Here is a 56,082-nt window from a genome sequence, read left to right as displayed (position 1 = left end):
CCCGGTATCTGCCGACGCAACGCATGCTGCCAGGCCCCGGCCACAGCCCGCCGCCTTGCTGGAACTGCACACCCTGCAGGCGCTCGACGCGACCCTTGCGGGCGCGTCCTTGCGCGAGGTGGCCGAAGGTCTGTTCGGAGCCGATGCGGTGGCGGCCGACTGGCACGCCGATGGCGACATGCGCGCCCGTGTGCGCCGCCTGGCGCGGCGCGGCGATGCGCTGATGCGCGGCGGCTATCGCCGCCTAGCACAGCTCCCCCCGCTTGAGAAGGGACGTTTTGAAGAGGGTGCAAAACGTCCCTGAGCAGAAAGGCCGCGTTTTCTGAGACTGCCTCCATCCGGTTGCGCTGTGTGGCCGGAGCTTCACAACCGATGGAGGTTCACACCATGCGTCCCGCTCCCTTGCGGCCTGCCGCCACTGTCCCGACCGCTGCCGCGCAGCCGCAGCGTTACCTCACCAACGACGAAGCCGCCGAGTACCTGCGGCTGTCGCCGCGCACGCTGGAGAAACAGCGCGTGATCGGCGGCGGCCCGCGCTTTCGCAAGTTCGGCCGGCGCGTCATGTACGCCGTCGCCGACCTCGACGCTTGGGCCGCCGATCGCAGCTTCGAGACCACCTCCGATCCCGAGTACGCCGAACAGCACTCGGCAGACAGCCGTGCGCGCTGATCGCTGGCACGCGCCAGGCCATCGCCATGTCCAGTCCCGCACTGCCGTCCCGGCAGCGGCCTTCGCAAGAACGCGAACAGCTCGACCTGTTCCGCGCCTTGCCGGGCGACATGGCGCCGCGCGACAGCCAGGACTTGATGGCCTTTCCGTTCTTCTCGCTGGCGAAGTCGCGGCGCACGGCGCCGATCGACTTTCGCGCGGGCAACGTCACGATCCGCGTGGAAGGCACGCAGGAACACGGCATCGCCACGATCTGGGACGCGGACGTGCTGATCTGGGCGGCCTCGCAGATCGTGGAAGCCCGCGACGCGGGCTTGCGCCCGTCGCGGCTGATGCAGGCCACGCCCTACGAGATCCTGCGCTACATCGGCCGCGGTACGTCGCTGCGCGACTACCAGCGCCTCAAAGCAGCCTTGGATCGTCTGCAATCGACCACGGTGGCCACGTCCATCCGCGAGACGACCGGGCGGCGCCTGCATCGGTTTTCGTGGATCAACGAGTGGAAGGAGCTGGCCGATGCCAAGGGCACGCCCTTGGGGCTGGAGCTGATCCTGCCGGACTGGTTCTATGCCGGCGTGGTCGATGCCGCCCTGGTGCTGACCATCGACCCGGCGTATTTCCGGCTCACGGGTGGCATCGAGCGCTGGCTATACCGGCTGGTGCGCAAGCACGGCGGAAGGCAGGAAGGCGGCTGGCAATTCGATTTCCGGCACCTGTGGCGCAAGTCGGGCAGCGCCACACGGTTTTCGGACTTCGCCTACGACCTGCGCGCGCTGGTCGCGCGGCAGTCGCTGCCCGGCTACGTCCTGGGCATCGAGCGGATGCCAGGCGGTGGGGCCGAGCTGCTGACCTTCCGGCCAGTGCGTCCCGTGCCGCCCACGGCACGGGGATAAACGGTGCGCCGCCTGTGGACGGGCTCGTGCTATCAGGAGTACGCGGACTCGTGCTATCGGGAGTATGGCTATCGTGCTATCAGGAGTACGGATCGGCCGCAAAGCCAATGCTGGCGCGGGTTTCGGCCTCCCTTAACTTCCCTAACTTAAAACCTCTAACTGGTAGTAGCAGCGCCGCGCCACGGTGGACAACCGCCGTGCAGCCATCAGCACAGCGGCAAAAGCCGGGCTTTCCGACACGGAGGGCCAGGCCATGATCGTCGCGCTGCTCAACCAAAAAGGCGGCGTCGGCAAGACCACGCTCGCCACCCACATCGCCGGCGAGCTGGCGATGCGCGGCCAGCACGTCGTGCTGCTGGACGCCGACCCGCAGGGCTCCGCGCTGGACTGGACGCAGCGCCGCAGCCAGCAGGGTCTTCCAAGGATGTTCAGCGCCGTGGGCCTCGCACGCGAAACGCTACATCAGGAAGCGCCAGAACTCGCCAGGCGGGCCGATCACGTCGTCATCGACGGCCCGCCGCGCATCGCCGCCTTGGCGCGCTCCGCGCTGCTTGCGGCCGAGCGCGTTTTGATCCCGGTGCAGCCCAGTCCGTATGACTTGTGGGCCAGTGCCGAGATGGTGGCGCTGATCCGCGAGGCGCAGGTGTTCCGGCCTGCGCTGCGCGCGGCCTTCGTCATCAATCGGCGCGTCAGCACCACCGTGATCGGGCGCGAAGCGCGCCAGGCGCTCGCCGACCAGCCGCATCCTGCACTGCGCGCGGAAGTGCATCAGCGCATCGTGTTCGCCGACAGCGTGGCCGCTGGCCGGCTTGCACGCGAGACGGCGCCCGACAGTGCCGCCGCACGCGAGATCACCGCCCTGGTGGACGAACTGCTGCGGTGGGCGCCATGACAGCGAAGCCACCACCGAACAGCAAACGCGCGGCAAAGCGCGTCGGCATCGACGCGCGTCCGACTGCGAATCCGCACGCCGAGGCGTGGATTCGCCAGGGCGACGCCGATGCGCTGGGCAAGGGCGACCTCTACACGGCCCGCCTCACGCTCGACATTACGCCCGCCATGCGGGCGCGCATCAAGGTGTCGGCTTTCACGCAAGGCGTGACCGTGGCCGACCTGCTGCGCGGTCTGCTGGAGCGGGAGTTTCCCGAGAACCGCAGGGAGAACACACCATGACCGCATCCGCTTCGCCTGCCGCTGTCGCGGCCACGGCTGCGCCCGTAGCGCCTTCCGGCCAGCCAGCCAGCGCGCCGCTGACGCGCGTGGCGCTGGCCTACATTGAGGCCCGTTTCAAGCTCTACCTGCGCTTCGGCGAACCCGCGCGCACGCACCAGCTCGACCGCTGGCGGCGCAGCGCGGTGTTCCTGCCGGGTGCGGTGTTCTGCCGCGTGCGCTGGCACGCCAACGACTACGGCACCGTGCGCTGGCAGCTCATGGTGATGCAAGCCTGCACACCGCTGGACGCGGCGCAGCGCATCCCCGGCGTACAGCCGGGCGCGCGCCTGCTGCTGCACTCCGAGGGCGACGGGCAAGTTCGCGCCGTGCTGGAGCGCATCGACGCCATCGAGGCGCTGGGCATCGCGCCCATCGCAGTCTCGCCCGCGTACTGGCGCACGCTCGCCAACCGGCTCGCCGCGCGCCTGCCGCTGCCCGAATACACCGCCGAGCGGCACGCCGCCTGGCTGACCGGGAGGGCGCTGCCATGACCGCCGTTTCCACCACTGGCACCGCGCCGCGTCCTCGTTCGCACGCCCGCTCACGCTTGCGTGCTCGCATCGTGCTCGCGGGCCTCGCCGCCTGCGGCCTCGCTGCGCTGGCCTGGGCGTCCTTCGTGCATCCGCTGCCGCGCCTGATCTACAACCCGTCCGACAGCGTGGCCGTCGGCTGGTATCGCGTCGATCCGCTCGATCCGCGCACCGGCTCGCTGCCACGTTCGCTGTCCGTGGGCAGCATCGTCCTGACCCGCTTGCCGGCCGACGCCGCCGCGCTGGCTGCGCAGCGCGGCTACTTGCCGACGCGCGTGCCGCTACTCAAGCGCGTGGGCGCCATCGCACCGCAGGAAGTGTGCATCGCTGGCGGCATCGTCCGCATCGACGGCGTGCCTTCGGCCGCCGTGCTGCGCGCCGACCGCTGGGGCCGGCCGCTGCCATCCTGGCAGCAGTGCCGCCGCCTCGAACCGGGCGAGCTGTTCCTGTTGAGCGTGACCAATCCGGCATCGTTCGATGGCCGGTACTTCGGGCCGGTGCGCGCGTCCGCCGTGATTGGTGTTGCGCATCCGGTCTGGCTGGAGAAGCGGCCATGATCGCCGCCGATTCGCTACGCGTCATCGTGCTATCAGGCGTGTCGATCCAGTGGCGTTCCGCGTGTCGTCGCGCGTGCAGTGCGGGTGCATTCGCACCGCACTTCGCGCTGCCTTCGGTGCAGCCATCCAACGTGCAGGCGTCTTGCCTCGAACGCACCCGGCCTATGGCCGTCGCCGCGTTCGCCGGCGCGCTGGCTGCTCGCACAGCAGCGCCGCCGGGCCGCCGCTGCCCGGAGCGCCAGCGAGGGGCAAAGGCGGAAGGCAAGACAAAAGGACGCAGCACCGGGCTGCGTCGAAAGCCAGTCTGCACGTGGGGTTGGCGCGGCACGGTGCGGCTGCGCCGCCGTGCCGCGTGTGGCGCGAGGCCCGCGCCAATACGGGCATGTCCGCGTGCTTCGCACGACGGGACACGCCAGAGCTTGCAGGGAGAACGGCCATGAGCGACCGCCGCGACGGCGATTTCCGCGTGCGCCCCAGCGCCCCGAAGAACCGGGGCAAGGGCCAGGGGCAGAGCTTCGTTTCCAAGGTGCTCAAACAGACAGGCAAGGCCAGCAGCGGCAAGTCGGCGGTAGGTCGTCCTGGCGCGGCGGACGGCACGGGCCATCGGCCCGGCGCGCGCCTCGGACGCGGCCACACGGCAGCGCGCTTTGCCGGGGCGAAGCTGACGCCCATGTCCCGGCGCGTGACCATCAAGACCTTGCTGATCAATCAGCAGCGGGCCAGCCCGCAGTCGCTCGCCAAGCACCTGCGCTACATCGAGCGCGATGGCGTAGGCCGCGACGGCGAGCCGGGACAAGCCTACGGGACGCAGACCGATTCCGCCGACCTCGACGCCTTCAAGGAACGCTGCGCCGACGATCGGCACCATTTCCGCTTCATCCTCTCGCCCGAGGATGGCGCGGAGCTGGAAGACCTGCGCACCTACACGCGGCACCTCATGGGCCGCATGGAGGCCGACCTGGGCACGGACCTCGATTGGGTGGCGGTGAACCACTGGAATACCGACAACCCGCACACGCACATCGTCGTGCGCGGGCGCGACGACACGGGCAAAGACCTCATCATCGCGGGCGACTATATCGCCGATGGCTTCCGCCATCGCGCCGCCGAACTGGCGACCGAATGGCTGGGGCCGCGCACCGAGCTGGAGATCCAGCAGACCATGCGACGCGAAGTCGAGCAGGAGCGATGGACGAGCCTGGATCGCACCCTCAAGCGAGAGGCCGGCGGCGATGGCCTGGTGCATGTCGAACGGCTCAACGAACCCCGGCTGCAACGTCAGCGCCTGCTGCTGATCGGCCGCCTGCAACGCTTGCAGCGCCTGGGCCTGGCCGACGAGACGCAGCCCAGCACCTGGGCTGTCCATGCCGATGCGGAAAAGACGCTGCGCGCCCTGGGCGAGCGCGGCGACATCATCCGTACCATGCAACGGGCCATGCGCGGCGAGCCACGCGAGCTGGCCGTGTTCGAGCCGGGGGATGATGGAAGAACCATCCTCGGGCGTGTGGCCGCGAAGGGACTGGCCGACGAGTTGCGTGACCGGAGCTATCTGGTCATCGACGGCGTGGACGGCAAGGCCCACTACGTCGCGCTCAACGCCCGCGACGAACTGACGAACTATCCCGCCTGCGCCATCGTGGAAGTGAAGGGATCGGCCGACGTGCGCGCGGCAGACCGCAACATCGCTGCGCTGGTCAGCGATGGGCTGTACCGCACCGACCATCACCTAGCCGTGGCACAAGGACAGGTCGTCCCCGGACGCAACCCGCAGGAGGTCGTGGCGGCCCACGTCCGCAGGCTGGAAGCCCTGCGCCGGGCGGGCATCGTGGAGCGCGTAGCCGAGGGGCTATGGAAGGTGCCCGGCGACCTGCCCAAGCTGGGGCGCCGCTACGACGCGCAGCGCCTGGGCGGTGTGGCGGTGGAGCTGAAATCGCACCTGCCCATCGAGCGGCAGGCCCGCGTGATCGGGGCCACCTGGCTCGACCAGCAGTTGATCGGCGGCGGCGCGGGCCTGGGCGACCTGGGCTTTGGAGCGGAGGCCAAACAGGCGATGCAGCAGCGCGCCGACTTCCTGGCCGAACAGGGACTGGCCCAGCGGCGCGGGCAGCGCGTGATCCTGGCGCGCAACCTGCTGGGAACACTGCGCAATCGGGAACTGGCGCAGGCGGTCAAGGACATTGCAGCCGAAACCGGCCTGGAGCATCGGCCTTTGGCTGACGGCCAGCGCGTGGCCGGTATCTACCGGCGCAGCATCATGCTCGCCAGCGGGCGTTACGCGATGCTCGATGACGGCATGGGGTTCTCGCTGATACCGTGGAAGCCGGTGATCGAGCAGCGACTGGGGCAGCAGCTTGCCGCGATGGTGCGCGGTAGCGGGGTGTCCTGGGAGATTGGTCGGCAGCTTGGGCCTTCGATCGGCTAACCTGCCGTGACACGCCATTCATACGCGCCAACGCAATGCCTCAATGGCCAGCGCCAAGGCAATCAGGCGATGGCTGGGATAGTACGGGTGTAGCCCTTGGCAATCGAAGGATGGTGTAAAAGGTTAGCAGAGCAATCGGGCCAAGGCCGCAAATTGCCCGAAAGTCGTTCGGAAAAGTTCATTGCGATTCAATCACTTAGGGAAGGTCTGCAAAACCCCTCGTCACTCCGACTGGCGCGGAGCGTGATCGGCAGGGACGATGCGGGTCATGGATCAGATCACGCTGGGCCTTGACCCGCTGCCCAAGAGGACCCGCAAGGAAGTCTTCCTCGACGAGATGAACCAGGTCGTGCCCTGGGCCGCGCTGGTGGCGCTGATCCAGCCGCACGCCCGCGGCGCGCATCAAGCCCTGGGCGGCCGTCCGCCGTTCCCCATCGAGACCATGCTGCGCATCCACTGCCTGCAGCTGTGGTGGAACCTCAGCGACCCGGCCATGGAAGAAGAGCTGCACGAGCGCCCGCTCTACCGCCGCTTCGTTGGCCTGGACGGTGCGGCCCGCATGCCCGACGAGACCACCATCCTGCGCTTTCGGCACCTGCTGGAGAAGCAGCAGCTTGCCCCGCAGGTGCTGACCCTCATCAACACCGGCCTGGCCCAGCAGGGCCTGTTGCTCAAGACCGGCACCGTGGTGGACGCCACCATCATTGCCGCACCAAGTTCGACCAAGAACCAGGACGGCGAGCGCGACCCCGAGATGCACCAAACCAAGAAGGGCAATCAATGGCACTTCGGCATGAAGGCGCACATCGGGGTGGATGCCGACTCGGGGCTCGTACACAGCGTCATCGGCACGGCGGCCAACGTCAACGACGTGACGCAGGCCGCAGGCTTGCTGCACGGTGAGGAGCGCGACGCCTGGGGTGACGCGGGCTACCAGGGCGTGGCCAAGCGGGAAGAGCTGCAGGGCAGCGCGACCCGCTGGCATATCGCCATGCGACCGGGCAAGCGAAAGGCGCTGAGCGCCGAGCGCGAGCTGCACCGACTGCTGGAGAAGGCCGAGCGCCTGAAGGCCAGCGTGCGGGCCAAGGTCGAGCACCCATTCCGCGTGATCAAGCAGCAGTTCGGCTACGCCAAGGTGCGCTACCGCGGGCTGGCCAAGAACACCGCGCGGCTGACGATGCTGTTTGCGCTGGGGAACTTGTGGATGGCGCGCAGGCAGTTGCTGGGAGCGCAGGGATGAGTGCGTCTGCAAGGCGCCAAAGCGGCGCTGTGAGGCGAGAAATCGCCGCTCGGCCCGCGTCGATCACGTGCCCAACGAAGTGGACGTCGGCATCACGAAACACAAACCCCGCTGCAGCGCTCATCAAGCGCGCCGAACGGGGTTTTGCAGACCTTCCTTAGAGCGAACGATTTGAGAGAGCGTGCTATGAATTCTCGTATAACGCTTGGACTCTATTGGGAAAATTAAGCAATCATGATGATGATGATGGAATATCGTTCATAAGTTTTCGTCACACAACGAATTCCCCTGAATTCATAACACGCTCTAACCACGAAAGGAGATGATATGACAGGCAAATCCAACGCCGCCCAGGCGCAGGTCGTCCGACTCCTGGGGCATCGCGACTCCGCAGAAGCGTGGGAGATTCGCGATTTTCTCAAACGAAGTGTCGTTGAATTTCAGTGGATCGAACTTACTAGCGACGAAGACTGCCGAGCAGCCCTCGGACTTCCAACCCTCGCGAACGTGCGCTTACCTGTCGTCGAACTGCCGGGCGGCGAGCAGCTATTCGGCCCTTCTTTACGCGATGTCGCAGCGCGGCTTGGTTTCGTCACGAAGCCAAAGCTTCGGGAATATGACCTGTCGATTTACGGGGCAGGGCCTGCCGGCTTATCTGCTGCGGTGTACGCCGCATCTGAGGGTCTGCGCACAGTTCTAATCGAGCGCAGTGCCGTTGGGGGACAGGCTGGCACCACGTCGATGATCGAAAACTACTTGGGGTTTCCGCAAGGTATCAATGGTGCCGACCTGGCTGAGCGCGCGCGTCAGCAAGCCGTTAAGTTCGGCGTCGAACTGTTGATGATGCAAGAGGGGGTGAAGTCAGAGTTTCATGACAACCGTATTTGGACCGACTTGGCTGATGGTGGAAAAATGGTGGCGCGCGCAAACATCTGCGCCACTGGCGTCGAATGGCGCCGATTGAATCTCCCAAATGAAGACCGCCTTCTCGGCCGCGGCCTCTACTATGGAGCGGGAGCCAGTGAGGCACCATTCTGTGCCGATGAGGACGTATTTGTAGTTGGTGGTGGTAACTCAGCAGGGCAAGCTGTGATGCATCTCGCTGCTCATGCTCGGAGTGTCACAATGCTTGTGCGGGACAAGGCTCTTGCTGCATCGATGTCTCAATATTTATCAGAGAGAATCCTGGCGGAGCCAAATGTTCAAGTGCGCTACGAAGTTGAGATTACTGGACTTGAGGGCAAAAACACTCTTCAACGAATTGAGGTGACCTCTCGCAGTACCAGGATTTCCGAATGGGCCGCGACGCCTCGCCTCTTTGTGGCGATTGGTGGGGTTCCCAACACGGATTGGGCTATCAATACGCCCATCATCAGAGATCCCGGGGGATACTTAATTACCGGACCAGATCTGCTGAAGAAAGATTGCCTGCCTAAGTGCTGGCCATTGGAGCGGGCACCATACTACCTAGAGACATCGGTTCCTGGTTCGTTCGCTGCTGGAGACGTCCGACATCGTTCGATCAAGCGCGTCGCGACGGCTGCCGGCGAGGGTGCAATGGCTGTCGCCTTTGTTCATCGTTATCTGGAGGAGGTGGCGTGAGGCGTAAGGTGACCCTGCCAAAAATCAGGCATCCCAAAGACCTGAAAGAAGGCGCCCTATCCGATGTGTACAGCGCGATGCATTTTTCCACTTGTCGGCTATAAATGGTGCCCCGCCGTACTTTCTTGTTGATCGACACGTGATGTTCATTGATTTAGCGAAATCTAAGGAGCCGCTGAACAATGATTGCGCGAGGCGCTGAACGACGTGTATGTCGAGCGATCGCGAGTTCGCCGATCGACGGTTTGCGCGTAATGCGGGTGGGCCGTGCGCTCGAACCCTCTTTCGAGGCCGATCGGCGCCTTCAAAACGCACCTCGGGCATCGAGCGCGAGCAGCCGCCTTCGCGCCAACACCAGGTTCGCCAGCGCAAACAGGCTGTGCAGTTGCGCGGTGTTCTTCGCCAAGCCCTTGTAGCGGGCCTTTCTGTGGCCGAACAGGTTCTTGATCACATGGAACGGGTGCTCGACCTTCGCGCGGATGCGCGCCTTCACGCGCTCGATCTCGTCGCTCAGTCGGCCCGCCGCAGTCGTCTTGTCGAGTTGCCTGCGCTTGCCCGGGCGCATCGCAACATGCCAGCGCACAGCCTTCGCATCGCCCAGCTTGTGCGCACCCTGGTAGCCCGCATCGCCGAAGGCATCGGTCTCCTCGCCATCCAGCAGCGCATGGGCCTGCGTCACATCGTGGACATTGGCCGCCGTGGCGATGACCGTGTGCACCAGCCCGCTGTCGGCATCCACCGCGATGTGCGCCTTCATCCCGAAGTGCCACTGGTTGCCCTTCTTCGTCTGGTGCATGTCGCAGTCGCGGGCCTGATCCTTGTTCTTCGTGGACGGCGGCGCGGCAATGATGGTGGCGTCCACGATGGTGCCCGCGCGCATCAGCAGGCCGCGCGCGGCCAAGTGGGCGTTGATCTCGTCGAACAGCGCACGTGTGAGATCGTTGCGCTCCAGCAGGCGCCTGAACTTCAGCAAGGTGGTCGCATCGGGCACGGACTCGCGGCCCAGGTCGATGCCCACGAACTCGCGCAGCACGGGCATGTCGTAGGGCGCGTCTTCCAGGGCCTCGTCGGCCAGCGCATACCACTGCTGCAGGCAATACATGCGCAGCATCTTGGCCGCCCCGATGAGCTGGCGGCCCACGCGACCGCTCGTGGGGTACAGCGGCTCGACCACGGCCTGCAGGCGCGCCCACGGCACCAGCCGCTCCATCTCCGCCAGGAACTTCTCGCACCGCGTGCGCCGGCCCTTGGCCGCTTGCTCGGCACTTGCAAAGCTCAGTTGCTTCATCGCCATGCCCTATCGTTCTTCAACACCACCGGCTTTGCATGCGGCGTGCCGGCTAGGAATTGATCAGCGGTTCCCTAGCTCGAAGAGTCCGAGAAAGCGCCAGAGTTCGTGATTCGATGCTGGAGGAAATGAAGCAGCGCATGTACCTTGCGCGAGTAGCGGCGGTTTGGAAGATACGCGGCATAGACACAGACGGTCTGGTCGAGCGGGTTGATCGAGTAGTCTTCGAACAGCCGCCGCAGGCGCCCCGCCACAACGTCGCCCTCCACGAGCCACTGGGGGAGCAGCGCAATGCCAAACCCACTGATGACAGCCTCGCGCAGCACATCCGAGTTGTTGACGGCAAGCCTGCCGTTGACCTCGACATGTTCGGTGTTGTCCGATCGGGTGAACGACCAGCGCTGCGGCCCCGCTTGGTACGCAAAACGCAGGCACTCATGGTGGTGCAAATCTTCTGGTGATGCAGGAACACCGTTGTGCTCCAGGTAGTCCTGGCTTGCGACTACATAGCGGTGGTGATCCGCCAGGTGCTTGACGATCAAATTAGGTTGGTTGGCAGGGGAGCCGATGCGCACTGCGACGTCAATGCGTTCCGAGGCCAGATCCACATACGCATCCGAGAGCACCAAGTCCAAAGAAACGCGGGGGTTCTGCTGCAGGAAGCTTGCAATGTGCGGGCCCAGGCACAAGCGGCCGAAGGTCACGGGCATGGAAACCCGCAGCGGCCCAACGGCTTCCTCGCCCGTGTCGGACACGCTGCCATCGGCCTCCTCAAGGTCTGACAGTACCCGCGTGACTTGTTCCAGATAGGCAGCGCCGGCATCCGTCAGCTTCACTTGGCGGGTTGTGCGCGTGAGCAAAGCGCTTCCGAGGGACGCTTCCAGTGCGTCCATCAGCCGCGTCACCGACGAGGTGGCAACCCCCATGCGGCGGGCCGCCTTCGAAAAGCCTCCCGTTTCGGCAACGTCCATGAATGCTCTCAGAGCCAGAAGCTTGTCCACACGATGGCCTTTTGTTTTGCGCTCAGTGCAACGCTTATTTGCGTTGAGTACATATTCATATATTCAAACGCAAAGCTTAAAGTCTTTCCATCGTCAACACAAGGAGTCTTCACATGAATCCCGTCGAAATCCAAGTCACATACGACTTCATCTGCCCGTGGTGCTGGATTGGCCACGAACACCTCAAGGCCGCGCTCAAGGAAGCGAATCTGGAGGTCGCGCCGACCGTGAAATACCTCCCCTATGAACTCAATCCGGCCATGCCCAAGGACGGCCAGAACCGCAAGGCCTACCGCAGCGCCAAGTTCGGCAGTTGGGTTCGCTCGCAGGCCATGGATGCCGACGTGACACTGGCGGGCAAGCGCGCCGGCGTCGAATTCAACTACGACCGTGTGGAAGTCACGCCCAACACGCGCTTGGCCCACCGCCTGATGTTCTTTGCGCAAGGTAAGGGCGATGTCGCCAAGACCGCAGCGCTGTTCGAAGCCATTTTTTCCGCCTATTTCTCCGAAGGGCAGAACATTGGCACGGCCGAGGTGCTGGTGAAGCTGGCAGAGCGCGCCGGATTCGACGCGGATGCAGTGCGCAGCTTACTGGCGACGAATGACGGCGAGCGGGAGGTCGTCGCGGATGAACTGCGAGCCCAGGTCGCAGGTATCCGCTCGGTTCCGACGGTTCGAATTGACGGCGTTCCAGTCAGCGGTGCCCAACCCGCTTCCGTATTGGCTCAAGTGCTTCGCAGCGCAGCCGGCGACATGGTCGTTGACGCGGCGGTCTGAGTCTCCCGGAACGTTCCTTCAGCGAAAGAAATGACCATGGCCTCATTCAACCTTGCCTATGACCGCGTGCTGGCCCCGAGTCGGCTGTCGCTCGGGCTGATGACGCCGCTTGCCCGCCAGCTTGGCACGATGGCAGACCCGGCCCTTGAACGCCTCGCTGCCATCCGGGCCGACGATCATGGCTTCGCGGCACTTTGGACGCGCGATGTGCCGCTCATGGTGCCGCAAGGGACTGAGCTTGAGACGGCTGCCCTTGATGACCCCTTCGTCTGGTTGGCGACCTTCGCCGCAGCCACGAAGCGGGTGGCACTGGGAACAGCCGCCGCCGTTCTTCCGTTGCGCCATCCGCTGCATCTGGCCAAGTCGGCCTTGTCGCTAGACCGGCTCTCGGGTGGCCGCTTCATCCTCGGTGTCGGGTCCGGCGACAGGGAGGCCGAGTTTGCAGCGTTCGGGCAAGAGGCCGCGCAGCGCGAAGCGTTGTTTCGCAAGCATTGGGCCTTGTTGCGCGCGGCACTGTCGCCGGAAGCGGTGGAGCGTCGGCTTCTTCTTGACGCCACTGGCGGCTACGACGTGGCGGCCGTAACGGCGAAGCGCATTCCGATGCTGGTCGTGGGCTCGGCGCGCCAGACCTTGCAGTGGATCGCCCGCAACGCCGACGGTTGGGCCTCATACCACCGCGACGAAGCGCGGCAGCAGGGACGCATCGGACTCTGGCAATCGGCGCTCGCGGAGCGGGCAGAAAGCCAGCAAAAGCCATTCGTTCAATCCTTGCATCTCGACTTGCTTGAGGACGCTGACGCGCCGGCTCAACCCATTGAGTTGGGCATGCGCACCGGACGCAAGGCCCTGGTCGGGTATCTCGCCCGCCTGGAGGCGATGGGCGTGAGGCATGTGCTGCTCCATCTGGCGCGAGGTCCCCGGTCGGTACTCGACATCATCGACGAACTGGGCCTGGATGTCCTTCCGTCTTTCCTTTCCAAGCCAGTTGCTGCGTAGCGGTGGTAACGGCCGTATTTAGAAACATCAACTGGAACTCACCATGTCGAACCAAGCGACCCTTCACTATGTCTACGACCCGTTCTGTGGGTGGTGCTATGGCGCAGCCCCCTTACTGAGCGCCGCGTCCGAACTTGAAGGGCTGAAGATCGTTCCGCACGGCGGCGGCATGCTGGCCGACGCTGGCGCCAAGATGATGTCCGAGGAATGGCGCGAGTTCGTGCGCCCGCATGAAACGCGCATCACCGCGTTGAGCGGCCAGAGGTTCGGAGAGGCCTACAAGGCCGGAACGCAATTCAACTACGACGTGGTGCTCGACTCGGCGCCGCCGACGGCGGCCATGCTTGCAGCCGAGGAAATCAATGGGTCGGGACTTCGGATGCTCAAGCGCCTGCAAACCGCCTACTACGTTGACGGCAGGTCGATCGCGGACCGGGCAGAGCTGACCCGAATCGCGGGTGAACTCGGCTTGGACGAAGTGCGCTTCTCCGCTGCATTCGATCGCGCCAGCGCAGAGCTTGCTGAGCATTTTGAAGAAACCCGCACGCTGCTCCAGCGCGTGGGCGGGAGAGGCTTCCCCACCCTGGCCCTGGAGAAGGATGGGAAGTTGCAGATGCTGCCCCTCGGCCAGTTCCTCGGGAAGCCGGACGAGTTCCGCCAGACGCTCGAAAGTCTGCTGGCGCCCGCCACGCTCAATACATAAGTCTCACCGCCCGCACTCCGGGATGAGTGCGTCGATAGCGTTGCGAAATTCGCAACGCCAGTTTGCGGTTGTAGCGTATTCGCGTAATTCACTGCAAAGACTAACCTTCACACATCGCAATTCATTCGGAGAGATTTATGGCCACTACTGCAACAACCCAGCCCCGCGCGCTCATCATCGGAGGCTCTCTTGGCGGACTTTTCACCGCTACGACGCTGCGGGCCGCAGGTTGGGACGTCGATATCTTCGAGCGCTCGCCGCATGAACTGGACAGCAGAGGTGGTGGCGTTGTGCTGCAGAGCGACGTGCTGTCGGCATTCCATTTCGCTGGGATTCAGACCGGTGGCGCGCTCGGCGTGCAGTCGGGCGACCGCATCTATCTGGACCAGGCCGACCGGGTCATTCATCGCAGTTTCATGCCCCAGACGCAGACGTCCTGGAACATGCTCTATAGCAAGATGAAAGCGCACCTGCCCGCCCAGATATTTCATCCGGGTGAGCAGTTCGTCCGCTTCGAGCAGGTCGGCGACCGCATTACCGCCTATTTCGCAAGTGGCCGCGTCGAAACCGGGGATCTACTGGTCGGCGCCGATGGTGCGCGTTCCGCAGTCCGCGAGCAAGTCACCGCCGGTCTTGCACCCACTTATGCCGGGTATGTCGCCTGGCGTGGCCTGGTTCCTGAAAAGGAACTTCCGGCGAGCGCAGCCGACGTTCTCAAGGGCACCTTTGCCTTTCAGCAGGGGCCCGGCCACCTGATGCTCGAATACCTTGTCCCCGGCGAAGACCAATCGACCCAGGAAGGCCAGCGCCGCTGGAACTGGGTGTGGTACCTGAAGGTCGCCCATGGTGAGGAACTCTCGTCGCTGATGACCGACCGCTTCGGCAAGCGCCATGCGTTCTCGCTGTCTCCGGGCACCCCGAAGGACGAAGACCTCGCTCGCCTGGCGCAGACATCGAAGAACCTGCTCGCGCCAACCTTCCAGACCTTGGTCGAAGCCACAAAGGAACCGTTCGTTCAGGCCATCCTGGATCTGCAGGTGGAACAGATGGTGTTCGGCAGAGCCATTTTGCTGGGCGACGCCGCCTTTGTGCCGCGCCCGCATACCGCAGGCAGCACCGCCAAAGCTGCCGCCAACGCCCTGGCGCTGGCCCAGGCGTTGCAGCCGGCGGGCATCGACATTGATGCGGCACTGTCGGATTGGCAGAACGGGCAACTGCGGGAAGGCATCGGCATGACCGAGTGGGGTATGAACATGGGCGATCGCATCATGGGCATCCCGCGCGGCAGCGCCATGTCGAAGGACGTTTGAGGGATGCGCCGATTTATGAATACGTCCTTCAGGTCAAGGGCGGCAGGACCTTCGGAAGTCTGACGATCACTGAGGACGCGAGTGAATATATGGCTATCGACACTCATGCTCATGGTGTTGCGCACGCTCTTCAGATTTTTTGTAGTTGGACGGTGTGATGCACCGGATCGTCATTCAAGTTTGGCGGGACAGTATGAGGGGGGTATATGGAGCTTCGTCATTTGCGTTGTTTTGTGGCTGTCGCCGAAGAGTTGCACTTTGCGCGTGCCGCTGAGCGGCTGCACATCGATCAATCGCCGCTATCGCGCACCATCAAGGAACTGGAAGAAGAACTCGGCGCACGGCTGTTCGTTCGCACCACTCGCAGCACGCAATTGACCCGTGCAGGTCAGTCGTTCCTTATGCATGTGCCGCGCGTCTTCGCGGCGCTGGAACAGGCTCGCGATAGCGTGAAGTCCGCCACCAATGGCTTTCATGGGCAGTTGCGCATTGCCCTGTCGGATGGCGTCACGCCATCGCGTTTGCCCGCCTTGCTGGCGCGCAGCCGCGAGGAAGATCCCGAGGTGGAAATCCGGCTGTTCCAGGTGCCCATGGATCAACAGATCAAGGGCTTGCACGATGATTTTTATGACGTGGGTTTCTCGATGGCGGAAGACGCGGGCAACGGCATCCTGGTCACGCCCGCATGGGAAGATGAATTGATGGTGGCTGTGCCGGCCCGCCATCCCGTGCTCGCCTTCAAGCAGATTCCGCTGGAGGAAGTGCTGCGCTACCCCTTGGTGCTGGGCGACCCCGCAGTATGCGAAGGCCATGTTCGCCAGGTAGATCGCTTTCTCTGCAAGCTCGATCAAGAGCCATTGATCGCGCAGCGCGTGGCGACCTTTGACTTGATGATGACCTTGGTTTCAGCCGGCCTTGCCCTAGGCCTAGCCGGCACGGCCCACATCGCTTCCAACCGCGAGCCCGGTGTCGTAGGCCGCCCCTTGGCAGGCAAGCCTCCGATGCTGATGACCTATCTGCTGCTCCGCGACGCAGAGCCTTCCGAGATGTTGGCCCGGTTCATCGAACGAGTGGCCTTTCTTGATTCGGCGGATGACCTGGGTGCCACGGAAGACTCCTGACCCACCAGATGAAGGACTGAACCATGAACAAGCTGACGCTGTTGATACTGGCCGCTACGCTGACCGCTTGCGACCAATCCCAACCTTCGGAAACCGTGGACTTCCTCGTGGCCCATCCCGACCGCATCAAGGAAATCCAGAGGCTGTGCAAGGAAGACCGTGCAAAGGTCGGTGAAGAACTCTGCCGCCGCGCTGCCGAAGCCGCTAATCGGCGCTTTTTCGGTGATCGACCGGAGCAGAAATCCAAGTAGCTCCGCTCGCAGTCGCTTTGCCGCGACAAAGTTATCTCCGGTAGCTCATCCCGCCGCAACGCGCCCGCGTTCGCGGCGCTTTTATTGCCTTCGCCACAGCAAGAAGTCTGGCTTTTTCGGCCCGAATCACCGCCATAACGGCCTTTGACCGGCCTGCGCTCGCGCCTTGATCCTCGGTACTGCGGCACCTGTGTGTGTCGTGATTGGAGGCAAGGTCATGCAAGGGACGAACGTGCTGTTCGGTCAGATCGCCGTCGTATTCAGCATCGTGATCGCCGGCGTGTGGGGAGCTACACAATGGACAGCCGCCGCCCTGGGCTACCAGCTACGCCTGGGCTCGCCCTGGTTCGACTTCTTCGGTACGCCGGTCTATCACCCTTGGCGCTTGTTCGAGTGGTGGTTCTTCTTCGACGCCTATGCTCCGCGCGTTTTCGACATTGGTGGCGCGATCGCGGGCGGTAGCGGCCTGGTGGCCGTGGTGGTCGCCATCGGCATGTCGATCTGGCGCTCACGCCAGTCCAAGCTGGTCACGACTTACGGCTCGGCGCGGTGGGCCAACGTGGAGGACATTCGCAAGGCGGGACTGTCGAACCCGGCGGGCCTCTTCCTTGGCCAGCATCGCGGCGAGTATCTGCGGCACGAAGGGCCGGAGCATGTTCTGAGCTTCGCGCCCACGCGCTCAGGCAAGGGCGTGGGTCTTGTGGTGCCGACGCTGCTGTCCTGGCCCGCATCGGCCGTCATCCACGACATCAAGGGCGAGAACTGGCAGATCACCTCCGGCTGGCGCTCGCGCTTCTCGCACTGCCTGCTGTTCAACCCGACCGATGCGAAGTCGGCGGCCTACAACCCGCTACTGGAGGTGCGGCGCGGCGCGCATGAAGTGCGCGACGTGCAGAACATCGCGGACATCCTGGTCGATCCCGAAGGCGCGCTGGAGCGGCGCAACCACTGGGAGAAGACTTCGCACGCACTGTTGGTCGGGGCCATCCTGCATGTGCTCTACGCGTGCGAAGACAAGACGCTGCGCGGCGTGGCGAACTTCCTCTCCGATCCGGCCTGCCCGTTCGAGCTGACCCTGCACCGGATGATGACAACGCCGCACCTCGTGAACGAGGAAGGTGGTGGCCCGCATCCAGTGGTGGCATCGGCCGCGCGCGAAGTCCTGAACAAGAGCGACAACGAGCGTTCCGGCGTGTTGAGCACCGCCATGTCGTTCCTTGGCCTGTACCGCGATCCCACGGTGGCCGAAGTCACTTCGCGCTGCGACTGGCGCATTGCCGACCTGATCGCTGCAGAGCATCCGGTGTCGCTGTATCTGGTGGTACCGCCTTCGGACATCAGCCGCACCAAGCCGCTGATCCGCCTGATCCTCAATCAGATCGGGCGTCGCTTGACCGAATCGCTCGATGGCAGCGACGGCATCGCGCGCCGCCACAAGCTGCTGCTGATGCTCGACGAATTCCCGGCGCTGGGGCGCCTGGACTTCTTCGAGACGGCCTTGGCCTTCATGGCGGGCTACGGTATCCGTAGCTTCCTCATCGCGCAGTCGCTCAACCAGATCGACAAGGCGTATGGGCAGAACCATTCGATTCTCGACAACTGCCATGTACGGGTGACGTTCGCCACCAACGACGAGCGCACGGCCAAGCGGATTTCCGAAACCCTGGGCACCGCGACCGAGCTGCGTGCGCAGCGCAACTACGCGGGCCATCGGCTCGCGCCCTGGCTGGGGCACCTGATGGTGTCGCGCCAGGAAACGGCTCGGCCTCTGCTCACGCCGGGCGAGGTGATGCAGCTTCCGCCCGACGAAGCCGTGGTAATGGTATCCAGCGTCGCGCCGATCAAGGCCAAGAAGCTGCGTTACTACGCGGACGCGAACTTCAAGCAGCGCGTATTGGCGCCGCCTGTGCTGGCCGCCGCCTCAATTTCAGACCGCTATGCCGACGCGCCTCCGGCGCGCGCTGATGACTGGAGCGGCCTGGCGATTCCCGCTGTTCCTGCGGCAACGGCCATTGAAGCCGCCGATGGCATCGGCAGTGCCGACGACGGTGGCCCGCGCCGCCAGCCCGAACTCACGGAGGCCGTCGCCTACGACCCCGAGGGCACCGCGCCCGCGACCGACCTCGCGCTGCTCGATGACGACGAATCACCGCGTCCCCTTCCGCGCCAGCTCGACCCGGCCCTGCAGCGCGCGGCTCGGCTGGCATCCCTCGACCCTGACGACGGAATCGATCTATGAGCCAGCACCGCCTGAATCTCTTCATCCAGCCCGAGCACGCCAAGCGGCTCGATGAGCTGGCCGCCAAGAAAGGCGTGTCCAAGTCCAGCATCGTCGCTGCTGCCTTGGCGTTCTGGCTGTCGCCGGATGCCGCCGACCAGTGCGAGGCGGCCATTGCCAAGCGGCTGGATCGCCTATCTCGCCAGGCCGAGCGCATGGAGCGCGACCAGAACATCCAGATCGAGACGCTGGCGCTGTTCATCCGCTACTACCTCACGGTGAGCACGCCAGTGCCGGAGACCCATCAGGAAGCCGCGCGCGCCCAGGGTAAGGCGCGCTTTGAGCAGTTCGTCGAACAGCTTGGCCGCCACCTGCTGCGCGGGCGCAGCCTGGTGCGGGATGTGGTGGAGGAACTGAATCCGGACCCCGCCCGCGTGGATGACGCACAGGAGCGCGCCCTATGAGCGCCGTTCCTTTCTCCTTCACGGCCATGTCGCTGGATCGCCGCATCCAGATGCTGCGCACTGCGATGGGGCCGCTGATCGCCGCCGCGCTCGAAGACCCGGACGTGGTGGAGATCATGCTCAACCCCGACCGGACGCTCTGGATCGACCGGCTGTCCACGGGCCGTGCGCCGATGGGCGTGGAGCTGTCCGAAGCCGATGGGGAACGCATCATCCGGCTGGTCGCCGCCCATGTCGGCGCCGAGGTGCATCGCGGTCAGCCGCTCCTGACGGCCGAGCTGCCCGAAACCGGCGAACGCTTCGAGGGCATCCTGCCGCCGGCTGCGCCAGGCCCAGCCTTCGCGCTGCGCAAGCGCGCCGTGGGCGTGATCCCGCTGTCGCGCTACATCGAGGGCGCCATGATGACCGCCGAACAGGCGGGCCTGCTGGTGCGCGCCGTGCTCGAGCGCCAGAACATCCTGATCGCCGGCGGCACCAGCACGGGCAAGACCACGCTGGCCAATGCGCTGCTGGCTGAGATCGCCGCCACCGGCGACCGGGTGCTGGTGCTCGAAGACACGGTGGAGCTGCAATGCGCGGCCCGCGACCACGTACCGCTGCGCACGCGCCAGGGCGTGGTGTCCATGACAGAGCTGGTGCGCTCCTCCATGCGCCTGCGGCCCGACCGCGTGGTGGTTGGCGAAGTGCGTGGGGCCGAGGCGCTGGATCTCATCAAGGTGTGGGGCACCGGCCATCCCGGCGGCATCGCCACGATCCACGCCGGCTCCGCTCTGGGCGCGCTGCTGCGCCTGGAGCAACTGATTCTCGAAGTGGCGGTGAACCCGCCCCGTGCGCTGATCGCCGAGGCGGTCAACGTGGTCATCCACATCGCCGGGCGTGGGCACAAGCGCCGCATCGAGAGCATCGCCCGCGTCGTCGGCTTCGACAGTGCGGGCTATCACCTGGTGGACGCGCTGGAGGCTCCATTCCCGGAGCTGCCGCCGCAGTCCGACCTTTCCTCCCTGTCCCCTGACCACTCTGGAGAACTGCCATGACGCACGTTGATGCTTTCCGTATTTCCGCAAATCCGCTTCGCCGGCCCGCACGGCTGGACGGCCTGGCTCGCCCGGCCCTGCAAGGCCTGATGCTCGCGGCGCTGATGCTGCTGCTTGCGGGCACCGCGCAGGCCGCCGGTTCGTCGATGCCTTGGGAAGGCCCCTTGCAGTCGATCTTGGAGTCGATTCAAGGTCCTGTGGCGCGCATCGTGGCCGTCATCATCATCATCGCCACGGGCCTCGCGCTCGCCTTCGGCGACACGTCGGGCGGTTTCCGCAAGCTGATCCAGATCGTATTCGGCCTGTCCATCGCGTTCGCGGCATCGAGCTTCTTCCTGTCCTTCTTCAGCTTTTCGGGCGGGGCCGTCGTATGAACGCGGCCCACGATGGAGCGCAAGGCTTTGCGCCCGGTTTCGAGGTGCCGCTGCATCGCTCGCTGACCGAGCCGATCCTGCTGGGCGGCGCGCCGCGCACCGTGGCGATTGCCAACGGCACGCTGGCCGCCGCCGTGGGCCTGGGCCTGCAACTGTGGGTTCCGGGCGTGGTGCTCTGGATCGCCGGCCACTCGCTGGCGGTCTGGGGCGCGCGCGTCGACCCGCAGTTCATGCAGGTCTTCGCGCGCCACATCAAGCACCGGCCGCTGCTGGACGTGTGAGGTGATGCCATGCTGAACCTTGCCGAATACCGCCAGCGGCCCGCACTGCTGGCCGACTGGCTGCCCTGGGCCGGGCTGGTGGCGGCGGGCGTCGTCTTGAACAAGGACGGCAGCTTCCAGCGCACGGCGCGGTTCCGCGGGCCCGATCTCGACAGCGCGACGCAGGGCGAGCTGATCGCCACGTCGGCGCGCTTGAACAACGCGCTGCGCCGGCTGGGCTCGGGCTGGGCGATGTTCATCGAGGCCGAGCGCCGCCCGGCCGCTGACTACCCGTACTCGGAGTTCCCCGAGCCGCTGTCCTGGCTGGTGGACGAGGAGCGCCGGGCCGCCTTCGAGGAATCGGGCAACCACTTCGAGAGCGGCTACCACCTGACGCTGCAGTACCTGCCTGCGGAGGAATCGCGTGCCCGAGCGGCAGGCTTGCTCTACGAGAACAAGCCGACCGAAGGCGTGGACTGGCGCGAGCGTCTTGCGGCCTTCATTGCGGAAACGGATCGCGTCTTCGACCTGCTCGATGGCGTGATGCCGGAGATCGCATGGCTCGATGACGGACAGACACTGACCTATCTGCACGCTACGGTTTCCACGCGGCGCTATCGCTTGGCCGTGCCGGAAGTGCCGTTCCACCTCGACGCGTTGCTGGCCGATGCGTCGTTGATCGGCGGCCTGGCGCCCATGCTCGGCGACCAGCATCTGCGCGTGGCGACGGTGCGCGGCTTCCCGACCTCGACCTGGCCGGGAATTCTGGACGACCTCAACCGCCTGGGCTTCGCGTACCGCTGGAGTACCCGCTTTCTCTGCCTCGACAAAGCCGATGCGGAAAAAGAACTCGCGCGCCTGCGCCGCCAGTGGTTCGCCAAGCGCAAGAACGTCATCGCGCTGCTGCGCGAAACGATCTTCCAGCAGGAAAGCCCGCTGGTAGATACCGACGCAAGCAACAAGGCGGCCGACGCCGATGCAGCCCTTCAGGAGCTGGGCGGCGATCAGGTAGCCTTCGGCTATCTGACGGCGACCGTGGTCGTCATGGACGCGGATGCGGCTGTGGCCGACGAGAAGCTGCGCATGGTGGAGCGTGTGATTCAGGGGCGTGGCTTCGTCACCATTCCTGAAACGCTCAACGCCGTGGATGCCTGGCTCTCGTCCATTCCGGGCCACGCCTACGCGAACGTGCGCCAGCCCATCGTCTCGACGCTGAACCTGGCGCACCTGATGCCGGTGTCCGCCGTCTGGGCCGGGCCGGAGAAGAACGCGCACCTCGACGGCCCGCCGCTGATCGTGACCCGCACCGAAGGCGCGACGCCGTTCCGGCTGGTGACGCACATCGGGGACGTAGGGCACACGCTCGTCGCTGGACCCACGGGTATGGGCAAGTCCGTCTTGCTCGCCACCTTGGCCATGCAGTTCCGCCGCTATCGCGGCTCGCGCATCTTCGCGTTCGACATGGGGCGCTCCATGCGCGCCACGATTCTGGGCCTCGGGGGCGAGCACTACGATCTCGGGGCCGATGGCGGCATCGCGTTCCAGCCGCTCGCTCGTGTCGACCGTGATGGCCAACGCACCTGGGCCGCTGAATGGATCGAAGGCCGCCTGCGCCACGAAGGCGTGACTGTCGGACCCGAAGAGAAGGCGGCTGTCTGGTCCGCCCTGGGCAGCCTGGCCGGCGCCCCGCTGGAGCAACGGACGATGACCGGCATGTCGGTACTGCTGCAATCGAATGTGCTGCGCCAGGCGCTGGGGCCCTATGTGCTCGGCGGCCCTCACGGCAAGCTGCTGGACGCGGACCACGATCGTCTGGGCGTGGCCGACGTGCAGTGCTTCGAGATGGAAGAGTTGATGCACAGCAAGGCCGCGGTGATGGCTACGCTGGGACATCTGTTTGCCCGCTTCGATGAACGCTTCGACGGTGCGCCCACGTTGCTGATCCTCGATGAAGCCTGGCTGTTCCTTGATGACCCGGTATTCGCGGCCCGTATCCGCCAGTGGCTGAAGACGCTGCGCAAGAAGAATGTCAGCGTCATCTTCGCCACGCAGTCGCTGGCCGACATCAAGGACTCCAGCATCGCGCCGGCCATCATCGAAAGCTGCGCGAGCCGTATCTTCCTGCCCAACCCGCAGGCGACCGAGCCGCAGATTCGCACGATCTACGAGGGCTTCGGCCTCAACAGCCGCCAGATCGAGATCGTGGCGACCGCGCAGCCCAAGCGCGACTACTACTACCAATCGCGTCTCGGCAACCGCCTGTTCGACCTCGACCTGGGGCCGGCGACGCTGGCCTTTGTGGGCGCTTCCACGCCGCAGGACCAGCGCGACATCGACGCGGTGCTCGCGGCGGCCACCACTTCCGCGTCTTCCGCTTCCTCCCCGTTCGCAGCCGCGTGGCTGCGCCATCGCAGCCTCGACTGGGCGGCCGAGCTGCTGCGAGAGTTTCCCGGCACGGCGCCGGGCGCCGCCGTTGTCCCCATCCATTCTCAGGAGAACCGACCATGAAGCTGTCTACCACCCCCAAGCCTCGGCTCGCCGCACTGGCCGCCGCCTGCGTGCTCGCCCTCGGCATCGCGCAGCCCGCGCACGCGCTGTTCGGCGTCGGCGACATCGTGCTCGACCCGACCAATCTGGTGCAGAACACGCTGACCGCCGTTCGCACGCTGGAGCAGATCAACAACCAGATTCAGCAGCTCCAGAACGAGGCGCGGATGCTCATCAACCAGGCCCGCAACCTGGCCAGCCTGCCGTCCAGCGTGGTGGGCCAGTTGCGCGCCAACCTGGCGACCACCCAGCGGCTGATTGCCCAGGCCAAGGGGATGGCCTACGACGTGGCGAACATCGACCGCGAATTCGCTCGCCTGTATCCCGAGCAGTACGCCGCAACGGTGAGCAGCAATCAGATGTACCAGGACGCTCAAGCACGCTGGAAGAACACGCTCAATGGCCTGCAGACCACCATGCAGATGCAGGCCCAGGCGTCGCAGAACCTGAGCGACGACGAGGGCGTGCTGGCCGACCTCGTGGGCAAGAGCCAGTCGGCCGAAGGCGCGCTGCAGGCGATGCAGGCCATGAACCAGCTGCTGGCGCTGCAGGCCAAGCAGTCGATCCAGATGCAGCGGTTGCAGATCACGCAGGACCGGGCGACCTCGCTGGAGCTGGCGCGGCAGGCCGCCGCCGTCGAGCGTGGCCGCGAGGTGACGCGCCGCTTCGTGGGCACCGGCACGCCGTACACGCCGCAGTCCGTGGATTTCTACAGCCGCTGACGGGGTTCGGCCATGAACGACGTTTCGGTCATCGACCGCTTCCTCGACACGTTCTCGCGCTACATCGATTCGGGCTTCGGCCTGCTGCAGGGCGAGGTGGCGTTCCTGATCGCGACGTTGATCGTCATCGACATGACGATCGCTGGGCTGTTCTGGGCAATGGGGCGCGCCACTGGCCAGGGCGAGGACGTGATCGCCAAGCTGATCCGCAAGGTGCTCTACGTGGGCGCCTTCGCCTACATCATCGGCAACTTCAACATGCTGGCCGGCATCGTGTTCCGGTCCTTCGCCGGCCTGGGCCTGACGGCCAGCGGCTCGACCTTGAGCATGAGCAACTTCCTGCAGCCCGGGCGGCTGGCCAAGACCGGCATCGATGCGGCGGCGCCCATCCTGGACCAGATCCGGGAGATGGCGGGCTTTCCCGAGGTGTTTATCAACGTCGCGCCCATCGTCGTGCTGTTCCTGGCCTGGTTCATCGTCATCCTGTGCTTCTTCGTGCTGGCGGTGCAGCTCTTCGTGACGCTGATCGAGTTCAAGCTGACCACACTGGCGGGCTTCGTGCTGGTGCCGTTCGCACTGTGGAACAAGACCGCGTTCCTGGCCGAGAAGGTGCTGGGCAACGTGGTCTCCTCGGGCATCAAGGTGCTGGTGCTGGCCGTCATCGTGGGCATCGGCACAGGGCTGTTTGCCCAGTTCCAGGTTCACCCCAGCGAACCGTCGATCGACCATGCATTGGTCATCATGCTGGCCTCGCTCTCGTTGCTCGCCTTGGGCATCTTCGGGCCGGGCATTGCCACCGGGCTGGTGTCCGGGGGACCGCAGCTCGGCGCGGGTGCGATGGCCGGCGCTGCCGTCGGCGCGGCCGGAGCCGCTGTCGCCGTCGGCGCCGCGGCCACGGGCGTGGGCAGCGCGGTGGTCGCCGGTGCCCGCATGGCGCCTGCCGCCGCCAAAGCGGTGGGGAACGGCGCCCGCACCATGGCATCCACGGTCAGCAGCGCCAGGTCGGCGTACCAAGCCGGCTCCGCTTCGGCCGGCGGCGGCCTCAAAGGCGCCGCCGCTGGCGTGGGCAACGTCGCCAAGACCGGCGCGCAGGCGGCCGGGCAGAAAGTGGCCGATGGCGCGCGCTCGATGACGGAGCGTGTCGCCGCCGCCTTCCAGCCCGATGACGCCGCATCGTCTTCAGGGGCAGGCGCCACAGCACAAGCCGCGAACAACGCTGACCCCGCGCCCCGATCCATCGAACAACCCGCCTGGGCCAAGCGCCTGCATCGCCGGCAGCAACTCACCCATGCCGCCACTACCGCCGCCCACACGCTGCGGGGCGGCGATGGCGGCAGCTCCAGCCAAGGCCCGAGCCTGCGGGACGACGGGTGAAGACGGATGGCCTTCGATTCCTGAACTTCAAGGAGAACCCTCATGCGATTCAAAAGACCCCAGGTGCGCTACGCCGACACACCGCAGCCCGCCACGCCGTACCAAGCCGCCGGCCAGGTGTGGGACGAGCGCATCGGCTCGCCGCGCGTGCAGGCCAAGAACTGGCGCTGGATGGCCTTCGGCTGCCTCGCGCTCGCGCTGCTGATGGCTGGTGGCTTGGTCTGGCGCTCGGCGCAGTCCATCGTCACGCCCTACGTGGTGGAGGTAGACAACGCGGGCCAGGTGCGCGCAGTCGGCGAAGCCGCCACGCCGTACCGGCCCAGCGACGCCCAAATGGCCTACCACCTCGGTCGCTTCATCGGCCTAGTGCGCTCGCTGTCTATCGACCCCATCGTGGTGCGGCAGAACTGGCTCGATGCCTACAACTACACCACTGACAAAGGCGCCGTGGTGCTCAACGACTATGCCCGCGTGAACGATCCCTTTGCGCGCATTGGCAAGGAGTCGGTGACGGTGCAGATCGCCAGCGTGACCCGCGCCAGCGACCAGTCGTTCAACCTGCGCTGGACGGAGACGCGCTATGTCAACGGCGCACTGGATCGCACTGAACGCTGGAACGCGGTGATTTCCATCGTGCAGCAGACCCCGCGCACCGAGCAACGCCTGCGCAAGAACCCCCTGGGCATCTACGTCAACGGACTGTCGTGGAGCCGCGAACTGGAAGGAAACGAAGGAGCAAAACCATGAATGCGTATTTCTGCAAATCCGCCTTGCCGGTGATCCTGCTGGCATCGGCCATCCTGTTCTCGGGCTGCGCCACGCAGGGCAAGCCGCCGCCGGTCATTTCGCTCGATGAGCCCGTCCAGGCGCAGCCGCTGCCCGAAGCACCGAAGCCGGTGGAGGTGGTCCCGGTGCCGCAGCCGCTCGCGCTGCCGGCGCAATTGAAGCCGCTGCCAGAGGCCGACGAGGTCAAGCCCGTGCCGGAACCCGCTGACGAGAAGGTACGGGTCTCGCGCGCCAATGCAGAGGCCCGCGTCGCGCCCACGCGCGAGGGCTACGTCAATGCAATCCAGGTCTGGCCCTTCACCGATGGCGCGCTGTACCAGGTCTATGCGGCCGTAGGCCGTGTGACGGTGGTTTCGCTACAGCCTGGCGAGGAACTGGTGACGGTCGCTGCCGGCGACACGGTGCGCTGGATCGTGGGCGACACATCGAGCGGCAGCGGTGATGCGCTGCGCGTCACTGTGATGGTGAAACCGATCCGCTCGGGCCTGAAGACCAATCTGGTCGTCACCACGAGCCGGCGCACCTATCTGCTGGAGCTGACCTCGACCGAGAAGACATGGATGGCTTCGGTGTCCTGGGAGTACCCCAAGGACAAGATGCTGGCCCTGCAGCGCCAGACGCAGGCGGCCAGCACTGCTGCGCCGGTCGATACCGGCCTGTCGCTGGAGAAGATCCGTTTCCGCTACGCGGTCAGCGGCAGCAATCCGCCGTGGAAGCCGCTGCGCGCCTTCGACGATGGCGAGAAGGTGTACATCCAGTTCCCGCCGGGCATTGCCCAGGGCGAGCTGCCGCCGCTGTTTGTGATCGGCGCGCAGGGCGACGGCCAACTCGTCAACTACCGATTCCGTTCGCCGTACTACATCGTGGATCGGCTGTTCGGCGCGGCCGAACTGCGCCTGGGCGCAGAAAAGGGTGACGTGGTGCGGATCGAGCGCACGGACGGGGTTTCGGGTGGCACGCGGAGGAACTGACCATGAGCCAGGACGACATTCTCGACCATGCCGTGCCGTCGCCGGGCAAGGTGGCACCCGAGGCGATGGCGCTACGTGCTCAGCCGCGTCCGGTCACGCGCCTGAACCGGCGCACACTAGCCATCCTCACTGGCGGCCTGTCGGTCGCCGTGCTCGGGGCCACGATCTGGTCATTGCAGCCGCACCGGCGCAATGCAGGCGAGCAGACCGAGCAGTACAACGTCGATCGCGTGTCCAAGTCCGAAGGGCTGGACGGCCTGCCCTCGGACTACTCCAAGCTGCCGGCGAAGGTGCCGGAACTGGGGCCACCACTACCGGGCGATCTTGGCCCGGCCATCGTGAAGTCCCAGCAGCCGGTGACACCCACCTTTGCGCCGCCGGGCCACGACCCGGAGGATGCACGGCGCAAGGAGGCCGATGCCGCGGCGGCTTCGTCGGTGTTCTTTCGCTCGGGCAGTCCGGGCAAGGCCGGCGCGCAGGCCGCAACACAAGTCGCGGCGACTGCGCCCGGCAACGCCTTGGCGGGCTTCGACCCTCTGGCGGCCGGACCAGCCTCTACGGCGGCCCAGCTGTCCGACCCGACCGCTGCGCAGAACCGGCAAGACCAGAAAGAGGCTTTCCTGAAAGGCGGTTCTACGGAAACCCGCAATTCCGGAAATCTGCAAAAGCCGGCATCGCCGTACCAGGTCATGGCTGGAACGGTGATCGCAGGCGCACTGGTGACGGGCATCAAGTCCGACCTGCCGGGCGACGTGATCGGCACGGTGACGGAGCCGGTCTACGACTCAGCCACGGGCAAGTTCCTGCTGATCCCGCAGGGCTCGCGCATCCTGGGCAAGTACAACAGCCAGGTGAGTTACGGGCAGAGCCGTGTGCAGGTGGTGTGGAACCGCATCATCCTGCCCGACACGTCTTCGCTGAAGCTCGACAACCTGGCAGGCACCGATCCGGCCGGCTATTCAGGGCTGGAGGATGGCGTCGATTGGCATTGGGATCGCGTCTTTGCCGGCGCGGCGTTGACCACGCTGCTGGGCGTGGGAGCCGAGCTGGCCGCGCCCGAGAACCGGCAGCACGGCAAGCGCATCGTGATCGCCGGGCGCGACAGCGCCCAGGACAGCATCAATCAGGTGGGCCAGGAGATGACCCGGCGCAACATGAACATCCAGCCGACGCTGACTAGTCGGCCGGGCCTGCCGGTGCGGATCATCGTCAACCGCGACTTGGTGCTACGGCCCTACCAGCCGCTTTTCTTCACTAGGGGCATCGCTAAATGAACACCGCCAAGAAGCTGCGGCTGGGGCCGCTCCCAAAGACTGAAAGTGTCAAGCTGACCTTCGTTTGCCCGGCTGGCCTGAAAGCCGACCTCGACCGCCATGCCGCGCTGCATGCACAGACCTACGGCGAGGCAGTGGACGCAATGGCGTTGATCTCGTACATGCTAGAGGCATTTATGGCTGGAGATCGGGGATTCAGGAAGCCGGGCAAGGCCAAGGTCACTCGTCCGAAGCCGGGTTGACTATGGCTTGTTGGGCTGCACCAGCGGAGCCGTTTGCAGAGATCCAAAAGTCTTGGTAAGATATTCTTACCGGCTGTAATGGCCCATATGGAGGTCCAAATGGATGCTGCTCTGATTCAGGCGACGCTCGTGGAAGTCCTGCAGAACATACAAGCGACGAGTGAGCTTGAATGCCCACCACTTGGTGGTGCGACGAAGCCCATCGAGGAACTGCCGAAGTTCGATAGCAAGATTTGGCCCGTAGCCATTGGCATGTTGGGTGCGAAGCTCGGGATCACCATCGACAATGACGTGAACATCTTCCGGCAGGATGATTCCTGCGTCGCGCTGACGATTGACGAGATCGTGGCAAAGGTCGTCGCGCTGGCAGAAGCGCAAGTCGTAGCTGAACCCAAGCAGGCGAACGCGCAATGACGGACAGCCCGAACGCCCAGCGTTCGGCGATCGCCGAACGACTGCGAGAGGCCAGAAAGGCCGCAGGCCTGTCTCAGGGCCAAGTGGCCAAGTTGCTGCAGATGCATCGCCCGACGATTTCCGAGATCGAGGCCGGCAATCGACGTGTTTCAGCAGAAGAACTCGTGAAATTCGCGGAGACCTACGACGTCACCGTTTCGTGGCTGCTTGGCGAAACAGCCGAACAACTCGAAATGAATGATCCACGACTTCAGCTTGCCGCGCGCGAATTGAGCAAGCTGAAGCCCGACGACCTGGATCGACTGCTACGGCTGCTGGCGTCGATGCGCAGCTCGGACGCCGAAGAGGGAGGAGAGAGTAAATGAGTGCTCAGCTCTCGAACACAACGGCCGCGGGGCGAAAAGCCCTGGTGATGCAAGGCATGCAGGCGTCGATCACTGCGCGCGTGAAGGCGGGCGTGGATCTCAAGAGTCCCACCTGTATCTATGGTTTGTGCGAGGCGCATAACGTCGCCGTGCGCTTCAACGATATCAATATGGAGGGCATGTACGACCGAACGCCGAAGCCGCGTATTCATGTCTCTGTCCTCAGGCCCTTGGCGAGACGAACTTTCACGTGCGCGCACGAACTGGGGCATCACGTCTTCGGGCACGGGTCGACCATTGACGAGTTGAGGGAAGACCAAGCGAATAACGCAGATCGACCTCCGAACGAGATTCTGGCTGACGCCTTTGCGGCCTTCGTCTTGATGCCAACGCTTGGTTTGCGAGAAGCTTTTGCGAAGCGCGGCCTGGACCCGAATCGCGCAACAGCCCTCGATATGTACGCCATTGCCTGCAACTTTGGTGTAGGGCAGGCGACTCTGGTGAATCACCTCGCCTACGGCATCAACATGATCAACCAAGCGCAGCGTGATCGCCTCGGGCGGATCACGCCAAAGATGATCCGCACGGAACTGCTGGGGGAGGTCGTGTCCACGCCGCTCACCGTAGCGGATCAGCACTGGAATTCGCCGACGCTCGACATTGAACAGGATGCGCTTGTGCTCCTTCCATCGGGTGTGGTTGTGGACGCCTCAATGCTGGTGCCCGAGCGTGAGTTAGCTGCCGGGCGACTTTTCCGCGCTGCAAAGTGCGGCATCACGCGAGTGGCAATACCCGGCACCCCGTGGGCAACCTATGTCCGTATCGCCCGGCGCCAGTACGTTGGTCTGGCTCGATTCCGTCACCTTGAGGAGACTGCAGATGAGTAAGCTTCCCCATTCGATCGGCCCGCTCCTCGTCGACGAGCCTGACATTTCGCGAGCCTGGGCCAAGGCCGTGCTTCACGTCATCGATCACGCGGGTCCCGAGATATCGCCCCTGATCCTGAGCGTGACTGGCTTCGATGAACGGGGTGCAGTTCCGGAAACGCCGGCCATCCGCGAGGCGCTCGATACGCTGCTTTCGGCCAAACGCATGCGCAGCGTGGACGATGTGGCGTTCACGATCTTTCCGCAGCGCTTGTGGCAGGTCGCGCAGGGCGATCGCGCCGCGCTGTTTCGATACTACAAGGATGCATTTCCCCGCTATCAAGCGATGAATCAGCGGGACAACCGCCGCGGTCTCTATTTCGAGCGAATGACCGGGTATGGGCGCGGCCCTTGCGATGGCAATCAGCTCGAATGGATCCTTTCCCAGTTCGAAGGACGGGAGGGCGTGCGGCGGTCGATGTTTCAAGCGAGCGTATTTGATCCAGCCCGAGACCATGTAGCTGACGCCCAGCTTCAGTTTCCCTGCCTTCAGCACGTCAGCTTCGAGCCGACCAAGCAGGGACTGGTCATCAACGCCTTCTACGCGACGCAGCAGCTGTTCGTGAAGGCATATGGCAACTACCTCGGCATTGCCCAGTTGGGCGCCTTCATGGCCCATGAAATGAAAACCAAGCTTTTGAGAATGAATGTCGTTGTCGGCGTCGCGAAGTTCGAGCGCATCTCCAAGTCTGATCCGGACCTGCAACCGCTGATCGCTGCGGCTCGTGCGAGTTTTCCTCTGAAGCATCAGGAGGCTGACACTGGCGATGTGCTCGCGACAGACGTAGAGATTGCAGCGTGAGGGTTGGAACCAGCAAGAGCTGTGTGCCTTCGGAGAATGACCCTGTGGCCGCTCCAGCACCGACCGTTGGTCCGACGCACCTGCTGCCGATCAAGGTCACGCCGGTGTTTGATAGCTACTGGCGGTTCGCAGTGGAGCGGCAGAACGTGTTCTGCCAGAGGCTGAAGGGCAAACCCGCGCCATGGACCAGTGATCCGGTGATCTCCGTCCACAAGTTTACGAACGCGTATCGCGCTTCGGATCGCGTCAGCCAGTATCTGATCAGGCATGTGATCTACCGCAATGATCTTCCACAGTCGACGTCCGAGGTGCTCTTCCGCACCTTGCTGTTCAAGTTGTTCAACAAGATCGAGACCTGGAAGTTGCTTGAACACACTTTCGGTGAGATCACGTTCAAGAACTACAAGTTCGAGCACTACGACAAGGTTCTGAGCCAGGCGATGAGGGCAGGGGGGCGAATCTACTCAGCCGCCTACATCATGCCGCCCGGAGGTTCCGCTTTCGGGCATACGGCCAAGCATCAGAACCATTTGCGCCTACTGGAACGAATGATGGCTGACGACCTTGCGGGCCAGTTGGCGCAGTTGAAGAAGATGCAGACCGCGTTCGAATTGCTCAGAAGCTACCCAACGATCGGGGACTTTCTGGCATATCAGTTCGTGACGGACATCAACTACAGCGAAGTCACCGACTTCTCGGAAATGGATTTCGTCATACCAGGCCCTGGTGCTCGGGACGGCCTCAGGAAGTGCTTCAGCGACAGCGCAGGCCTCAATGAGGCAGAGCTGATCCGATTGATGGCTGACAACCAGGAGCGCGAGTTTGAGCGGCTCGGCATCAAGTTCGAATCCCTGTGGGGGCGCAGGCTGCAATTGATCGATTGCCAAAACCTTTTTTGCGAGGTTGACAAGTACGCGCGGGTGGCCCACCCGGACGTGGCCGGCATCTCAGGGCGGACACGCATCAAGCAGAAGTTCTCTCCCACCGGACCGTTGGACCTGCCTTGGTATCCACCCAAATGGGGTATCAATTCGAAGATTGAGGCGGACCTTTCGGGCCGTGCCAGCCTTAAACAGGGTGAGAAGTCTGCGAACAGGTCAATTGCCCAGTCAACCTTGGACTTAGGAAGCTCGTAATGAACTTGAACACCTACCAGCAAGAAGCACAAATGACCGATCGCGTTCCTTCGCGACAGAAAAGTGGCGATGCAGGAACCGATCTCGTGGTTCCCTTGCTCGGGCTGGCAGGTGAGACGGGCGAACTGCTCAGCGAGTACAAGAAGCACCTTCGAGATGGTGATTCCCATCTCCTGTTCAAGGAGCGCGTGTCGGAAGAGTTGGGCGACTTGCTCTGGTACATCGCAAACGTCGCTGCGAAGTTCGATCTCAAACTGAGCGATGTCGCGCAAGCAAATCTGAAGAAGACCCGGGACCGTTGGGGGCCGCAGGATACAGGGGCGCTCGCTTTCGATGCCGAATTCGAAGAGAACGAGCGGTTGCCTCGACGTTTCGAAGTTGAACTCAGCGAGGTCATCGTCAAGGGGCGAACGAAGATTCGGATGCGCGTCAACGGCAAGAAGTTCGGTGACGACTTGACCGACAACGCTGATGACCCTGATGGCTATCGATTTCACGACGTCTTCCATCTGGGCTACGTCGCGGTACTCGGCTGGTCGCCCGTTATTCGGAAACTTCTGAAAAGGAAGCGCAAGAGCGATCCTCAAGTAGACGAGGTGCAGGACGGCGGCAGAGCCCAGGTTCTGGATGAGGGTGTTGCGGCGCTGGTTTTCGACTACGCGAAGGAGCATCGGTGGCTCGAAGGTGTCACCGACTTGGACTACAAGTTGCTACGTACGGTCAAAGGCGTGACGTCGCTCCTCGAAGTACGTGAGCGGTCGCTAGGTGAATGGCAGCGCGCGATCTTGGTCGGATTCGAGGTTTGGCGCCAAGTCCTGAGTGCTGGTGGCGGGAAGATATTGGTTGATCAAGACGCGAAGAGCCTGACCTTTCTTGGTCCACCGAAAAGCGCTCGGCGGAAGCCTGCTCACAATCCTTGATGCTATTCGAATGAGCTAGTGACGGGAGGCCCAGGAATGACCGACGAAACGCAGCTTTTGAATTTTCGGAATGTTGTGGCCCATGGCGTGGATGTTGTCGACACCGCGGATTTTGCTCGCCTCGTAAACAAACAGGCGAGCGACTTCTTGGATCGCTACTTCACGACTGCAGAATTGGCTACCGCGGATGAGGGCGGCGACAGAACAGAAAGACTTGCGTCGCGCTTTGCCGTCAAGGAGGCCGTACTGAAAGCACTCGGCACGGGTTGGGGCGATGGCATCGCTTTTACGGATGTCGAGGTTGTCTCTCAGCGGAGTGGCGCACCGGCTGTCGTACTACACCGCCGATTGGTGAAAATTGCGAGTGAGCGGGGGATCGCCCATTGGTTGGTGAGCGCCAGTCACACAAGCTCGATTGCGATAGCGAGTGTCATCGCTTTGGCAGCGTAGGTACTGCTAGTTGTCTGCAGCAGGGGTGCTTTCAGGCTGCGGAAATAGTCGAAAAGTGCGCAGCAGTGCTTCCTCACCAAAACTTTCTAAAGCGGGAAAAGCCGCACACCATCACAGGGGCACCCAATGGCAAGAATAAGAAAAATCGAGATAGCCAACTTCCGTGGCATTCAGCAACTGGTGTGGTGTCCATCGCCTGGCATCAATTGTTTGATCGGCACGGGCGACAGCGGAAAATCCACAGTGCTGGATGCGATCGATCTGTGCTTGGGTGCTAGGCGCAATGTCCAAATTTCCGACGCTGACTTTTTCGGCCTAGACATCACCGCTCCAATCAGCATCACGCTGACGCTGGGCGCGCTGGATGACAGCATGAGTACGCTGGAGAGCTTCGGTGCGTTTCTGCGCGGCTATCACGCCGCCACGGGCCTCGTAGAAGACGAGCCGTCCGCCGGTGCAGAAGTGGTTCTCTGCTTGAATTTGACCGTCGCCAGCGACCTGGAGCCATCCTGGACTCTCATCTCCGACCGCGCCGCCCAGCAAGGTCTGGTGAAGACCCTCGCGTGGAAGGACCGTCTGGCCTTGGCGCCGACGCGGATCGGTGCGCTCGCTGACTACAACCTGGCTTGGCAGCGGGGCTCGGTCCTGAACCGCATCTCGGAAGAACGCGCTGATGCGTCGGCGGCACTCGTGAAGGCTGCACGGGATGCGCGCGGCACCTTTGGCGACCAGGCCGAGCAGCAATTGGGAGAAGCGCTGGGGATCGTCGCCGCGACCGCCCAGGAACTCGGCGTCCACATTGGCGCGAAGGCGAGGGCACTGCTCGACTCGCATTCCGTGTCGTTCGGCGGCGGGACCATCTCTCTGCACAACGAGGGCGGCATCCCGCTTCGCAGTCTCGGCGTCGGGTCCACGCGCCTGCTGGTTGCCGGTCTGCAGCGCAAAGCGGCCAGTCAGACGACGATCGTCCTTTCGGACGAGCTAGAGTACGGCCTTGAGCCGCACCGCATCGCCCGGTTTCTCGGCTCTCTCGGAGCGAAGGAAGCGGCCCCGCTGCAGGCGTTCCTCACCACGCATTCTCCAGTGGCACTCAGGGAGTTGTCGGGCGGCCAGCTTTTCGTGCTGCGCCGCAGTCTTCACGGCCACGAGTCCCGCATGGTGGGGACCGATAACGACACGCAGAGCACCATTCGCCTCTATCCCGAGGCCTTTCTGGCTGGCTCCGTGATCGTGTGCGAAGGGGCCAGCGAGATCGGACTCCTGCGTGGTCTGGATTTGCACCGGGTCGAACACGGCGGCGTGTCGCTGGCAGCACAGGGCATTGCCATGGTCGATTGTGGCGGTGGCGAGCCCGACCGGCCCTATGCCCGCGCGGCGGCCTTCCAGTCATTGGGTTACAGGGTCATGGTGGTACGTGATGACGACAAGAAGCCCACGCCTGTCGTCGAGCAGGCATTTCTGCAGGGCGGTGGTGCGGTCGTCGCCTACCGCGCAGGCCGCGCATTGGAGGACGAACTGTTTGGCAGTCTCACGCCGGTGGCCTGCCAGCACTTGATCAAATATGCCCACGACCTGCATGGCGACCTGATTCACGAACACCTGCGCACGGTCTCTAACAACACGCTGACCGTTCAGGCCGTCTGGGACGAAATCCAGAACACGCAAGCGCTGTCAATGCCAAACCGAGCCTTGCTCGGGCAGGCGGCGCGCATCCGCAAGGCCGGTTGGTTCAAGTCCATCTCCTGGATGGAGGACGTAGCAAGGAGCATCGTGGCGCCGGACTTGCCGCTATGCGATCCAGGCTTCAAGGCACTGGTGGACCAGGTATCTGCGTGGGCTGCTCATGGGCCCCGCTGAAATCGACCTGCGCGCGATTGCCCGCGGCACGGTTACGGCACCGGCCGGGTGCGGCAAGACGCAGTTGATTGCCCACGCCCTGGCCGCGCACGGAGGTCGCAAGCCCATTCTCGTGCTCACGCACACTAACGCTGGCGTGGCGGCGCTTCGTGGCCGTCTGGACCGTGCCGGTGTGCCACACAGTGCTTATCGATTGAGCACCATCGACGGCTGGGCCATTCGGTTGATTGCGAGCTTTCCGGGTCGCAGCGGTCATGACCCGGACATCCTGCGACTCGCCACGCCGGCGCGAGACTACCCAGCGATCCGCGAATTCGCCTGGAAGCTGTTGCAGGCCGGGCACATCAGCGAGGTACTGAGAGCGTCCTATGCGCACCTCATTGTTGACGAGTACCAGGACTGTTCGGTGCCTCAGCACTATCTCGTCTACTTTCTCTCGCTGATCCTGCCGACCTGCGTGCTTGGCGATCCGATGCAGGGCATCTTCGGCTTCGGTGGCAACGCCTTGGCCAACTGGGAGCAGCAAGTGTGCGCGCATTTCCCGGTCGTGGCGGAACTGGCCACGCCGTGGCGGTGGCGCAATGCCGGTGCGGAAGCACTCGGACAATGGCTGCTGGAGGCCCGCCGTCTGTTCGTGGCTGGTCAATCGGTGGATCTGCGCACCGGACCACCAGCACATGTGACGTGGGTTCAGACCATCCCGCCCAACGACCACCCGCAGCGACTGGCTGCCGCGCGGACGCTGCCGCCCACCGCGGACGGGCGCGTGCTGATCATTGCTGACAGCCGCAACCGTTCGAGCCAGCAGAACTTTGCAAGCCAGACGCCAGGGGCCTCGACCGTTGAGGCAGTCGATTTGCAAGACCTCATCACCTTCGGCAACGATTTCGATGTTGCGTCTGCGGGGGCCATGGGGCAGTTGCTGGCGCTGGCGCAAAGCGTCATGACCAACGTGGGTGTCGCAGAGCTGACACGGCGTCTGGAGTCGTTGGCTCGAGGAACCGCAAGGAATCCGCCCTCCACAGCGGAGAGCAGTGCCTTGGCGTTCCAGCGCGGCCCGTCCATCGCCGCTGCTGCAACACTGTTGTCGGAGTTGCGCGAAATGCCGAACGTGCGCGTGCATCGGCCCGCCATTCTTTACGGCGTGCTCAAGGCGATGCGTGGGGCCTCGGCAGGAAACGTCCCGCTTGCGGAGGCTGCCAGGCGAGTGCGCGAAGAGAATCGATTATTGGGCCGCCCGTTGCCCAAGCGTGCGGTCGGCAGCACGCTTCTGCTCAAAGGGCTGGAGGCGGAAGTGGCGGTGGTGCTGAATACGGAGGGCATGAGCGCACAGCACTTGTATGTGGCCATGACCCGCGGATCAATGAAGCTGGTTGTGTGTAGCGCCAGCCCCATATTGGGCTAAGCAGGAGGGAGAGATGGTAAGAGAGAACAAGTTTGCAAGCTCGGGTGGTGCAAAAGAGACGCCGCCTGGGAAGCTCATGGAGACCATCGTCGAGGACGTGATCACGGCGAATGCGATGACCTTTGCACAGTGGCATGCCCTCAGCGCGAACCCCTTGGTTCCGCTTGCCATTCCGGTGTCGCAAGGCGGGCAGTATCGGATCACACAAGCTGGCGTGGACGCAGCTCACTTGCTGTCACAGCAAAGCTGGAGATCACGCGAAGCGCTGCGCCAGACAATTGACCGGGAGGCGTTCATGAAGCTTTCGTTCCAGGCCATCGGGGACACGCTCCGCGACGGCCAATCGCACCTTCCAACAGTATCGGACGGCCAGAATGAGCAGGACGTGGTGCTCGGTGACGATTTTTACGCTGTGCTCGCCGACGACTATCAAGCTCGCCTGCAGCAACTTGCCACCAGTGCAAGTCCCGACGTTGACTGGCATATCCCATGCCATCTGTTTCACTCGGATCAAGCCGTGCCGGCATTCGCCGTGGGACCAGTGCGATTCCTGCCCAGAGCGGAATGGCTCGATTCCTTTGTCAAGGACTCGGAAGTTCGAGAACTCATCCACCATGTCGAGTCTCGTGAACTGGATATGGATGAGTTGACCGCTCGATCAACTGCCGCCGAGAGTGGTCGCCGTGCGTCGCATGCGTTGGATGTTCTGCGCACGCTGCGGCATTACAGCTGGGTAGCGACCATCCGGATGGAAGGGCATGAGCATGCGCGGTCTCATTTCAAAGCGTCGGTGGTGGTGGGACTTGCGATTGACGCAATCGGACTGAGATTCCAGATCGAGGATGCGCGACGATTTACGAAAGCCGGCCGGCAGCATCTTTTTGCAGAGGACCGGTTCGCGACCACGCTAGACGGACGGATATTGCATGGGTCGAGCGTACAGATGCCTGGCCTTGGCGGACGTCCGGGTGCGCTGGCTGCCAAGATGGCGGGCGAGCAATCCTTCCTGGATGCTGCCGGGTGCATCTTGCAGAGCTACGTCGATGGACGACGAAGCGGACATGCGCTGCATCTCGTCGAACGCTGGGCCAATGCGCTGTACTGGGTCGGTGAAGCTCGTCGCGAGGCTTCCGACTTCATGGCAGTGGTCAACTATGGCTGTGCCGCTGACGGGCTGTCGGGCGCAAGCGGCAAGGCGAACGATATGACAAAATTCGCCGAAGCCGCGCTCAAGCCTGAGGGTGAGACCGTACCCGAGGGCGCGCTTACGGTGGATGCAGCCGTCCACAAGGTCTACCGAGAAGGCCGCAACAAGCTCGCCCACGGCGAAATGTCGGGACTACTGGAGGACCTTGCAGAGCCGCGCGCAGTCGGCGAAGCGCTGCTGTCTGCACTGTTCGATGTTGTGACGCCGGTGTTGGCTGATCTCTTGCAGAACGAGCCGAACCTGCCGAAGCTGGATGAGAAGCGGGCCTATCGTCTGCTTGAAGCAAAACTGGCAGCGCGCAAAGCAAACGCTTGACTTGACGACCGGATCGTGACACGCAAGCGGAAACTGGCGCCGACTTCCTGTATCCTTCCAGTTGATTGATGATGGTGTCGCTAGAGTTGCTCTCCCGCAAATCGCTCCATCTCCCGCGCCAGCAAAAGATGTGCGCTTCTGTCGGTAAAAGCGACGGTAAGGCCCCATGTCGATCACAGCCAATCCCTTTAACCACGCGGGTTTGGGCGTCTTGTTGATGATGGAGTGGGAATGATTGCGCAATAGGAAACGGCCGGGGTCGTCCGGCCGTATTTCCGAATCAAGCCCGCGGCACTGCGGGCTTTTTTCTGCCCGCCCGCCGTTGTTCAGTGGGATGCTGGAATAGCCGAATGCTCGCGCAGGTATGCCCTCAGCTTCGCGTCCGTGGCATACACATAGCACCCCTTCATGCCACGGGTCATCAAGGTGCGATAGGTGTTCTTGATGATGCTTTCCGCCAGCCGTGCGGCCTCGGCAGGCTGCTCCTTCGTCATCTTCACGAATCCCTTCATGGTCTTGTCATGTCTGTCCCTGGCTCGGGGCACTGCCACCAGCGTGTCGCCCATGATGGTCAGGTCTGGCCCGATGATGACTCCCACATAGTCCACTTCCAGCCCCTGGCAGGTGTGTATGCAGCCGACCTGTGCCACAGAGTTCGGTGCCACGATCCAGAGGCTGCCGTCCTGGTCCAGATTCCATTGGCGCTCGTAGTCTCCGATGACTACGTCCATAAGCTTGGGATTCTTCTTGCTGTTCCATGGCCAGCAGTAACCAGCCACAACGCGTGCCCGGTTGTTGGCGTTCTTCGTCTCGATGGCCTTGTGCAGATCCGAGGGGTCGTCAAACACCTGAAAGTCAAACGGAATATCTGCAAGGCTAGGGTTGGCGGTAGTTCGGATCTGCAACGTATGGTCTACCCAGGCCAGATAGCCGTCGGAGCCGGCGCACCGAAATTGGGAAGTCAGCGAATATTCCTCTACCTCAGCATTCCGCTCGGCTGCAAACTTGCGGATGATCTCCTTGGAACCTACATCCTTGAGAGTCACGCGCTGGTCTTCGTCGATGAAAAAGATGCTGCACTTGGCAGCTTCTATCAGCTCCTTGACCTGATGGGTGCCCAGATTCCCATAGAAGCCGCTTTTTTCGGTTAGGCGATGTGCTTCGTCCACGACCAAGACATCAAAGGCATCCTGCACGGTTTCCGTGAAGGAGCCTGATCCGCCGAAAAGATTGACCAGATGTGCGTTGTCGCGCGTCTGTATCAGCTTGTCGCTATAGACAGCGCGTGGGGCAGCGTTCTTGGAAATGTATTTGACGGTCAAGCCTTCGCGCAGAGCCGCAAGCAGGTTGACGGCGATCACCGACTTGCCGGTTCCAGGACCGCCCTCAATGATCAAGACGCGAGGCCTGCCGCTGGCGCTGGCCTGGCGGCATGCGGCCTTCGCAGCCTCGAACACTTCCTTCTGGTCGTCGATTAGCGCGAACTCGCTGTTGCCCTTCAGCAGCTTGCCGACCACATCCGCCAGCGCTTTGGATGGCCGCATCCTTCCTCGTTCAAGATCGAACAGCACCTGGCGGCCTCGGCCATGCCGGATGTGCTGTTTGATGAACTCGCGGAGTTTCTTGCGGTCTTCATCACCTTTCAGGAACAAAGGTGCCCGCTCGATATAGGGCTGGTACTGGGGGGAGTCGATGATGCCATCGGCGGCATAGTTGTGCAGGTAGGCGCAAGGCTTCAGCTGCAGCCCGCCGTCATAGATGGCCTCGTTGAACCCCTCCAGAAATGCCGTGTACGACCACGCCTGGTAGCTGGGGTGAATGCGCGCCTGGTCAGGGCGCATTCCACCGCGCAAAAGCACGATGGCATCGCGGTCGGTGGCGCCGACCGATGACCATTGCTTGAGTTCGACCACCACCAGCCGTCGAGAGCCGTCGTCGGCATGTCCGGCAAGAATGACATCGATGCGTTTTGACGATTGCGGCAGGATGAATTCGACAGCGACCCCGATGTCGGGTGCGATTTCCGGGTCACGCAGAAGGCGGGCAATGTAGCCCAGCGACTCGCGCCATGATCGGATCTCCGCCTTGGCTACCTTGCGGTGAGTCGCTGCCTGGTACTTCGCGTAGATGACGTCTTCAATATCGCGTTCGTCGTAGTCGAGCAGGAATTGTGTCTTCTCGGCCTGATAAACGATCATGGCTCGGGCAGCTGGTCGTATTTGGTGCTGACGCCGCGCGACGCCTCGACAGGGTATTTGGCGGCGTTGGAAGCCAGCTTGCTGGCGATGGCTGCGTTGAGGTCCACGTCCAGCACATCCGCCAAGCGGATGAGGTACAGGGCGACATCGGCCAGTTCGTCGCGTACCGCCGAGGCGGTTTTAGGATTCGAGGCGGCCGAATGAGAGTCGGCCTCGGTCATCCATTGGAATATTTCGGTCAACTCACCCACCTCGCCCGAGAGAGCCATGACCAGATTCTTGGGTGAATGGAATTGCTGCCACTCCCGCTCTTGCGCAAACTGCCTCAGCGCGTGTACCGCGCCCGTCACGTCAATCAGACTTTTGTCCACATCCAGACCCTTTCGGAACGGATTGTTACCTATTCTGCAGTTCCTAGGACTCAGAGACCTGAAGTATCGCTGCGCCTAGGAAGATTCTGAGCCCGGGCGAGGCTTGGATGTAAGAACTAGCCGCCTGATTCCCAGGCCAGGTGCAAGCACTTGCGCGCAGACAGACGAAGTCCAGTGTTCCCCATGAAAGACATGGCTGCTACCAGACCAAGCATGCGTTTGTAACGTAAAGTACTATTTCTTTGCAATTTGCTGTGTGCTGCTGCGGACCTAGCCCGTGGGTATTGATTCCGCATGAAGATACTTCTCCCAAACGCTGATGGCTGTTGAAATCTCTCGCCTTCAAAGTCCTGCGGCCGTTCAGGCGGCGTTGGACGAGTTTTCACGTCTTGGTCGGACGGCATTCCTGAAGCGATACGGATTCGGAAAATCGCGCGATTTCTTGGTTCGCAATGCAAGAACCGGGCAGCTATGCGACTCCAAGGCCATCGTCGGAGCTGCGTTCGGCCATCAGTTCCCGCAGGAGGGACCGCTCAAGCCGACTGATTTCTCCGGTGGAGAGGCCACCGTCGTTCCTCGATTGCAGCATCTGGGCTTCGATGTCGTGCGCATTGGTGAAGACTGGACCTTCGATGAGGTGCAGGCCACGGTCGCGTCATATTTCGAGATGCTTTTGCTGGAGGCCGAGCAGCAGCGCTACACCAAGACCGAATTCAATGCGCAGTTGCGCCAGCGGCTGCGTGAGCGCAGCAAGGGATCGGTGGAGCTGAAGTTCCAGAACATCAGCGCCGTCCTGCATGACCTGGAGCTGCCCTTCATCCGCGGCTACAAGCCCCGGAGCAACGCTCAGCTTCTGTTGCGTCAGGCGGTGCAGCAGTTCGTCCTGAATCAGCCGGGCCTGGTTTCCCGTGTGGTGGATGCGATGGAGGAGGTCAAGACGTCTGCTGAGCAGAGCTTTCATGCCTGCCTGGTTGAACCGCCTGCGCTGGAGACAGTGGCGCAGTTGGCGAAAGACGGCGCCAAGGTCAGATTTCCACGCAAGACGAACTGGGCCCAGCGGGATGAAGCCAACCGGCATCTTGGCCGTGCCGGAGAGCAGTGGGTCATCGGATTCGAGCAGCGGCGACTTGTCCATGCCGGGTATCCGGAGCTTTTCCAGCAGCTGGACTGGGTGTCTGACCGGCTCGGCGACGGGAGCGGCTACGACATCCTCTCGCATGAGCGGCCCGGCGAGCATCGCTTCATCGAGGTCAAGACCACCAATGGCGGGCATGCCTCGTCCTTCATCATCAGCCGCAACGAACTGGATTTCGCAGCAGAGGCCGGGGATGCCTTCCATCTCTACCGGGTTTTTCAGTTCCGGGAGGAACCAAGGCTCTACATCCTGAACGGGCCGCTGGCGGACCAGCTGCACCTGGAGCCCATCGATTTTCGGGCGTCGTTCCGGCGCCTGGTGGGGTAACGCGCAGGTCGGCCGGGCCAGAGCTCCCCGCAGCTTTGAGCACAGGCACATGAAAGAGGGCTGAAGAGGGCTGCCCTGCGCATCCTCTGGAGCGCGACGACAATAGCCCATGATTCAAGAAAAGCCCCTGGCGGCAACCGAACTGGAGCGGCCTGCCATGGCCTTGCGCACTCTTGCGAACGGAGTCCGGCTGCTGGCTCTGCCCATGCCGCATTTGCAGAGCGTCAGCGTGGGTGTGTTCCTGCGCGTGGGCTCCCGCGACGAGACCTCCACCAGCAACGGCATCAGCCATGTGCTGGAACACATGGCGTTCAAGGGCACGCACACGCGTTCCGTGCAGGAGATTAACCTGGATGCGGAGCGGCTGGGTGCGGAGGTCAACGCCTTCACCGGCAAGGACATCACCGGCTATTTCATGACCGGCCTGGGCTGGCATGCGCAGGCCTTGCTGGGAATGATTGCGGACATCGTGCTGAACAGCGTGTTTCCCGAGCATGAATTGCAAAGGGAGCTGCAGGTGATCCGGCAGGAGGCCATCGAGTACGAAGAGGACCCGGAGGACAGCGCCGGCGATCTGCTGGACCGCGCCATCTGGGGCGACGACCCCATGGGCATGCCGGTGATCGGCACGGTGGCCAATATCGAAGGCTTCACGCGGCAGGATCTGGTGCGCCATGTGCAGTCCCATTACGTGGGAGAAAAGACCGTCGTCGTCGCGGCCGGAAACTTCGATGTGCCGGCCTGGCTGGAGCAGGCGGCGCAGCTGTTCGCCGGCATGCCTGCGTCGGCCGATCCCGCTGTGGCGTTGCCCCCTCAGCCCGCAAAGTATGTGGGGCAGGCCCTGGCGCAACGCTTCACGCAGGTGTCCCAGGTGTTCGTGAACCTGGCCTATCCCCTGGTGTTCGAGCCGTTGCAGGGCGAGCATCCGCAGCGTGCGCGTCTCGTGGCCTCGCTGGCGGCCCATCTGCTGGGCGAGGGGATGTCGTCGCCCCTGGTCGATACCGTGCGCGAGCGGCTCGGACTGGCCTATACGGCCTATGCGGCGATGGAGGGCGGTGACGTCTGGGCCAATTTCATCGTGCATGCGGTCACGACGCCGGACAAGCTCGAAGCGCTGGTGGCAGCGACAGGCGGCCTGCTGCGCGCCCAGGCGGCCGGCATTGACCCCGTGCATCTGGAGCGGGCCAAGAACCAGCTGGCGGTCTCGCGGGTGCGCGCGGGCGAGCGGACCTACGCCACCATGGAGCGGGCTGTCGAGGACCTCTTTGCCCATGGCAGCGTGACATCCGTGGCCGAAACGCTGGCGATGATCGATGGCATCGGTGCCGAGGAAGTGCGCAAGGTCTTCGAGCGCATGCTGGCCCACCCTCCGGCGGTGGCCATCACCGGCAAGGGCGCCAATGCCCGGACCGTGCGGCAGCTGGCCGCAGGCCTGGCGGCCTGAGCCGGCAGCGCGCGGCCAGCGGCCAGCGGCCAGCCGCAACACATGGCGCTTTTCCCGTTGTCATGGAATTGGGGGAGCGGACTGCGGCGCGTTCCATTGCCGCTTGAGGTAGTGCGACTTCGGGTGCTCCTGCAGGAACACGCAGCACTGCACCCACGCCGCTGACTCCGGGTGCGCGTCGACGGCGCGCGAGAGATGCTCGAACACGGCCTCGGCCATGGCCGAGCACATCTGCGGCGGGCGCGGGTTGGTCAGCGTCAGGGTGGCGATCAGTTGCTGCGCGTGGGGGTCCTCGCCGCACAGTCCGACGGCGATGGGTGCCACGCGCGACTTCAGGTCCGCGAGCCGTGCCCATCCGCGCTCGGCCAGCGCAAGGTGCATGGCGTGCAGGACCGGCTCCCACTGGATCGACGGGAGCAAGGATGGCGATACCTCGATGGCGATGTGCGGCATGGGGCGGCGCCTTCAGTCGAGCTTGATGCCGACTTCGCGGATCAGCGTCTGCCAGCGTGCCCGCTCGCTGTCCAGCAGGCGTGCGAATGCCTGGGGCGAGTTGTCGATGGGCACCGAGCCGAGTTCGGCCAGCCTGTCCTGCGTGGCCTTGGCCGCCAGCGCCGCGCCTATGTGCTTGACCAGCCAGGCCTTGCGGTCGGCCGGGGTCGCGGCGGGCGCGAGGAAGCCGTACCAGCCGCTGATCTCGGCGTCCACGCCGGATTCCTTGAGCGTGGGCACGCCGGGCAGCGCGGGAATGCGCCTGGCGGACGTCACGGCCAGCGCCTTGAGGCGCCCGCTTTGCACATGCTGCAGGATGGCCGGCGTGGCTTCGAACACCATCTGCACCGTGCCGCCCAGCACGTCGTTGAGTGCAGGCGCGGAGCCGCGGTAGGGAATGTGCAGGATCGAGGTGCCGGTCTGGCGCTTGACGAGTTCTCCCGCCAGGTGCTGCGGCGTGCCGTTGCCGGCGGATGCGTAGGAGAACTTGCCCGGGTTCTTGCGCAGCCATTCGAGCGCCTCCTTGGCCGTGGTCGCCGGGAAGGAGGGATGCACGGCCCAGATCAACGGCACCGAGGCGGCCCATGCCAGCGGTGTGAAGTCCTTGGCCGGATCGAAGTTGAGCCTGGAGTACAGCGCCGGGTTCGCGGCCATGGGGCCGAGTGCGCCCAGCAGCAGCGTGTAGCCGTCGGCCTCGGCGCGTGCTGCCGCCTCCGTGCCGATGTTGCCGCCCGCACCGCTGCGGTTGTCGACGATCACCGTGCTGCCGCTGTCCGACTGCAAGGCATTCGCCATCAGGCGGGAGACGGCATCGGTGGTCGCACCTGCCGGATAGGGGCAGATGATGCGTATGGGCTTGGAAGGGAATGCCTGTGCGCGCGCCGAGGGGCTTGCGCCCAAGGCTGAAATGGCCGTCGCCGTGCTGGCGTACTGAAGGAAGTTGCGTCGTTTCATCGGTGCTCTCGTGACCAGAGTTGTCTCGTGGCCGTAGTGTCGGCAGGCCCTTGTTTCTTCGCAATTCGCATTTTCTGGCCGCGCCTATCGGATAATCCGATGGCCATGTCCGCACGCAGCCGCGACCCCCTCGATCTCGTCTCATTGCGCCAGTTGCGCTACTTCGTGTCGGCGATGCGGGCGCACAGCTTCAGTGCGGCATCACGCGATGCCTCGATCTCGCAGGCGGCGCTGTCGGAGCAGATCGCCTTGCTGGAATCGACCCTGGACGTGCAGCTGTTCGACCGTGCGAGCGGGCGCGCCGTTGCCACGGCCTCCGGACATGAGCTCGACCGCCGGGTGTCGGCCTGCCTCAGTGAGCTGCAGGCGGCGCTGCGCGACGTGCAGGCGCGTGCGAGCACCGTTGCGGGCCTGGTGCGCATCGGCCTGGTGCAGTCCTACGCGGGATGCTGGGTACTGCCCGTCGTGCGCAGGGCCCAGGCGCAGTGGCCGCAGCTGGCGATCGCACTGCGCAGGCGCACCGCACAGGCCTTGGTGGAGGGCGTGTTGCGTGGCGATTTCGATCTTGCCGTCAGCTTCGACCCGGAGCCGCATGCCGATCTGGAGATCCTGGCCTGCTTCGACGAGCCCGTGGTGGCCGTGGGATTGAAGCCCCGCCGGCGGCGACGCCTGCTGGAGCTCAGCGAGGTCGCGAACCACCCCCTGGCCTTGCTGCCAAGCGAATACGCCATGCGGCGCCAGCTCGACAACGCCTTTGCGGCGCAGGGGCTGAAGCCGGGCGTGCATCTGGAGTCCGATACGCTGGAGGACCTGGTGCATGCCGCCCGTGAAAACGGCATGGTCGCGCTGCTCAACGGTGCCGCGGCAATGAGCCTGGACGTGCAGGACGCAGTCCCGTTGGCCGAAAGAAATCTGGGCCGGCAAGCCTGCCTGGTGCGCTCGCGCAGCCGTCACCACGGCTTTGCCGCCCAGTACGTATGGGACCAGCTGTCGGCGGCAACCCCCACGCTGCCGCCAGCGTGGGGGCGGCGCGTTGCAGCCGCGCGCTAGTCGTCGGCCGGATCCGTACCGCCCGGACCCGTACCGCCCGTCAGGGCACTTCCTTCAGGCCCACCAGTTGCAGGGGGCGTGCCAGCAGTTCGTCGAAGCGTTTCTCGAACGCCTTGAAGTACGGCATGCTGAAGTGCGCATCCAGCGCTGCCTGGTCCCTGAATGACTCCCGCATGTAGAAGGTGCCGGGGGTGTCCGCCAGTTCGAACAGCGTGTAGTCCAGGCATCCGGCCTCTTGCCGGGTGAATGGCACCAGCGCGCGCAGGGCGTCGCGCAGCTGGTCTTGCTGGCCGGCCTTCGCCTCGAGGATGGCCAGGTTGAAAATGGTCTCTGTCTTCATGGCTCAGCCCCAGTTCTCCAGCACCACCTTGCCGCGCGCCTTGCCCGACTCGATCAGGGCATGGGCGCGCTTGAGGTTGTCGGCGTTGATGCTGCCGAAGCGCTCGGCCAGCGTGGTGCGGATCAGGCCGGCATCGACCAGTGCGGCAACCTCGTTGAGCAGGCGGTGCTGGCCGATCATGTCGTCGGTGCCGAACAGGGCGCGGGTGAACATCAATTCCCAGTGCACCGACACCGACTTGCGCTTGAGCTTGGTGATGTCCAGCGACGCGGGATCGTCGATCAGGCCGAATTTTCCCTGGGGCGCGATCGCCTCGACGATCTGTGCGAAGTGCAGGTCGGTCTGCGTGAGGCTCACGATGTGGTCCACCGTGGGAAAGCCGAGGCGCTTGAGTTCGTCGGCAATCGGCTGGCTGTGATCGATCACGTGGTGGGCGCCGAGCTCCTTGACCCAGGCCTGCGTCTCGGGCCGCGATGCGGTGCCGATGACGGTAAGGCTGGTCAGCCGCGTGGCCAGCTGCGTGAGGATGGAGCCCACGCCGCCGGAGGCGCCGATGATGAGCAGCGTCTTGTGGCTGGGGTGCTTGCCCGGCGCGATGCCCAGGCGGTCGAACAGCATCTCCCACGCGGTGATGGCGGTCAGGGGCAGGGCCGCCGCCTGTGCGAAGTCCAGCGACTTGGGCGCGTGGCCCACGATGCGCTCGTCCACCAGGTGCAGTTCGCTGTTCGTGCCAGGGCGCGCAATGGAGCCGGCGTACCAGACGCGGTCGCCCGGCTTGAACAGCGTGACTTCGGGGCCCACGGCCTTGACGATGCCGCTGGCATCCCAGCCCAGCACCTTGTGCGTTTGCCCCTCGGCGGGCGCGCCGCTGGCGCGCACCTTGGTGTCCACCGGATTGACGGACACGGCCCTGACTTCGACCAGCAGGTCGCGGCCGGTGGCCACGGGATCGGGCAGGGTGATGTCGATCAGCGATTCGGGTTGGCTGATGGCCTGGGGCTTCTGGTATCCAACGGCTTTCATGGTCGTGCTTTCAAAGGTTGAGGAAGAGGGGAGAGCAGGGAGGGCTTCAGGCGGTGGCGAGGGCTGCGTAGTCCGAGTAGCCGCGTGCGTCGCCGCCAAACAGGGCCTTGGGATCGAATGCGGCCAGCGGCGCCTGGGCGGCGTAGCGCGCCGGCAGGTCCGGGTTGGCAATGAAGGGGCGGCCGAAGGCGACGAGGTCTGCCAGGCCCTCGTGCAGGATGGCTTGGGCGCGCTCCGCGTCGTACTTGCCCGCAACGATCACCTTGCCCTGGTAGGCGCGGCGCAGCGCGTGGCGGAAGTCCTGCGGAATCTCGGGCGCATCGTCCCAATCGGCTTCCGACAGGTGGATGTAGGCCAGGCCGATCTCGTCGAGCCTGCTGGCCAGATGCAGGATGGTCTCGATGATCTGCGGGCAGTTCATGTTGCGCTGCGTGATGAAGGGCGCCAGGCGGATGCCGGTGCGCTCTGCCCCGACCTCGCCCGCCACGGCGGCCGCGACCTCTTCGGCGAAGCGCGTGCGCTGGGCGATGCCGCCGCCGTAGGCGTCGGTGCGGTGGTTGGAGGTGGTGCGCAGGAACTGATCGATCAGGTAGCCGTTGCCGCCGTGGATTTCCACGCCATCGAAACCGGCACGCATCGCATTGGCCGCGCCCCTGCGGAAGTCGCCGATCACGTCCTGGATGTCCTGTGCGCTCAGTGCGCGCGGTACGGGGCAGTCGACCATGCGGCCGACACCGTCGTCGCCGACCACCCAGACCTGCGCTTGGGGCGACAGCGCCGAAGGCGCGACCGGCAGGCCATCGGCGTGAAAGCTGGCATGCGACATGCGGCCAACGTGCCACAGCTGCAGCACCATGCGCCCGCCGGCGGCGTGCACCGCGTCCGTGACGCGGCGCCAACCGTCCACCTGCGCCTCTGAATAGATGCCGGGGGTGAAGCTGTAGCCTTGGCCCTGGCGGGAGATCTGGGTGGCTTCCGAGACGATCAGGCCGGCGCTGGCGCGTTGTGCGTAGTAGGTGGCCATCAATGCGTTGGGCACGTCGCCTGGCTGGCTGGTACGGCTGCGCGTCATGGGGGCCATCACCATGCGGTTGGGCAGGCTGAGCGGGCCGAGCTGCAGGGGGCGAAACAGGGGCGTGGAGGCGGTGGTCATGCGGTTCCTTGGCGGAGCTGTAGAGGTGTTGGGGCGGGAGCGGAAACCCGGTTCGCAAGTCGTCTGGGCATGGAGCGATGTTGACCTGGGTGTTTCAATTGAAAAAGACCCGCAGGACTGAAGGCGGCTTCAAAAGAAATTTGACGATGGGGTCCAGGCGCGGCCTGCACGACACCCGGGCGGATGGCCGTGCCGCGCCTGCCTGGCTACCATCTCCCCCATGAAGACCCAATACTTCGCCGCCACCTCACTCGACGGATTCCTGGCCACCGAGGACGACTCCCTGGACTGGCTGTTCCCGCTGGGCGACATGCAGGCCACGGGCTACCCGGAGTTCATTGCCGGCGTGGGCGCGCTGGCCATGGGGTCGGCCACCTACGAATGGATGCTGCGCCACGCGGAGACGGTGGCCAGGGAGACCGGGGCGGCGTGGCCCTATACGCAGCCTGCCTGGGTGTTTCCCAGCCGTGCGCTGCCTGGTATTCCGGGTGCCGATGTCCGGTTTGTCAGCGGTGATGTGCGTGCCGTGCATGCGCAGATGCAGGCGGCGGCAGGCGGGGGCAATCTCTGGATCATGGGGGGCGGAGACCTGGCGGGGCAGTTCTACGACGCGGGCCTGCTGGACGAGATGATCCTGAGCGTGGGCTCGGCCACGCTGGGCCGGGGCAAGCCGCTGTTTCCGCGCCGGGTGCTGCATCCGGTGCTGCGTTTGTTGTCCGTGCGGCAGATTGGCGAGGGCATGGCGGTGCTGCATTACGAGGTGCGCAAGAGCACCGCCTGACAGGCTCCCTGATTCGGTCTGCGCGCCGCTCAGTTCGCCTCTCCGCGCCCAGGCGCCGTCATCCCCGGAATGTATTCATTGGAGATGAAGCTGCGGCAGCGGTGCATGAAGGCTTCCACCACATGGCGGGGCTTTTGTTCGCGGGCCCAGGCCAGGCCCAGTTTCATGGGGCGGTGGTTGCCGTTCAGGTGCAGGTTGACGATCTTCTTGCCGTCCAGCGCATGGGAGTTGCGCGGGCGCACGTTGACCAGGGAGTAGCCCACGTCGTTGGCGACCAGGGAGCGCACCACGTCGGGGCTGGCGCTGCGGGCCGCGATCAGGGGCGAGACGCCGGCTTCGCGGAACAGCGACATGAAGTATTCACGGCTCAGGGGCAGGTCCAGCAGGACCATGGGCAGCTGGGCCAGCGCCTCCAGCGTGGTGGAGCGGTGGTTGGCCAGCGGATTGAGTTCGCTGACGATGACCATGGGCGGCAGCTGGGCCAGGGGCTCGAAGCAGATGTCCGATTCGGCCACCAGCAGGTCGTAGGTGATGGCGACATCGATCTGCGCGGTGCGCAGCTTGTGGATCAGGCCTTCCTGGTGGTCCTCGATCTGCGTGACCGTGGCCTTGGGGTGTGCGCGCGCGAATCCCTGGCACAGCTCGGGGGCGACCATGGCCGCCAGCGTGGTGAAGCAGCCCACGCGCACGGGGCCGCGCACCTGGCTTTGCGCGCTGCTGGCCACGTCGTACAAGGCCATGGCCTGGTCGAGCAGGTTGCGGATTTCCCGCAGGACCTCGGCGCCTGCGGGCGTGACGGACAGGCCTTGCGCATGGTGGCGCACGAACAGCGGCACCTGCAGCTCCGCCTCCACCTGGGTGATGGCCGATGAGATGGACGAGGGCGAGACGTGGATGCGGTTGGCGGCCTCGGCAATGCTGCCGAACTCGCCCGCTGCCACGCAGTATTCCAATTGTCTGAAGGTCAGTCGTGTCAGCACGGTGTGCAAGAGGTGGAGAGGGGGAGGGCGGCCAGGGTGACCTGCCGCGTAGTTGACCAAGCGGCGGACCGCGCTGCAAGAGGCCCTTCCCGCAAGACGCCTGCATTGTGCGGCGGTCGGGTCCCGGCAGCCTTCAGTCGCTGGCGTTGTGATTGCGAAACCATTGCGCCACCGCACCGTCGCCCTGGGCCGGCGCCTGCGTGGCCTTCACGCGGTCCGTCAGCCCGGCGGACTTGCCCACGAAGTCCAGCGGCGCATCCCAGTTGAAGTGCCGGTACACGGCCGCCGTCTGGGCGTAGGGCGGGCATTGCGCAAACAGCTGGAAGCTGAGCCGGTGGCCGGCGTGGTCCGAGTCGAGCAGGTCGCGCGCATAGGCCAGCAGCCTGCGGCGGTCGTCGGCCTGCGATTGCGGGCCGAGCGTGTAGAACTTGCGCAGCCAGGGGCCGGTTTCCTCATTCTCGAAGCTGGCGTGGTCCGGCGTCAGGCAGACCTGGCCGCCGCACAGCTCGCGCACGGTGTTCATCATGTGGTGCAGCTGGCCGGTGGCCAGCGACCGTCCCGTGAACAGCAGGGACTGGTTGGGCATCATCAGCCCGGCCGGGCTGCGCTCGGCCAGCGCGATGGCGGCCGTGAGGTGGGCGTTGATGCCTTCGCGGTAGCAGGCCAGGCCGGCCAGCCTGTCCTGCACGGCCTGCAGCTTCTCCACGCCGGTCTGGCGCGCGTTGTGCAGGGCCGTGCCTATCAGCATGTCGGCCAGCTTGAGGCTGCGCTGCAGGAAGGTGAAGGCCGAGTAGCGGTGCAGCGTCTCGCGCAGGAAATGGGCGGCCCGGGTGTGGCGGTAGAACAGCACGTTCTCCCAGGGAACCAGCACGTCGTCGAAGACCACGATGGCATCCACTTCGTCGAAGCGATGGCTCAACGGATGGTCCTGGGTCGATGCGCGGGCGGCCAGGCCCGGGCGGCAGATGAAGCGCAGGCCGGGCGCGCCCAGGTCGCAGATGAAGCCTATGGCGTATTCGGACTGCGCCGCGTCGCCCCAGTGCGCCAGCCCCGGCTTGGTGAAGGCCTGGTTGGCATAGGCGGCGGCGGTCTCGTACTTGGCGCCGCGCACGATGACGCCTGCATCGGTCTCCTTGACCACATGCAGCAGCACGTCGGGGTCCTGGTCCTGCGGCAGGCGCGAGCGGTCGCCCTTGGGGTCGGTGTTGGCCGATACGTGGAACAGGTCGCCACGCACCACGCGGCGGATGTGGGTGCGGATGTTGGCGGAAAAGCGCGGGTCCAGCTCGTTGAGCACGTCCTGGCCGTCGAACAGCGACCACATCTCGCCCACGCTCTCGTCGCCCACGCGCATGACCACGCCGCCCATGTCCTCCAGCAGCAGGTCGGTGGCGCGGCGCTTGTCCCACCAGTCCTGGCGCGTCAGCGGCAGCTTGTGGGCGATGGGGTGGCGCTCGCCGTCGCCTTCGTCGTAGGTGAGCGCGTCGCGCAGCGCGGCCTCGTGCTGCAGGTCGTACATGCGTGCACGGATGTCCACCAGCGGCTTGAACATGGGGTGGGTGGTCACATCCTTGACGCGCTCGCCGTTCATCCAGACCCGCCGGCCATCGCGGATGGAGTCGCGGTACTGGCTGCCTGTCCTGATCATCAGCGGCTGGCCCACTTGCCGTCTTTGACCTCGTGCAGCTGCAGCTCCACGGGCACCTGCGTCTGGCCGTTGGCATCGAAAGTCACGGTACCGGTCACGCCTTCGTAGCGTATGGCGCGGATGGCCTTGGCCACGGCCTGCCGGTCCTTGGTGCCTGCCGTCTTGAGCGATTGCAAGAGGATGCCGGTGGCGTCGTAGGCGTACTTGGTGTACGGGCTCTCGGAGTCGGCATAGCCCTTGGCGGCATAGGCGCGGCTCATGGCGTCCAGCCGGGGGTTGGTCTGCGATTTGGGCGTGCCGACGATGGTGCCGTCCGCGGCCGGGCCGGCGATCTGGATCAGCTGCGGGTCGAAGATGCCGCTGATGCCCAGCATGGGCTGCTTCATGCCCAGCTCGGCCATCTGCTTGCGCACGATGCCGGCCTCGGTGATCACGCCGCCGAAGTAGACCGCGTCGGGGTTCAGGCTCTTGATCTTGGTGAGGATGGAGCGGAAATCCGTGGTGCCCACGGGGTAGCTTTCCTCGGCCACCACGCTGCCTTTTTCTGCCTTGTAGAAGCTGCCGAACGAGGCCAGGTTGGCACGCCCGTAGTCGCTGGTGTCGGCAATGATGGCGATCTTTCTTGCGCCCAGGCCCGTGGCGGCCCAGGCGGCCAGGGGCTTGTTCTCGTTGACCAGGGTGGGCGTCACGCGCGTGGTGTTGGCGAAGTTCTGGTCGGTGATCTTGGGGCCGATGGCGCCCCAGACGATGAAGGGCATCTGCACGCGGTTGAACACCGGCAGCGTGGCCAGGGCCACGGGGCTGTTCCAGTGGCCGATGGCGCCCACCACGTCGCGGTCGTTGACCAGCTTGAGCGCGGCGGACACGCCGGTCTGCGGGTCGGAGGCATCGTCCAGCACCACGCCCTCCACCTTGAACGGCACGCCGGCCGTGGCATTCCACTGGTCGATGGCCAGCAGGAAGCCGTTCTTCGCGCCCAGGCCCTGCTGTGCGTTGCCGCCGCTGACGGGGCCGATGAAGCCCAGCTTCACGGTGGACTGGGACCAGGCCGCGCCGCAGGCCAGCGTGGCGGCGGCCAGCGCCAGGGCGGATGCGGCAAGGCGCCGGCGCGATGGCAGGAGGGCGGTGGATGTCGTGAAGGCTTGCATGGTCGGTCGGTCCTGTTCGGGTGAAGACGAAGGGCAGCCATGGCGGCCCGGGCGGGGCCCGGGGCGGCGGGGCGCCACGGTGCATGGCGGGCTGGCCGGCGCTGTCTGGCAACGCCGCCGGATCAATGTATCGCCGCACCGGCCCGGGACTGGATCGCGTTTTCCGAAGCAGCGCCTCGGCAAAAGCGACGCAGGTTTTGCGCGGTTTCTTGCTTCAATGGTTGCGTGACATGGAGACAAGCGAAGCCCCGCCAACCCGGCCGAACCCGACACAAGAGGAACCCTATCGATGCATGACGCGCTGTTCCAGCAACTCATCAACTGGCTGACCCTGGGCTGCATCTACAGCCTGCTTGCCCTGGGTTTCAGCCTGTTGTTTGGCGTGCTGCAGGTGATTCACTTTTCCCATGGCGACGTGGCCATGGTCGCCCCCTTCATCGCCCTGGCGGCCGTGCAGGCCCTGGCCGCCGCGCTGGGCGGCTCGGCCCCCTGGCTGGCGCTGGGTCTGGCCTGCCTGGTGGCCATTGCGGCGGTGGGAGGGCTGGGCGTTGCCCTGGACCGGCTGGTGATCAGCCGCTTTCGCACTGCGCCGGCCATGATGCCGCTGGTGGCCACGGTGGCGCTGGGCATCGTGATCCGCGAGCTGATCCGCCACCTGTACCCGCAGGGCAGCAATCCGCACGCGTTCCCGGCGATTGCGCAGGGGGCCGTTCCCACCCCGTTCGGGCCGCTGCCCCTGATCAGCGTGGTCTCGGTGCTGGTGGCAGTGGCGCTGGTGGGCGTGCTGCTCTATGTGCTGCACCACACGCCCATGGGCATGCGCATACGCGCCGTGTCGCAGGACCGCGAAACCGCGCGGCTGTTCTCGATTGCGCCGGGGCCGGTGTTTCGCAACACCTTCTTCATTGCCTCGGCCACCGGCGCGGTGGGCGGCATCTTCCTGGCCAGCTATGCGGGCGTGGTGCGCTTTGACTTCGGCGTGCAGGCGGGGCTGATCGGCTTTTCCGCCGCGGTGGTCGGCGGCCTGGGGCGGCTCGGGGGCGCCATTGTCGGCAGCCTGCTGATTGCGGCCATCGAGACCATCGTGCAGGGCTATGTGCCCAACGGCACCTCGTACCGCCTGGTGTTCGTGTTCGCCCTGGTGATCCTGGTGCTGATCTTTCGCCCCGCCGGCCTGTTCGGCGTTCAGAAAATGGAGAAGGTGTGATGCAGACAACGACGATACAGGCGCCGCCGCAGGCGGCACCACGGAGTGCGGGCTCTGCCGCCATCGTGCTGGGCGTGGCCCTGGCGGGCGCCGTGCTGCTGCGCCAGTTCCTGCTGGCCGAAAGCTGGATCACGGTGCTGGCGCTGCTGGCCTGCTTTGCCGTGGCCCTGGTCGCGGTGCAGAAACGCCCGCTGGTGGAAGACCGTATCGTGGCTGCCTTCGGCCAGTGCAGGCCGCTGGCCGTGGGCACGGGCGTGGTGCTGGCGCTGGTCTTTCCGTGGGTGCTGGGCGGTGACAGCTACGCCATGCACCTGATGATCATCGCCTGCCTGTACGCGGTGCTGGCGCTGGCGCTGAACTTCCAGCTGGGCAGCGCCAACATACCGAACTTCGCCACCGGCGCGTCCTACGGCATCGGCGCCTATGCGTCGGCCCTGCTGGCCATCCACTTCGGCGTGAGCTTCTGGATCTGCCTGCTGGTGGCCGCCGCCGTGGCCACGGTCTTCGGCTTTTTGCTGGGCCTGCCGTCCATGCGCACCCGCGACAGCTACCAGGCGCTGGTGACGATCGCTTTCGGCATCGTCGTGCACCAGCTGCTGATGAACCTGGAGTGGACGGGCGGCGCCAACGGCCTGGTGGGCATTCCTTCGCCCACATTGTTCGGGCATTCGTTCAACGACCCCATCACGCTGTGGGGCCACAGCCTGCCGGGCCAGGCCAACTTCTACTACGTGGCCGTCGCCCTGCTGGGGCTGGCCATCGTCTCGGCGCAGCGCCTGCACAGCTCGCGCGTGGGACTGGCCTGGAATGCCCTGCGCGACGACGAGATCGCCGCGCGCGCCTGCGGCATCAACGTCACCTGGTTCAAGGTCAAGGCCTTTGCGGTGGACGCCTTCCTGGCGGGCTTCGCGGGCACGGTGTATGCGTTCTATGTGAGCTTCATCTCGCCGGACAACTTCACCTTCCTGGTGTCGGTGACCATCATGACGCTGGTGATCGCAGGCGGCATGGACAACACGCTGGGCGTGATCGTCGGCGCCTTCCTGCTGACCATGCTGCCGGAGAAGCTGCGGGCGTTTTCCGACTACCGCATCCTGTTCTACGGCCTGGTGGTGATCGCCTTCCTCATCATCCGCCCGCGCGGCATCTTCCCCCAACGGGTGCGCAACCATGAGCATTGATTCCCCTCCCACC

The 56,082-nt window shown here is 64.6% G+C and carries 56 protein-coding genes (1 of these 56 only partly in view); 44 read left to right on the top strand and 12 right to left on the bottom strand.

Features of this window, described 5'->3' with window-relative positions; all coding sequences use genetic code 11:
* The 10 genes from GRX31_RS18105 to GRX31_RS18060 form a co-directional block, all read left to right on the top strand.
* Positions 1–304, top strand: the final stretch of a protein-coding gene (locus tag GRX31_RS18105; RefSeq protein WP_160854085.1) for a DUF2285 domain-containing protein. 479 nt of this gene lie to the left of the window's left edge; only the last 304 of its 783 coding nucleotides appear in the window; its start codon lies beyond the left edge, outside the window; it ends in the stop codon at positions 302–304.
* 83 nt (positions 305–387) lie between these two features.
* Positions 388–669, top strand: a complete 282-nt coding sequence (locus GRX31_RS18100) for a helix-turn-helix transcriptional regulator (protein ID WP_019726284.1) — start codon at positions 388–390, stop codon at positions 667–669.
* Positions 670–695: 26 nt separating this feature from the next.
* Entirely contained in the window at positions 696–1,562 is an 867-nt protein-coding gene (locus tag GRX31_RS18095; RefSeq protein WP_160854083.1) for a replication initiator protein A, read from the top strand.
* Between the two features lie 253 nt (positions 1,563–1,815).
* Positions 1,816–2,454, top strand: coding sequence for a ParA family partition ATPase (parA, locus tag GRX31_RS18090; RefSeq protein WP_160854081.1), 639 nt, complete (start codon positions 1,816–1,818; stop codon positions 2,452–2,454).
* Positions 2,451–2,735: a chromosome partitioning protein ParB gene (locus tag GRX31_RS18085; protein WP_160854079.1), complete on the top strand. Its 285-nt coding sequence runs from the start codon at positions 2,451–2,453 to the stop codon at positions 2,733–2,735. The genes parA and GRX31_RS18085 overlap by 4 nt, the downstream gene beginning before the upstream one ends.
* The gene (locus GRX31_RS18080; RefSeq protein ID WP_160854077.1) at positions 2,732–3,265 is read left to right on the top strand and encodes a DUF2840 domain-containing protein; all 534 of its coding nucleotides are present in this window, start codon (positions 2,732–2,734) and stop codon (positions 3,263–3,265) included. The genes GRX31_RS18085 and GRX31_RS18080 overlap by 4 nt, the downstream gene beginning before the upstream one ends.
* Entirely contained in the window at positions 3,262–3,861 is a 600-nt protein-coding gene (locus GRX31_RS18075; RefSeq protein WP_160854075.1) for a S26 family signal peptidase, read from the top strand. Before GRX31_RS18080 ends, GRX31_RS18075 begins: the two co-directional genes overlap by 4 nt.
* 436 nt (positions 3,862–4,297) lie before the next feature.
* A complete protein-coding gene (locus tag GRX31_RS18070) occupies positions 4,298–6,283 on the top strand; it encodes a relaxase/mobilization nuclease domain-containing protein (RefSeq protein WP_160854073.1) in 1,986 nt (661 codons plus the stop codon).
* Between the two features lie 268 nt (positions 6,284–6,551).
* Positions 6,552–7,523, top strand: a complete 972-nt coding sequence (locus tag GRX31_RS18065; RefSeq protein ID WP_160854071.1) for an IS5 family transposase — start codon at positions 6,552–6,554, stop codon at positions 7,521–7,523.
* A gap of 327 nt (positions 7,524–7,850) precedes the next feature.
* Positions 7,851–9,125 (top strand): NAD(P)/FAD-dependent oxidoreductase, encoded by a 1,275-nt coding sequence (locus tag GRX31_RS18060; RefSeq protein ID WP_160854069.1) that lies wholly within the window; start codon positions 7,851–7,853, stop codon positions 9,123–9,125.
* Between the two features lie 304 nt (positions 9,126–9,429).
* On the opposite strand, the gene GRX31_RS18055 is transcribed toward GRX31_RS18060, so the two are convergent.
* Together GRX31_RS18055 and GRX31_RS18050 are read right to left on the bottom strand one after the other, a co-directional pair.
* Positions 9,430–10,413, bottom strand: a complete 984-nt coding sequence (locus GRX31_RS18055) for an IS5 family transposase (protein WP_160854129.1) — start codon at positions 10,411–10,413, stop codon at positions 9,430–9,432.
* A gap of 74 nt (positions 10,414–10,487) precedes the next feature.
* Positions 10,488–11,414, bottom strand: coding sequence for a LysR substrate-binding domain-containing protein (locus GRX31_RS18050; RefSeq protein ID WP_160854067.1), 927 nt, complete (start codon positions 11,412–11,414; stop codon positions 10,488–10,490).
* A gap of 113 nt (positions 11,415–11,527) precedes the next feature.
* On the opposite strand from GRX31_RS18050, the gene GRX31_RS18045 reads away from it, so the two are divergent.
* From GRX31_RS18045 to GRX31_RS17910, 28 genes are all read left to right on the top strand, one after another.
* Positions 11,528–12,193: a DsbA family oxidoreductase gene (locus GRX31_RS18045; RefSeq protein ID WP_160854065.1), complete on the top strand. Its 666-nt coding sequence runs from the start codon at positions 11,528–11,530 to the stop codon at positions 12,191–12,193.
* A 36-nt stretch (positions 12,194–12,229) separates the two neighbouring features.
* Entirely contained in the window at positions 12,230–13,189 is a 960-nt protein-coding gene (locus GRX31_RS18040) for a TIGR03571 family LLM class oxidoreductase (protein WP_160854063.1), read from the top strand.
* A 43-nt stretch (positions 13,190–13,232) separates the two neighbouring features.
* Positions 13,233–13,892: a DsbA family protein gene (locus tag GRX31_RS18035; RefSeq protein ID WP_160854061.1), complete on the top strand. Its 660-nt coding sequence runs from the start codon at positions 13,233–13,235 to the stop codon at positions 13,890–13,892.
* Between the two features lie 137 nt (positions 13,893–14,029).
* Positions 14,030–15,202, top strand: a complete 1,173-nt coding sequence (locus tag GRX31_RS18030; protein WP_160854059.1) for an FAD binding domain-containing protein — start codon at positions 14,030–14,032, stop codon at positions 15,200–15,202.
* 206 nt (positions 15,203–15,408) lie between these two features.
* A complete protein-coding gene (locus GRX31_RS18025; protein ID WP_160854057.1) occupies positions 15,409–16,323 on the top strand; it encodes a LysR family transcriptional regulator in 915 nt (304 codons plus the stop codon).
* 23 nt (positions 16,324–16,346) lie between these two features.
* Positions 16,347–16,574, top strand: a complete 228-nt coding sequence (locus GRX31_RS18020; protein ID WP_160854055.1) for an EexN family lipoprotein — start codon at positions 16,347–16,349, stop codon at positions 16,572–16,574.
* A gap of 217 nt (positions 16,575–16,791) precedes the next feature.
* Positions 16,792–18,813: a conjugal transfer protein TraG gene (locus GRX31_RS18015; protein WP_160854053.1), complete on the top strand. Its 2,022-nt coding sequence runs from the start codon at positions 16,792–16,794 to the stop codon at positions 18,811–18,813.
* Entirely contained in the window at positions 18,810–19,256 is a 447-nt protein-coding gene (locus GRX31_RS18010) for a ribbon-helix-helix protein, CopG family (RefSeq protein ID WP_160854051.1), read from the top strand. The genes GRX31_RS18015 and GRX31_RS18010 overlap by 4 nt, the downstream gene beginning before the upstream one ends.
* Positions 19,253–20,290: a P-type conjugative transfer ATPase TrbB gene (trbB, locus tag GRX31_RS18005; protein WP_160854049.1), complete on the top strand. Its 1,038-nt coding sequence runs from the start codon at positions 19,253–19,255 to the stop codon at positions 20,288–20,290. The genes GRX31_RS18010 and trbB overlap by 4 nt, the downstream gene beginning before the upstream one ends.
* Entirely contained in the window at positions 20,287–20,664 is a 378-nt protein-coding gene (locus GRX31_RS18000; RefSeq protein WP_160854047.1) for a TrbC/VirB2 family protein, read from the top strand. Before trbB ends, GRX31_RS18000 begins: the two co-directional genes overlap by 4 nt.
* Positions 20,661–20,945, top strand: coding sequence for a VirB3 family type IV secretion system protein (locus tag GRX31_RS17995; protein WP_160854045.1), 285 nt, complete (start codon positions 20,661–20,663; stop codon positions 20,943–20,945). The genes GRX31_RS18000 and GRX31_RS17995 overlap by 4 nt, the downstream gene beginning before the upstream one ends.
* Positions 20,946–20,954: 9 nt before the next feature.
* A complete protein-coding gene (trbE, locus tag GRX31_RS17990; RefSeq protein ID WP_160854043.1) occupies positions 20,955–23,432 on the top strand; it encodes a conjugal transfer protein TrbE in 2,478 nt (825 codons plus the stop codon).
* Positions 23,429–24,193 carry a P-type conjugative transfer protein TrbJ gene (gene trbJ, locus GRX31_RS17985; RefSeq protein ID WP_160854041.1) on the top strand — a complete coding sequence of 255 codons (765 nt, stop codon included), beginning with the start codon at positions 23,429–23,431 and terminating at the stop codon, positions 24,191–24,193. The genes trbE and trbJ overlap by 4 nt, the downstream gene beginning before the upstream one ends.
* 12 nt (positions 24,194–24,205) lie before the next feature.
* Positions 24,206–25,567, top strand: a complete 1,362-nt coding sequence (gene trbL / locus GRX31_RS17980) for a P-type conjugative transfer protein TrbL (protein ID WP_160854039.1) — start codon at positions 24,206–24,208, stop codon at positions 25,565–25,567.
* 42 nt (positions 25,568–25,609) lie between these two features.
* Positions 25,610–26,314: a conjugal transfer protein TrbF gene (gene trbF, locus GRX31_RS17975; RefSeq protein WP_160854037.1), complete on the top strand. Its 705-nt coding sequence runs from the start codon at positions 25,610–25,612 to the stop codon at positions 26,312–26,314.
* On the top strand, positions 26,311–27,324 hold the full coding sequence (gene trbG, locus GRX31_RS17970) for a P-type conjugative transfer protein TrbG (protein WP_160854035.1): 1,014 nt from the start codon (positions 26,311–26,313) through the stop codon (positions 27,322–27,324). The genes trbF and trbG overlap by 4 nt, the downstream gene beginning before the upstream one ends.
* Before the next feature lie 2 nt (positions 27,325–27,326).
* Positions 27,327–28,598, top strand: a complete 1,272-nt coding sequence (locus GRX31_RS17965; RefSeq protein WP_160854033.1) for a TrbI/VirB10 family protein — start codon at positions 27,327–27,329, stop codon at positions 28,596–28,598.
* Positions 28,595–28,840 (top strand): DUF2274 domain-containing protein, encoded by a 246-nt coding sequence (locus tag GRX31_RS17960; RefSeq protein ID WP_160854031.1) that lies wholly within the window; start codon positions 28,595–28,597, stop codon positions 28,838–28,840. Before GRX31_RS17965 ends, GRX31_RS17960 begins: the two co-directional genes overlap by 4 nt.
* A 99-nt stretch (positions 28,841–28,939) precedes the next feature.
* A complete protein-coding gene (locus GRX31_RS17955) occupies positions 28,940–29,254 on the top strand; it encodes a hypothetical protein (RefSeq protein WP_160854029.1) in 315 nt (104 codons plus the stop codon).
* Positions 29,251–29,619: a helix-turn-helix domain-containing protein gene (locus GRX31_RS17950; RefSeq protein ID WP_160854027.1), complete on the top strand. Its 369-nt coding sequence runs from the start codon at positions 29,251–29,253 to the stop codon at positions 29,617–29,619. The genes GRX31_RS17955 and GRX31_RS17950 overlap by 4 nt, the downstream gene beginning before the upstream one ends.
* Complete coding sequence (locus GRX31_RS17945) at positions 29,616–30,506, top strand: ImmA/IrrE family metallo-endopeptidase (protein ID WP_160854025.1); 891 nt, start codon at positions 29,616–29,618, stop codon at positions 30,504–30,506. The genes GRX31_RS17950 and GRX31_RS17945 overlap by 4 nt, the downstream gene beginning before the upstream one ends.
* The gene (locus GRX31_RS17940; RefSeq protein WP_202396628.1) at positions 30,499–31,347 is read left to right on the top strand and encodes a thymidylate synthase; all 849 of its coding nucleotides are present in this window, start codon (positions 30,499–30,501) and stop codon (positions 31,345–31,347) included. The genes GRX31_RS17945 and GRX31_RS17940 overlap by 8 nt, the downstream gene beginning before the upstream one ends.
* 44 nt (positions 31,348–31,391) lie before the next feature.
* Positions 31,392–32,483 (top strand): nucleotide kinase domain-containing protein, encoded by a 1,092-nt coding sequence (locus tag GRX31_RS17935; protein ID WP_337193940.1) that lies wholly within the window; start codon positions 31,392–31,394, stop codon positions 32,481–32,483.
* Positions 32,483–33,403 (top strand): nucleoside triphosphate pyrophosphohydrolase family protein, encoded by a 921-nt coding sequence (locus GRX31_RS17930; protein ID WP_160854021.1) that lies wholly within the window; start codon positions 32,483–32,485, stop codon positions 33,401–33,403. Before GRX31_RS17935 ends, GRX31_RS17930 begins: the two co-directional genes overlap by 1 nt.
* Positions 33,404–33,439: 36 nt before the next feature.
* Entirely contained in the window at positions 33,440–33,853 is a 414-nt protein-coding gene (acpS, locus tag GRX31_RS17925) for a holo-ACP synthase (RefSeq protein WP_160854019.1), read from the top strand.
* Between the two features lie 126 nt (positions 33,854–33,979).
* Positions 33,980–35,710, top strand: coding sequence for an ATP-dependent nuclease (locus GRX31_RS17920; RefSeq protein ID WP_160854017.1), 1,731 nt, complete (start codon positions 33,980–33,982; stop codon positions 35,708–35,710).
* Entirely contained in the window at positions 35,697–37,115 is a 1,419-nt protein-coding gene (locus GRX31_RS17915; protein WP_160854015.1) for a UvrD-helicase domain-containing protein, read from the top strand. Before GRX31_RS17920 ends, GRX31_RS17915 begins: the two co-directional genes overlap by 14 nt.
* Positions 37,116–37,191: 76 nt before the next feature.
* Complete coding sequence (locus GRX31_RS17910; RefSeq protein ID WP_160854013.1) at positions 37,192–38,637, top strand: hypothetical protein; 1,446 nt, start codon at positions 37,192–37,194, stop codon at positions 38,635–38,637.
* Between the two features lie 326 nt (positions 38,638–38,963).
* On the opposite strand, the gene GRX31_RS17905 is transcribed toward GRX31_RS17910, so the two are convergent.
* Both GRX31_RS17905 and GRX31_RS17900 read right to left on the bottom strand, forming a co-directional pair.
* On the bottom strand, positions 38,964–40,835 hold the full coding sequence (locus GRX31_RS17905; protein ID WP_017406803.1) for a DUF2075 domain-containing protein: 1,872 nt from the start codon (positions 40,833–40,835) through the stop codon (positions 38,964–38,966).
* Positions 40,832–41,206 carry a nucleotide pyrophosphohydrolase gene (locus GRX31_RS17900; protein ID WP_016448215.1) on the bottom strand — a complete coding sequence of 125 codons (375 nt, stop codon included), beginning with the start codon at positions 41,204–41,206 and terminating at the stop codon, positions 40,832–40,834. The genes GRX31_RS17905 and GRX31_RS17900 overlap by 4 nt, the downstream gene beginning before the upstream one ends.
* A gap of 319 nt (positions 41,207–41,525) precedes the next feature.
* On the opposite strand from GRX31_RS17900, the gene GRX31_RS17895 reads away from it, so the two are divergent.
* Both GRX31_RS17895 and GRX31_RS17890 read left to right on the top strand, forming a co-directional pair.
* Complete coding sequence (locus GRX31_RS17895; RefSeq protein ID WP_016448214.1) at positions 41,526–42,668, top strand: DUF3883 domain-containing protein; 1,143 nt, start codon at positions 41,526–41,528, stop codon at positions 42,666–42,668.
* 157 nt (positions 42,669–42,825) lie between these two features.
* Complete coding sequence (locus GRX31_RS17890) at positions 42,826–44,112, top strand: M16 family metallopeptidase (RefSeq protein ID WP_034364426.1); 1,287 nt, start codon at positions 42,826–42,828, stop codon at positions 44,110–44,112.
* A gap of 60 nt (positions 44,113–44,172) precedes the next feature.
* Here the strand turns inward: GRX31_RS17890 and GRX31_RS17885 are convergent, their stop codons facing one another.
* Both GRX31_RS17885 and GRX31_RS17880 read right to left on the bottom strand, forming a co-directional pair.
* Positions 44,173–44,532, bottom strand: coding sequence for a 5-carboxymethyl-2-hydroxymuconate Delta-isomerase (locus tag GRX31_RS17885; protein ID WP_237426717.1), 360 nt, complete (start codon positions 44,530–44,532; stop codon positions 44,173–44,175).
* A 45-nt stretch (positions 44,533–44,577) separates the two neighbouring features.
* The gene (locus tag GRX31_RS17880) at positions 44,578–45,558 is read right to left on the bottom strand and encodes a Bug family tripartite tricarboxylate transporter substrate binding protein (protein ID WP_160854011.1); all 981 of its coding nucleotides are present in this window, start codon (positions 45,556–45,558) and stop codon (positions 44,578–44,580) included.
* A gap of 105 nt (positions 45,559–45,663) precedes the next feature.
* Here GRX31_RS17880 and GRX31_RS17875 point away from each other — a divergent pair, with 105 nt between their 5' ends.
* Positions 45,664–46,608: a LysR family transcriptional regulator gene (locus GRX31_RS17875; RefSeq protein WP_227740785.1), complete on the top strand. Its 945-nt coding sequence runs from the start codon at positions 45,664–45,666 to the stop codon at positions 46,606–46,608.
* A 40-nt stretch (positions 46,609–46,648) separates the two neighbouring features.
* Here the strand turns inward: GRX31_RS17875 and GRX31_RS17870 are convergent, their stop codons facing one another.
* The 3 genes from GRX31_RS17870 to GRX31_RS17860 are packed head-to-tail and all read right to left on the bottom strand — an operon-like array spanning position 46,649 to position 49,124.
* The gene (locus tag GRX31_RS17870; protein ID WP_012204863.1) at positions 46,649–46,948 is read right to left on the bottom strand and encodes a putative quinol monooxygenase; all 300 of its coding nucleotides are present in this window, start codon (positions 46,946–46,948) and stop codon (positions 46,649–46,651) included.
* A gap of 3 nt (positions 46,949–46,951) precedes the next feature.
* On the bottom strand, positions 46,952–47,971 hold the full coding sequence (locus GRX31_RS17865) for a zinc-binding alcohol dehydrogenase family protein (RefSeq protein ID WP_160854009.1): 1,020 nt from the start codon (positions 47,969–47,971) through the stop codon (positions 46,952–46,954).
* Between the two features lie 46 nt (positions 47,972–48,017).
* Positions 48,018–49,124, bottom strand: a complete 1,107-nt coding sequence (locus tag GRX31_RS17860) for an alkene reductase (RefSeq protein ID WP_016448207.1) — start codon at positions 49,122–49,124, stop codon at positions 48,018–48,020.
* Positions 49,125–49,344: 220 nt separating this feature from the next.
* Here GRX31_RS17860 and GRX31_RS17855 point away from each other — a divergent pair, with 220 nt between their 5' ends.
* Positions 49,345–49,905 carry a dihydrofolate reductase family protein gene (locus GRX31_RS17855; RefSeq protein ID WP_160854007.1) on the top strand — a complete coding sequence of 187 codons (561 nt, stop codon included), beginning with the start codon at positions 49,345–49,347 and terminating at the stop codon, positions 49,903–49,905.
* Positions 49,906–49,934: 29 nt separating this feature from the next.
* Here the strand turns inward: GRX31_RS17855 and GRX31_RS17850 are convergent, their stop codons facing one another.
* The 3 genes from GRX31_RS17850 to GRX31_RS17840 all read right to left on the bottom strand — a co-directional run bounded on the left by GRX31_RS17850 (position 49,935) and on the right by GRX31_RS17840 (position 53,681).
* Positions 49,935–50,885 carry a LysR substrate-binding domain-containing protein gene (locus tag GRX31_RS17850; protein ID WP_160854005.1) on the bottom strand — a complete coding sequence of 317 codons (951 nt, stop codon included), beginning with the start codon at positions 50,883–50,885 and terminating at the stop codon, positions 49,935–49,937.
* 133 nt (positions 50,886–51,018) lie between these two features.
* Complete coding sequence (locus tag GRX31_RS17845) at positions 51,019–52,533, bottom strand: 4-hydroxyphenylacetate 3-hydroxylase family protein (RefSeq protein ID WP_043790223.1); 1,515 nt, start codon at positions 52,531–52,533, stop codon at positions 51,019–51,021.
* Entirely contained in the window at positions 52,533–53,681 is a 1,149-nt protein-coding gene (locus GRX31_RS17840; protein WP_160854003.1) for a branched-chain amino acid ABC transporter substrate-binding protein, read from the bottom strand. Before GRX31_RS17840 ends, GRX31_RS17845 begins: the two co-directional genes overlap by 1 nt.
* A gap of 289 nt (positions 53,682–53,970) precedes the next feature.
* Between GRX31_RS17840 and GRX31_RS17835 the strand changes: the two genes are divergently transcribed.
* Together GRX31_RS17835 and GRX31_RS17830 are read left to right on the top strand one after the other, a co-directional pair.
* On the top strand, positions 53,971–54,888 hold the full coding sequence (locus GRX31_RS17835) for a branched-chain amino acid ABC transporter permease (protein ID WP_160854001.1): 918 nt from the start codon (positions 53,971–53,973) through the stop codon (positions 54,886–54,888).
* Positions 54,888–56,069 (top strand): branched-chain amino acid ABC transporter permease, encoded by a 1,182-nt coding sequence (locus GRX31_RS17830; RefSeq protein ID WP_026062742.1) that lies wholly within the window; start codon positions 54,888–54,890, stop codon positions 56,067–56,069. Before GRX31_RS17835 ends, GRX31_RS17830 begins: the two co-directional genes overlap by 1 nt.
* Positions 56,070–56,082 lie beyond the last annotated feature (13 nt).

Source organism: Delftia sp. CH05, assembly GCF_009827015.1.
Lineage (GTDB): Bacteria > Pseudomonadota > Gammaproteobacteria > Burkholderiales > Burkholderiaceae_C > Comamonas > Comamonas tsuruhatensis.
Note: the sequence above shows the minus strand (reverse complement) of the source record. Positions and strands in the feature narration are given on the sequence as shown.

Bases quoted from the DNA above. Each gene is read 5' to 3' on its own strand.
- GRX31_RS17845 (WP_043790223.1), bottom strand. From the start codon at position 52,533: ATGATCAGGACAGGCAGCCAGTACCGCGACTCCATCCGCGATGGCCGG.
- GRX31_RS18010 (WP_160854051.1), top strand. From the start codon at position 18,810: ATGAGCCAGCACCGCCTGAATCTCTTCATCCAGCCCGAGCACGCCAAG.
- GRX31_RS18055 (WP_160854129.1), bottom strand. From the start codon at position 10,413: ATGAAGCAACTGAGCTTTGCAAGTGCCGAGCAAGCGGCCAAGGGCCGG.
- GRX31_RS17880 (WP_160854011.1), bottom strand. From the start codon at position 45,558: ATGAAACGACGCAACTTCCTTCAGTACGCCAGCACGGCGACGGCCATT.
- GRX31_RS18075 (WP_160854075.1), top strand. From the start codon at position 3,262: ATGACCGCCGTTTCCACCACTGGCACCGCGCCGCGTCCTCGTTCGCAC.
- acpS (WP_160854019.1), top strand. From the start codon at position 33,440: ATGACCGACGAAACGCAGCTTTTGAATTTTCGGAATGTTGTGGCCCAT.
- GRX31_RS18070 (WP_160854073.1), top strand. From the start codon at position 4,298: ATGAGCGACCGCCGCGACGGCGATTTCCGCGTGCGCCCCAGCGCCCCG.
- GRX31_RS17860 (WP_016448207.1), bottom strand. From the start codon at position 49,124: ATGACCACCGCCTCCACGCCCCTGTTTCGCCCCCTGCAGCTCGGCCCG.
- GRX31_RS17865 (WP_160854009.1), bottom strand. From the start codon at position 47,971: ATGAAAGCCGTTGGATACCAGAAGCCCCAGGCCATCAGCCAACCCGAA.
- GRX31_RS17930 (WP_160854021.1), top strand. From the start codon at position 32,483: ATGAACTTGAACACCTACCAGCAAGAAGCACAAATGACCGATCGCGTT.
- trbJ (WP_160854041.1), top strand. From the start codon at position 23,429: ATGAAGCTGTCTACCACCCCCAAGCCTCGGCTCGCCGCACTGGCCGCC.
- GRX31_RS17830 (WP_026062742.1), top strand. From the start codon at position 54,888: ATGCAGACAACGACGATACAGGCGCCGCCGCAGGCGGCACCACGGAGT.
- GRX31_RS18060 (WP_160854069.1), top strand. From the start codon at position 7,851: ATGACAGGCAAATCCAACGCCGCCCAGGCGCAGGTCGTCCGACTCCTG.
- GRX31_RS18000 (WP_160854047.1), top strand. From the start codon at position 20,287: ATGACGCACGTTGATGCTTTCCGTATTTCCGCAAATCCGCTTCGCCGG.
- trbG (WP_160854035.1), top strand. From the start codon at position 26,311: ATGAATGCGTATTTCTGCAAATCCGCCTTGCCGGTGATCCTGCTGGCA.
- GRX31_RS18030 (WP_160854059.1), top strand. From the start codon at position 14,030: ATGGCCACTACTGCAACAACCCAGCCCCGCGCGCTCATCATCGGAGGC.
- GRX31_RS17855 (WP_160854007.1), top strand. From the start codon at position 49,345: ATGAAGACCCAATACTTCGCCGCCACCTCACTCGACGGATTCCTGGCC.
- GRX31_RS18045 (WP_160854065.1), top strand. From the start codon at position 11,528: ATGAATCCCGTCGAAATCCAAGTCACATACGACTTCATCTGCCCGTGG.
- GRX31_RS18085 (WP_160854079.1), top strand. From the start codon at position 2,451: ATGACAGCGAAGCCACCACCGAACAGCAAACGCGCGGCAAAGCGCGTC.
- GRX31_RS17895 (WP_016448214.1), top strand. From the start codon at position 41,526: ATGGCTGTTGAAATCTCTCGCCTTCAAAGTCCTGCGGCCGTTCAGGCG.
- GRX31_RS18095 (WP_160854083.1), top strand. From the start codon at position 696: ATGTCCAGTCCCGCACTGCCGTCCCGGCAGCGGCCTTCGCAAGAACGC.
- GRX31_RS17915 (WP_160854015.1), top strand. From the start codon at position 35,697: ATGGGCCCCGCTGAAATCGACCTGCGCGCGATTGCCCGCGGCACGGTT.
- GRX31_RS18015 (WP_160854053.1), top strand. From the start codon at position 16,792: ATGCAAGGGACGAACGTGCTGTTCGGTCAGATCGCCGTCGTATTCAGC.
- GRX31_RS18020 (WP_160854055.1), top strand. From the start codon at position 16,347: ATGAACAAGCTGACGCTGTTGATACTGGCCGCTACGCTGACCGCTTGC.
- GRX31_RS18100 (WP_019726284.1), top strand. From the start codon at position 388: ATGCGTCCCGCTCCCTTGCGGCCTGCCGCCACTGTCCCGACCGCTGCC.
- GRX31_RS17955 (WP_160854029.1), top strand. From the start codon at position 28,940: ATGGATGCTGCTCTGATTCAGGCGACGCTCGTGGAAGTCCTGCAGAAC.
- GRX31_RS18065 (WP_160854071.1), top strand. From the start codon at position 6,552: ATGGATCAGATCACGCTGGGCCTTGACCCGCTGCCCAAGAGGACCCGC.
- GRX31_RS17910 (WP_160854013.1), top strand. From the start codon at position 37,192: ATGGAGACCATCGTCGAGGACGTGATCACGGCGAATGCGATGACCTTT.
- GRX31_RS17840 (WP_160854003.1), bottom strand. From the start codon at position 53,681: ATGCAAGCCTTCACGACATCCACCGCCCTCCTGCCATCGCGCCGGCGC.
- GRX31_RS17920 (WP_160854017.1), top strand. From the start codon at position 33,980: ATGGCAAGAATAAGAAAAATCGAGATAGCCAACTTCCGTGGCATTCAG.
- GRX31_RS17890 (WP_034364426.1), top strand. From the start codon at position 42,826: ATGGCCTTGCGCACTCTTGCGAACGGAGTCCGGCTGCTGGCTCTGCCC.
- GRX31_RS17875 (WP_227740785.1), top strand. From the start codon at position 45,664: ATGTCCGCACGCAGCCGCGACCCCCTCGATCTCGTCTCATTGCGCCAG.
- trbF (WP_160854037.1), top strand. From the start codon at position 25,610: ATGCGATTCAAAAGACCCCAGGTGCGCTACGCCGACACACCGCAGCCC.
- GRX31_RS17960 (WP_160854031.1), top strand. From the start codon at position 28,595: ATGAACACCGCCAAGAAGCTGCGGCTGGGGCCGCTCCCAAAGACTGAA.
- GRX31_RS17965 (WP_160854033.1), top strand. From the start codon at position 27,327: ATGAGCCAGGACGACATTCTCGACCATGCCGTGCCGTCGCCGGGCAAG.
- GRX31_RS18080 (WP_160854077.1), top strand. From the start codon at position 2,732: ATGACCGCATCCGCTTCGCCTGCCGCTGTCGCGGCCACGGCTGCGCCC.
- GRX31_RS17835 (WP_160854001.1), top strand. From the start codon at position 53,971: ATGCATGACGCGCTGTTCCAGCAACTCATCAACTGGCTGACCCTGGGC.
- GRX31_RS17870 (WP_012204863.1), bottom strand. From the start codon at position 46,948: ATGAAGACAGAGACCATTTTCAACCTGGCCATCCTCGAGGCGAAGGCC.
- GRX31_RS18040 (WP_160854063.1), top strand. From the start codon at position 12,230: ATGGCCTCATTCAACCTTGCCTATGACCGCGTGCTGGCCCCGAGTCGG.
- GRX31_RS17905 (WP_017406803.1), bottom strand. From the start codon at position 40,835: ATGATCGTTTATCAGGCCGAGAAGACACAATTCCTGCTCGACTACGAC.
- GRX31_RS18035 (WP_160854061.1), top strand. From the start codon at position 13,233: ATGTCGAACCAAGCGACCCTTCACTATGTCTACGACCCGTTCTGTGGG.
- trbB (WP_160854049.1), top strand. From the start codon at position 19,253: ATGAGCGCCGTTCCTTTCTCCTTCACGGCCATGTCGCTGGATCGCCGC.
- GRX31_RS17950 (WP_160854027.1), top strand. From the start codon at position 29,251: ATGACGGACAGCCCGAACGCCCAGCGTTCGGCGATCGCCGAACGACTG.
- GRX31_RS17995 (WP_160854045.1), top strand. From the start codon at position 20,661: ATGAACGCGGCCCACGATGGAGCGCAAGGCTTTGCGCCCGGTTTCGAG.
- GRX31_RS17940 (WP_202396628.1), top strand. From the start codon at position 30,499: ATGAGTAAGCTTCCCCATTCGATCGGCCCGCTCCTCGTCGACGAGCCT.
- GRX31_RS18025 (WP_160854057.1), top strand. From the start codon at position 15,409: ATGGAGCTTCGTCATTTGCGTTGTTTTGTGGCTGTCGCCGAAGAGTTG.
- trbL (WP_160854039.1), top strand. From the start codon at position 24,206: ATGAACGACGTTTCGGTCATCGACCGCTTCCTCGACACGTTCTCGCGC.
- parA (WP_160854081.1), top strand. From the start codon at position 1,816: ATGATCGTCGCGCTGCTCAACCAAAAAGGCGGCGTCGGCAAGACCACG.
- GRX31_RS17945 (WP_160854025.1), top strand. From the start codon at position 29,616: ATGAGTGCTCAGCTCTCGAACACAACGGCCGCGGGGCGAAAAGCCCTG.
- trbE (WP_160854043.1), top strand. From the start codon at position 20,955: ATGCTGAACCTTGCCGAATACCGCCAGCGGCCCGCACTGCTGGCCGAC.